Annotated in this window: 43 protein-coding genes and 4 tRNA genes; 26 read left to right on the top strand and 21 right to left on the bottom strand. The window is 68.6% G+C overall.

The features are described 5' to 3' along the window. Window positions 1-58 precede the first annotated feature (58 nt). From ACFVM3_RS27205 to ACFVM3_RS27185, 5 genes are all read right to left on the bottom strand, one after another. Window positions 59-595 carry an HIT family protein gene (locus ACFVM3_RS27205; protein ID WP_378442815.1) on the bottom strand — a complete coding sequence of 179 codons (537 nt, stop codon included), beginning with the start codon at window positions 593-595 and terminating at the stop codon, window positions 59-61. Then, the gene (gene thrS / locus ACFVM3_RS27200; protein WP_378442814.1) at window positions 592-2,652 is read right to left on the bottom strand and encodes a threonine--tRNA ligase; all 2,061 of its coding nucleotides are present in this window, start codon (window positions 2,650-2,652) and stop codon (window positions 592-594) included. Before thrS ends, ACFVM3_RS27205 begins: the two co-directional genes overlap by 4 nt. A 138-nt stretch (window positions 2,653-2,790) precedes the next feature. Then, on the bottom strand, window positions 2,791-3,405 hold the full coding sequence (locus ACFVM3_RS27195) for a malonic semialdehyde reductase (RefSeq protein ID WP_125683095.1): 615 nt from the start codon (window positions 3,403-3,405) through the stop codon (window positions 2,791-2,793). A gap of 109 nt (window positions 3,406-3,514) precedes the next feature. Then, a complete protein-coding gene (locus ACFVM3_RS27190; protein WP_378442813.1) occupies window positions 3,515-5,041 on the bottom strand; it encodes a sugar transferase in 1,527 nt (508 codons plus the stop codon). An 881-nt stretch (window positions 5,042-5,922) separates the two neighbouring features. Further along, window positions 5,923-5,994 (bottom strand) — tRNA-Val (locus ACFVM3_RS27185). A gap of 400 nt (window positions 5,995-6,394) precedes the next feature. Here ACFVM3_RS27185 and ACFVM3_RS27180 point away from each other — a divergent pair. The 4 genes from ACFVM3_RS27180 to ACFVM3_RS27165 all read left to right on the top strand — a co-directional run bounded on the left by ACFVM3_RS27180 (window position 6,395) and on the right by ACFVM3_RS27165 (window position 7,200). Beyond that, window positions 6,395-6,820 (top strand): SsgA family sporulation/cell division regulator, encoded by a 426-nt coding sequence (locus ACFVM3_RS27180; RefSeq protein ID WP_005159130.1) that lies wholly within the window; start codon window positions 6,395-6,397, stop codon window positions 6,818-6,820. A gap of 135 nt (window positions 6,821-6,955) precedes the next feature. After that, window positions 6,956-7,028: transfer RNA gene (locus ACFVM3_RS27175), tRNA-Gly, on the top strand. A gap of 25 nt (window positions 7,029-7,053) precedes the next feature. Then, window positions 7,054-7,124: transfer RNA gene (locus ACFVM3_RS27170), tRNA-Cys, on the top strand. 1 nt (window position 7,125) lies between these two features. Then, window positions 7,126-7,200 (top strand) — tRNA-Val (locus tag ACFVM3_RS27165). Window positions 7,201-7,577: 377 nt separating this feature from the next. Here the strand turns inward: ACFVM3_RS27165 and ACFVM3_RS27160 are convergent. From ACFVM3_RS27160 to ACFVM3_RS27150, 3 genes are read right to left on the bottom strand one after another with little or no spacing between them, the layout of a single operon-like run. After that, on the bottom strand, window positions 7,578-8,876 hold the full coding sequence (locus ACFVM3_RS27160) for an NAD(P)/FAD-dependent oxidoreductase (protein WP_378442812.1): 1,299 nt from the start codon (window positions 8,874-8,876) through the stop codon (window positions 7,578-7,580). Further along, window positions 8,866-9,720: an alpha/beta hydrolase gene (locus ACFVM3_RS27155; protein ID WP_378442811.1), complete on the bottom strand. Its 855-nt coding sequence runs from the start codon at window positions 9,718-9,720 to the stop codon at window positions 8,866-8,868. The genes ACFVM3_RS27160 and ACFVM3_RS27155 overlap by 11 nt, the downstream gene beginning before the upstream one ends. Continuing rightward, on the bottom strand, window positions 9,717-10,943 hold the full coding sequence (locus ACFVM3_RS27150; RefSeq protein ID WP_378442810.1) for an amidohydrolase family protein: 1,227 nt from the start codon (window positions 10,941-10,943) through the stop codon (window positions 9,717-9,719). Before ACFVM3_RS27150 ends, ACFVM3_RS27155 begins: the two co-directional genes overlap by 4 nt. 87 nt (window positions 10,944-11,030) lie before the next feature. On the opposite strand from ACFVM3_RS27150, the gene ACFVM3_RS27145 reads away from it, so the two are divergent. Continuing rightward, the gene (locus tag ACFVM3_RS27145) at window positions 11,031-11,627 is read left to right on the top strand and encodes a TetR/AcrR family transcriptional regulator (RefSeq protein ID WP_378442809.1); all 597 of its coding nucleotides are present in this window, start codon (window positions 11,031-11,033) and stop codon (window positions 11,625-11,627) included. Between the two features lie 325 nt (window positions 11,628-11,952). After that, a complete protein-coding gene (locus ACFVM3_RS27140) occupies window positions 11,953-12,750 on the top strand; it encodes a hypothetical protein (protein WP_378442808.1) in 798 nt (265 codons plus the stop codon). Between the two features lie 100 nt (window positions 12,751-12,850). Here ACFVM3_RS27140 and ACFVM3_RS27135 read toward each other — a convergent pair whose 3' ends face one another. Further along, the gene (locus ACFVM3_RS27135) at window positions 12,851-13,492 is read right to left on the bottom strand and encodes a response regulator transcription factor (protein ID WP_378442807.1); all 642 of its coding nucleotides are present in this window, start codon (window positions 13,490-13,492) and stop codon (window positions 12,851-12,853) included. A 524-nt stretch (window positions 13,493-14,016) separates the two neighbouring features. Here ACFVM3_RS27135 and ACFVM3_RS27130 point away from each other — a divergent pair. From ACFVM3_RS27130 to ACFVM3_RS27090, 9 genes are all read left to right on the top strand, one after another. After that, a complete protein-coding gene (locus tag ACFVM3_RS27130) occupies window positions 14,017-15,033 on the top strand; it encodes a hypothetical protein (RefSeq protein ID WP_378442806.1) in 1,017 nt (338 codons plus the stop codon). Between the two features lie 275 nt (window positions 15,034-15,308). Beyond that, window positions 15,309-18,227, top strand: a complete 2,919-nt coding sequence (locus tag ACFVM3_RS27125) for a hypothetical protein (RefSeq protein WP_378442805.1) — start codon at window positions 15,309-15,311, stop codon at window positions 18,225-18,227. A 720-nt stretch (window positions 18,228-18,947) separates the two neighbouring features. Beyond that, the gene (locus ACFVM3_RS27120; RefSeq protein ID WP_378442804.1) at window positions 18,948-20,054 is read left to right on the top strand and encodes a hypothetical protein; all 1,107 of its coding nucleotides are present in this window, start codon (window positions 18,948-18,950) and stop codon (window positions 20,052-20,054) included. Window positions 20,055-20,134: 80 nt separating this feature from the next. Next, a complete protein-coding gene (locus ACFVM3_RS27115) occupies window positions 20,135-21,040 on the top strand; it encodes a class F sortase (RefSeq protein ID WP_378442803.1) in 906 nt (301 codons plus the stop codon). Window positions 21,041-21,491: 451 nt separating this feature from the next. Continuing rightward, window positions 21,492-22,235 (top strand): thioesterase II family protein, encoded by a 744-nt coding sequence (locus ACFVM3_RS27110; RefSeq protein ID WP_378442802.1) that lies wholly within the window; start codon window positions 21,492-21,494, stop codon window positions 22,233-22,235. Continuing rightward, window positions 22,228-23,979 carry an amino acid adenylation domain-containing protein gene (locus ACFVM3_RS27105; RefSeq protein ID WP_378442801.1) on the top strand — a complete coding sequence of 584 codons (1,752 nt, stop codon included), beginning with the start codon at window positions 22,228-22,230 and terminating at the stop codon, window positions 23,977-23,979. The genes ACFVM3_RS27110 and ACFVM3_RS27105 overlap by 8 nt, the downstream gene beginning before the upstream one ends. Next, entirely contained in the window at window positions 23,979-25,343 is a 1,365-nt protein-coding gene (locus ACFVM3_RS27100) for a tryptophan 7-halogenase (protein ID WP_378442800.1), read from the top strand. The genes ACFVM3_RS27105 and ACFVM3_RS27100 overlap by 1 nt, the downstream gene beginning before the upstream one ends. Further along, window positions 25,336-26,505, top strand: a complete 1,170-nt coding sequence (locus ACFVM3_RS27095) for a cation:proton antiporter (RefSeq protein ID WP_378442799.1) — start codon at window positions 25,336-25,338, stop codon at window positions 26,503-26,505. The genes ACFVM3_RS27100 and ACFVM3_RS27095 overlap by 8 nt, the downstream gene beginning before the upstream one ends. Continuing rightward, on the top strand, window positions 26,498-27,904 hold the full coding sequence (locus tag ACFVM3_RS27090) for a tryptophanase (protein WP_378442798.1): 1,407 nt from the start codon (window positions 26,498-26,500) through the stop codon (window positions 27,902-27,904). Before ACFVM3_RS27095 ends, ACFVM3_RS27090 begins: the two co-directional genes overlap by 8 nt. 43 nt (window positions 27,905-27,947) lie before the next feature. On the opposite strand, the gene ACFVM3_RS27085 is transcribed toward ACFVM3_RS27090, so the two are convergent. From ACFVM3_RS27085 to ACFVM3_RS27060, 6 genes are all read right to left on the bottom strand, one after another. Further along, window positions 27,948-28,190, bottom strand: coding sequence for a hypothetical protein (locus ACFVM3_RS27085; RefSeq protein WP_378442797.1), 243 nt, complete (start codon window positions 28,188-28,190; stop codon window positions 27,948-27,950). A gap of 417 nt (window positions 28,191-28,607) precedes the next feature. After that, window positions 28,608-28,787, bottom strand: a complete 180-nt coding sequence (locus tag ACFVM3_RS27080; protein ID WP_378442796.1) for a hypothetical protein — start codon at window positions 28,785-28,787, stop codon at window positions 28,608-28,610. Then, window positions 28,784-29,461 (bottom strand): hypothetical protein, encoded by a 678-nt coding sequence (locus ACFVM3_RS27075; protein WP_378442795.1) that lies wholly within the window; start codon window positions 29,459-29,461, stop codon window positions 28,784-28,786. Before ACFVM3_RS27075 ends, ACFVM3_RS27080 begins: the two co-directional genes overlap by 4 nt. A gap of 39 nt (window positions 29,462-29,500) precedes the next feature. Next, a complete protein-coding gene (locus ACFVM3_RS27070; protein WP_378442794.1) occupies window positions 29,501-29,857 on the bottom strand; it encodes a hypothetical protein in 357 nt (118 codons plus the stop codon). 20 nt (window positions 29,858-29,877) lie between these two features. Beyond that, window positions 29,878-30,177, bottom strand: a complete 300-nt coding sequence (locus tag ACFVM3_RS27065) for a hypothetical protein (protein WP_378442793.1) — start codon at window positions 30,175-30,177, stop codon at window positions 29,878-29,880. Continuing rightward, window positions 30,174-30,491 carry a YbaB/EbfC family nucleoid-associated protein gene (locus tag ACFVM3_RS27060; protein WP_378442792.1) on the bottom strand — a complete coding sequence of 106 codons (318 nt, stop codon included), beginning with the start codon at window positions 30,489-30,491 and terminating at the stop codon, window positions 30,174-30,176. Before ACFVM3_RS27060 ends, ACFVM3_RS27065 begins: the two co-directional genes overlap by 4 nt. Before the next feature lie 152 nt (window positions 30,492-30,643). Here ACFVM3_RS27060 and ACFVM3_RS27055 point away from each other — a divergent pair, with 152 nt between their 5' ends. Then, window positions 30,644-31,249: an SMI1/KNR4 family protein gene (locus tag ACFVM3_RS27055; RefSeq protein WP_378442791.1), complete on the top strand. Its 606-nt coding sequence runs from the start codon at window positions 30,644-30,646 to the stop codon at window positions 31,247-31,249. 318 nt (window positions 31,250-31,567) lie between these two features. Then, window positions 31,568-32,641 carry a family 43 glycosylhydrolase gene (locus ACFVM3_RS27050; RefSeq protein ID WP_378442790.1) on the top strand — a complete coding sequence of 358 codons (1,074 nt, stop codon included), beginning with the start codon at window positions 31,568-31,570 and terminating at the stop codon, window positions 32,639-32,641. Window positions 32,642-33,414: 773 nt separating this feature from the next. Here ACFVM3_RS27050 and ACFVM3_RS27045 read toward each other — a convergent pair. Then, complete coding sequence (locus ACFVM3_RS27045) at window positions 33,415-33,882, bottom strand: MarR family winged helix-turn-helix transcriptional regulator (RefSeq protein ID WP_378442789.1); 468 nt, start codon at window positions 33,880-33,882, stop codon at window positions 33,415-33,417. 30 nt (window positions 33,883-33,912) lie between these two features. Between ACFVM3_RS27045 and ACFVM3_RS27040 the strand changes: the two genes are divergently transcribed. Beyond that, window positions 33,913-35,031, top strand: coding sequence for a GNAT family N-acetyltransferase (locus ACFVM3_RS27040; protein ID WP_378442788.1), 1,119 nt, complete (start codon window positions 33,913-33,915; stop codon window positions 35,029-35,031). A gap of 446 nt (window positions 35,032-35,477) precedes the next feature. On the opposite strand, the gene ACFVM3_RS27035 is transcribed toward ACFVM3_RS27040, so the two are convergent. Beyond that, window positions 35,478-36,899: an MFS transporter gene (locus ACFVM3_RS27035; RefSeq protein ID WP_378442787.1), complete on the bottom strand. Its 1,422-nt coding sequence runs from the start codon at window positions 36,897-36,899 to the stop codon at window positions 35,478-35,480. Between the two features lie 79 nt (window positions 36,900-36,978). Here ACFVM3_RS27035 and ACFVM3_RS27030 point away from each other — a divergent pair, with 79 nt between their 5' ends. The 4 genes from ACFVM3_RS27030 (at window position 36,979) to ACFVM3_RS27015 (ending at window position 40,452) form a co-directional block, all read left to right on the top strand. Further along, window positions 36,979-37,623: a TetR/AcrR family transcriptional regulator gene (locus ACFVM3_RS27030; RefSeq protein ID WP_378442786.1), complete on the top strand. Its 645-nt coding sequence runs from the start codon at window positions 36,979-36,981 to the stop codon at window positions 37,621-37,623. A gap of 187 nt (window positions 37,624-37,810) precedes the next feature. Next, window positions 37,811-38,569: a CPBP family intramembrane glutamic endopeptidase gene (locus ACFVM3_RS27025; protein ID WP_378442785.1), complete on the top strand. Its 759-nt coding sequence runs from the start codon at window positions 37,811-37,813 to the stop codon at window positions 38,567-38,569. 9 nt (window positions 38,570-38,578) lie between these two features. Continuing rightward, window positions 38,579-39,772, top strand: a complete 1,194-nt coding sequence (locus ACFVM3_RS27020) for a sensor histidine kinase (protein ID WP_378442784.1) — start codon at window positions 38,579-38,581, stop codon at window positions 39,770-39,772. Further along, the gene (locus ACFVM3_RS27015; protein ID WP_378442783.1) at window positions 39,769-40,452 is read left to right on the top strand and encodes a response regulator; all 684 of its coding nucleotides are present in this window, start codon (window positions 39,769-39,771) and stop codon (window positions 40,450-40,452) included. Before ACFVM3_RS27020 ends, ACFVM3_RS27015 begins: the two co-directional genes overlap by 4 nt. Window positions 40,453-40,461: 9 nt before the next feature. On the opposite strand, the gene ACFVM3_RS27010 is transcribed toward ACFVM3_RS27015, so the two are convergent. Next, complete coding sequence (locus ACFVM3_RS27010; RefSeq protein ID WP_378442782.1) at window positions 40,462-41,217, bottom strand: hypothetical protein; 756 nt, start codon at window positions 41,215-41,217, stop codon at window positions 40,462-40,464. A gap of 243 nt (window positions 41,218-41,460) precedes the next feature. Here ACFVM3_RS27010 and ACFVM3_RS27005 point away from each other — a divergent pair, with 243 nt between their 5' ends. After that, window positions 41,461-43,617, top strand: coding sequence for a hypothetical protein (locus tag ACFVM3_RS27005; RefSeq protein WP_378442781.1), 2,157 nt, complete (start codon window positions 41,461-41,463; stop codon window positions 43,615-43,617). Window positions 43,618-43,694: 77 nt separating this feature from the next. Here the strand turns inward: ACFVM3_RS27005 and ACFVM3_RS27000 are convergent, their stop codons facing one another. Genes ACFVM3_RS27000 through ACFVM3_RS26990 form a run of 3 tightly spaced genes read right to left on the bottom strand, consistent with a single transcriptional unit; the run spans window position 43,695 to window position 48,575 of the window. Beyond that, a complete protein-coding gene (locus ACFVM3_RS27000) occupies window positions 43,695-44,723 on the bottom strand; it encodes a 5'/3'-nucleotidase SurE (RefSeq protein ID WP_378442780.1) in 1,029 nt (342 codons plus the stop codon). Window positions 44,724-44,758: 35 nt separating this feature from the next. After that, complete coding sequence (locus ACFVM3_RS26995; RefSeq protein WP_378442779.1) at window positions 44,759-47,224, bottom strand: glycoside hydrolase family 3 protein; 2,466 nt, start codon at window positions 47,222-47,224, stop codon at window positions 44,759-44,761. A gap of 28 nt (window positions 47,225-47,252) precedes the next feature. Then, on the bottom strand, window positions 47,253-48,575 hold the full coding sequence (locus ACFVM3_RS26990) for an MFS transporter (RefSeq protein ID WP_378442778.1): 1,323 nt from the start codon (window positions 48,573-48,575) through the stop codon (window positions 47,253-47,255). 76 nt (window positions 48,576-48,651) lie between these two features. Here ACFVM3_RS26990 and ACFVM3_RS26985 point away from each other — a divergent pair, with 76 nt between their 5' ends. The 3 genes from ACFVM3_RS26985 (at window position 48,652) to ACFVM3_RS26975 (ending at window position 51,537) form a co-directional block, all read left to right on the top strand. Then, on the top strand, window positions 48,652-49,260 hold the full coding sequence (locus ACFVM3_RS26985; protein WP_378442777.1) for a TetR/AcrR family transcriptional regulator: 609 nt from the start codon (window positions 48,652-48,654) through the stop codon (window positions 49,258-49,260). 138 nt (window positions 49,261-49,398) lie between these two features. Further along, window positions 49,399-50,685 (top strand): MFS transporter, encoded by a 1,287-nt coding sequence (locus tag ACFVM3_RS26980; protein ID WP_378442776.1) that lies wholly within the window; start codon window positions 49,399-49,401, stop codon window positions 50,683-50,685. A gap of 15 nt (window positions 50,686-50,700) precedes the next feature. Beyond that, complete coding sequence (locus ACFVM3_RS26975) at window positions 50,701-51,537, top strand: alpha/beta fold hydrolase (protein ID WP_378442775.1); 837 nt, start codon at window positions 50,701-50,703, stop codon at window positions 51,535-51,537. Window positions 51,538-51,679 lie beyond the last annotated feature (142 nt).

Genomic DNA, 51,679 nt, shown 5'->3' with positions numbered 1-51,679 from the left:
CCTTCCCTCGGCTCAGCCGAGGGAAGGGGGCCTTCACGCGCTTCACAGCCCAGGCGACCTACCAGGCACCCGCCAGCAGTTGCCGCGTCTCCCCCAGCAACTGCGGCAGCACCTTCGTATGCCCGATCACCGGCATGAAGTTCGCGTCGCCACCCCACCTCGGCACCACGTGCTGGTGCAGATGCGCGGCGATCCCCGCGCCGGCGATCACGCCCTGGTTCATCCCGATGTTGAACCCGTGCGCCGACGAAACCTCCCGGATCACCCGCATCGCGTGCTGGGTGAACTCCGCCACCTCGACGGTCTCTTCCGCCGTCAGATCCGTGTAGTCCGCGACATGCCGGTACGGCACGGCCATCAGGTGACCGGGGTTGTACGGGTACAGGTTCAGCACCACGTACACGGTCTTCCCGCGCGCGATGATGAGCGCGTCCTCGTCGCTCTTCCCTGGGAGATGGCAGAACGGGCAGCCCTCGTCGGGTTTCTTGGCCCCCTGCACGTAGGCGAGCCGATGCGGGGTCCACAGGCGCTGCAACGCGTCCGGGACCCCCACACCGTCCTGTCCGACGACTTCAGGGCCATCGGGGCCCGTCACCGGAGTACCGCCTCCAAGCCCGCCGCGGTCGGCGAAGCGTTCTCGCGGCGCTGGATCCAGCCGGCGATCGCCTCGACCGCGTCGGCCACTGGGACACCGTTGATCTGGCCGCCGTCACGGAACCGGAACGACACTGCGCCGGCCTCGACGTCCTTCGCGCCCGCCAGGATCATGAAGGGCACCTTCTGCGTGGTGTGGGTGCGGATCTTCTTCTGCATCCGGTCGTCGCTCGCGTCGACGTTGACCCGGATCCCCTTGGCCCGCAGCGCCTTCTCGACCCCGCGCAGGTGCTCGACCTGGTCCTCGGTGATCGGGATGCCGACCACCTGGACCGGCGACAGCCACGCCGGGAACGCGCCCGCGTAGTGCTCGGTCAGCACGCCGAAGAACCGCTCGATCGAACCGAACAGCGCGCGGTGGATCATCACCGGGCGCTGACGGCTGCCGTCGGCCGCGGTGTACTCCAGTTCGAACTTCTCGGGCAGCATGAAGTCCAGCTGGATGGTCGACATCTGCCAGGTGCGGCCCAGCGCGTCCTTCGCCTGCACGGAGATCTTCGGCCCGTAGAACGCCGCGCCACCCGGATCCGGCACCAGTTCCAGGCCGGAGTCCACCGCGGCGGTGCGCAGTACCTCGGTCGCCTCGGCCCAGACCTCTTCGGAACCGATGTACTTCTCTTCGTTCCGAGTGGACAGTTCGAGGTAGAAGTCGTCGAGACCGTAGTCGCGCAACAGGTTCAGCACGAAGTCCAAAAGGGACTTCAGCTCACCGGGCACCTGCTCGAGGGTGCAGAAGATGTGCGCGTCGTCCTGCGTCATGCCGCGCACGCGGGTCAGGCCGTGGATCACGCCGGACTTCTCGTAGCGGTACACGGAGCCGAACTCGAACATCCGCAGCGGCAGTTCCCGGTAGGAACGCCCGCGCGAACGGAAGATCAGGTCGTGGAACGGGCAGTTCATCGGCTTGAGGTAGTAGTCCTGGCCGGGTTTGCGGACCGAACCGTCCTCGTTGTGCTCGGCGTCGAGGTGCATCGCCGGGTACATGCCGTCGCGGTACCAGTCGAGGTGACCGGAGGTCTCGAACAGCGCGCCCTTGGTGATATGCGGCGAGTAGACGAAGTCGTACCCGGCTTCGACGTGCCGCTGGCGCGAGTAGTTCTCCATCTCCTGCCGGATGATCCCGCCCTTGGGGTGGAACACCGGCAGCCCCGAGCCGATCTCGTCGGGGAAGGAGAACAGGTCCAGCTCGACACCGAGCTTGCGGTGGTCGCGCCGCTCGGCCTCGGCGAGGCGCTCCAGGTAGACGTCCTGCGCCTCCGCGGATTCCCACGCGGTGCCGTAGATCCGCTGCAGCTGCGGGTTCTTGTCGTCGCCGCGCCAGTACGCGGCGGCGACGCGGGTGAGCTTGAACGCCGGGATGAACTTGGTGGTCGGCACGTGCGGGCCGCGGCAGAGGTCGCTCCACACGCGCTCCTTGGTGCGCGGGTCGAGGTTGTCGTAGATGGTCAGCTCGCCGCCGCCGACCTCCATCACCTCGCTGGTGTCCACATCGGACTTGATGTCGACCAGTTCCAGCTTGAACGGCTCGTCGGCCAGTTCCTTCTTGGCCTCGTCGACCGAGTCGAAGACGCGGCGGGAGAACTGCTGCGCGCCCTTCACGATCTGCTTCATGCGCTTTTCGAGCGCCTGCAGGTCTTCCGGGGTGAACGGGGTGTCGACGGCGAAGTCGTAGTAGAAGCCGTCCTTGACCGGCGGTCCGATGCCGAGCTTGGCCTGCGGGAACTGCTGCTGCACGGCCTGGGCGAGCACGTGGGCCGCGGAGTGGCGGATGACGATGCGGCCGTCTTCGGTATTGGCGGCGACCGCTTCGACCTCGGCCTCGGACTCCGGGGCCCAGGAGAGGTCGCGGAGGTTCCCCTCGGCGTCGCGCACGACGACGATCGTGTCCGGCCCCTTGGTCGGCAGCCCGGCTTCGCGGACCGCGGTGCCCGCCGTAGTGCCCGCCGGTACCACCACGCGCGGGGCGGTTGCGGCTGCTACTGACGACGGCTGGGACACGATGGACTCCTCGCGATGAAGGCGGATGTTTCGTGTGATGTTAGTCGTCAGCCACGACAGGTCTCACGCGCATTACCTCTAACAGCGCGAAGGCCTCCTTCCCATCGGAAGAAGGCCTTCGCGTGGCGAGGAACGAGGTCAGACGGTCTCGACGACCTCGTCGAAGTCCAGCCGCGGCAGGCGGTCGAACCACGGGTTGTCGCCCGGCTTGCCGACGTTGATCACGACGAGGGACTTCCACGGCTTGTCCGCGAAGAACTCCTTGTCGATGCCCTCGGCGTCGAAGCCCGTCATCGGGCCGGCGGCCAGCCCGGCGGCGCGGACACCGATGATGAAGTAACCGACCTGCAGCAGCGCGTTGAGCTTGGCGGTCTCGACGCGGCCCGCCTCGTCGGCGAACAGGTCCTTGGCGCCCGGGAAGTGCGGGAACGTGCGCGGCAGGTTCTCGTGGAACTCGGTGTCCGCGGCCAGCACGACGGTCACGGGCGCGGCCTCGGTCTTGGCGCGGTTGCCCTCGGACATCAGCGGGGCGAGGCGCTTCTTGCCCTCTTCGGTGCGGATCACCAGCGCGCGCAGCGGCTGGTTGTTCATCGACGTCGGGGCCCATTTGACCAGCTCGTAGATCGCGCGGATCTGCTCGTCGGTCACCGGCTCGTCGCTGAAGCTGTTCGCGGTGCGGGCCTCGCGGAACAACAGGTCCTGAACGTCCTGCGGGAGGTTCAAGGCTTCGGTCGGCTCAACGCTGGTGGTCATGGGTGGATCTTCCTTCCGTACGCGTCCTGTACCCGGTCCCAACCTAGTTGAGCGCTGAACTATTTCTCGCTCAACTATCTCTGCGTGTGGGTCCGGTCACAGAAACACGTCAGTAGGCGCCACGTCCCTGCACCACGGCACGGAAGGTCTTCCACAGGATCACCAGGTCGAGAGCGAGTGACCAGTCCTCGACGTAACGCAGGTCGAGGCGGATGCTCTCCGCCCAACTGAGGTCGCTGCGGCCGCTGACCTGCCAGAGCCCGGTCAACCCCGGCTTGACGAGGAGACGGCGGCGCGCGTCCGGGGCGTACTTCGCGGTCTCCTCGGGCAGCGGCGGGCGAGGTCCGACGAGTGACATGCGCCCGCTCACGACGTTGAGCAGCTGCGGCAGCTCGTCGAGGGAGTACCGGCGAAGGAGGCCGCCGACCCGGGTGATCCTCGGATCCTTGCGCATCTTGAACAGCGGGCCCGCGCCTTCGTTGTCCTCCTGGAGTTCCCGCTTGAGCTTGTCGGCGTCCGTGACCATCGTGCGGAACTTCAGCATCGTGAAGGTGTGTCCGTCGCGGCCGACGCGGCGCTGCCGGTAGATCACCGGGCCGCGGTCATCGAGCTTGATCGCGACCGCGATCGCCAGCAGCAGTGGGAAAACGAGGGTGAGGAGCAGCGCGGAACCGAAGCGGTCGAGCGCCTCCTTCACCAGACGGCGGCCACCGGTGAACATCGGCGCGGTGACCCGCAGCAGCGGCATGCCGAGCACACCGGAGACGTTCAGCCGGGGACCGGCGACCTCCATCAGCATCGGCGCGACCACCATCTCGGCCGAGGTCCCTTCGAGATCCCAGGCGAGCCGCTGCAGGCGTTTCGGGTTCCAGTGCTGATCGGCGGTCACGGCGACGACGCGGTAGCCGCCGCGGCGGACGTGGCCCGCGAGATCGTCGAGCTTCCCGACGATCGGCACGCCTTCCACCTCACCGCTCCCCCGTTCCACGCCGGCTCCGGAATACGTGCAGACGGCTTCCACCCGCCAGCCGACATGAGGATCGGCCTTGGTGCGCGCGATGAGGTCGGCGACCGTGTCGGGGCTTCCCGCCGCGAGCACCGGCAGCAGGCATTCACCGAGCCGCCTGCGCCGGTGCAGCACCTGTCTCAGCGCGTACCGCTGCAGGAACATGAAGACGGAGATCATCGGGACGACGATGAAGACCCACGGCTGCACGGCGAGGGCGCCGAAGAGCAGGCCGCCCAACGCGACCAGAACGGCGGTGGTCACCAGGCCACGCCCCAGCGTCCGGTATTCCTCCGCCCCTTCGCCCAGCACACGCGGACTCCAGGCACGGCAGACCGACAACCCGAACAGGAAGGCCGCGGCGGTCCCGAGCGCGTGCATGTCGTGCGGATCGGATCGATCGATCAGAAAGGCGCTCATCACGATGAGCACGAAAGCGGTGAAAACGTCACTACCGACGACCCACGCGCGGTAACGCGATTCCCAAGCCGCGTAAGGCGGCCGAGCCGACGTCGTGCCGACCGCGGCGGCGTCGCCCGTACCCCGTTGCGGGGGAAGCGGGATCGACTGAAGGTCGATGTGCTGCGGCGTCCCGTTGACGGTGGACGACGGCCGCACCGACTCTTCCATCAGACCTCCCGGAGTGGGGAATCCCGAACGCCGGATCAACACGCTGAGTAAATGAGAGCGATCTCGAAGAGTGATCGATTCCCAAGCTCTCTCAGCGGCCGAAGGGGCGACACACGCCAAGGTATCGGCCACTCTCCGCCCATCGTTACAAGGATTTCCAGCCACACCCTTGGGGAGCATCCGGCAAATGAATGCCGTGTTGATAACAACATGATGACGATGCGTAATAGACCGTATCCGCCGAACAACTACGCAAAGTAGTCACGAATTCCCCTGATTCGCGGCCACTTGGAGCATCGCTTCCCCGATCGGCCGAACAGCCCCGAAACCTCCACAGTAGACGGTTCACGCGAGCCGATCCCCGATCGGTCCACTGTGGATTTCGCGCCACCGGCGGGCGGCCGCCCGCCGAACGCGCTCACCGCGAGCCGACCTACCTTGTCAATCGGTCACCGGAGTGGCGTTTCGTCACATCACGTCAGCATCACGGCGACCCCGCCTCGGCGGCCGGGCGTGCGAGCCGTCAGGCCATGTCCCACATCACCTTCCTTGTGGTCTGGACCTTTCGGTGGACACTTCGTGCCGAGGATCACATGGATGTCTCAGTGGTCCGATCATGCGACACTTTCGCGCCGTGACGCGAGATGTCCGACGAGTGTCCACACCAGCCGGAAGGAGGGGCTTCGGAGATCTTCGAACCGTGGCATCCCACACCCCTCGGCCGCGCCGAGAGATTCGGCCGCTCCAGTGGCGCCGGGCGGGACGGCAGAAGTGCCGCCCCCACATAACCCGCGTCCGACCTGGGGATCGAATACCGCCGGACGGGCTCACCCCGAGAATGAATCAAGGCCCCGGACCATCGGTCCAGGGCCTTCATCCGGTGGGCGATACTGGGATCGAACCAGTGACCTCTTCGGTGTGAACGAAGCGCTCTCCCGCTGAGCTAATCGCCCGCTCGCGGTGTTCCGGAGACTCTACCCCACGACTTTAGGGGGCCTGCAAATGGGTGGTTCCGTCCGACCACACTCCGCTCACCGGCAAGTACGGAGCGAACAACCGCGAGCTAGCCAGGGCTGTCCTGGCCGGGGGGCGCCCGCGACGCGTTTCGACATTCGTGCGACGGTGCTATCGCGTGACGACTAAACCGCGCAGTATGTACATGTGGACTGCCTGCAGGGCGCATGTAGGGCTGCGCGTCGCGCGGGTGATGATGGGGTGACGGAGGACGGACCCGGGGTCCGATGACCCCGTCCGGGTGATCTGCGGCAAAACCGCGTTCCGATCAACCGGCCGATACGTCACATCATCGCCACTCGGTTCGACCGGGCCGGGAAGGAGACGAAGGGTAGGACGATGCGCAACGATCACGTGACGCTCCGCTCGACGGCGGTGTTCGACCTCCTGGCGCCGCGGACCCCCGCGGTCCCGGTCAAGGTGGAACTGCGATACGACACACGCGACCCGTACGCGGTCGTGGCCGCCTTCCGCACCGGCCGCGCCGGCTGGGTCGAGTGGGTCTACGCGCGCGACCTCCTCGCGGACGGCCTCCTGGCCGACGCGGGCGACGGCGACGTACGCATCCGCCCCTCCGTCGAAGACCCCGAGTCCGTCCTCATCGAACTGAACTCGCCGTCCGGGCACGCCATGTTCGAGGCGTCCGCTCAGGAGCTGGCCGACTTCCTCGACCGGACCTACGACGTCGTGCTCCCGGGCAACGAGCACCTGTGGGTCGACGTCGACGACGCGCTGACCCACCTGATTCCCAACGATCTGGCCTGATGACGGCCTTGCGAACAGCAAGTGGCACCCCGGTTGCAGGGCCCTTTTCGGGATCGGATAGTGTTCACACACACCACGGCGACGGGGTGAGGAACGGAACCATGGGGTTCTGAGCTTCAGCCGGACCGAGGATGTGCGGATGTAGCGCAGCTGGTAGCGCATCACCTTGCCAAGGTGAGGGTCGCGGGTTCGAATCCCGTCATCCGCTCGGAAGGCCCTCTCGGGCCTGACACGGTGGAGTGGCCGAGAGGCGAGGCAACGGCCTGCAAAGCCGTGTACACGGGTTCGAATCCCGTCTCCACCTCGCGCGATTAGCTCAGCGGGAGAGCGCTTCCCTGACACGGAAGAGGTCACTGGTTCAATCCCAGTATCGCGCACCATCTGTTTTCGCAGGTCGGAAGCCCTGCTCCTCCTCGGAGGGGCGGGGCTTCAGTCGTAAAAAGGCGATGGACCCCGGGGTCGTCGCCGATTGCTCTCACCGAACGTGGCGTGCAGGTGCGGGAACGACCACTCCCCCAGCTTCGTCCTCTCGGGGCTCTGGACCGGCAGTCGTGAATCGATGTGGAGTCGTCTTATAAAGAGCGGTACAACTCCGGGCTGTGCCGGGGCCCCGGACGTCCTGCCGTCGCGTTGGGGGAACGGGTGTTAAAAACGAGCCGCGCCCCAGGGACGCGGCGACGCCGGGCGAGGGTGTCTTCGAAGAGCCGGCGTGCCGCCTGTCGCTCCCTCAGGGTGTTGGCCTCGCCCGAGTTCCGGCTCAGCCCATCACCGTGCCCGAGTTCGCGGTGTTTCGGCTGCGCTTACGGGAGAACACGCCCAGGTCGATCTCCAGGCCGGTACGCGGGGCCTGGAACCGGACGGGTGACGCGTCGTGGTCGGCGCCGTTCTCCACCTGGTTGATCAGCTCTGTGATCAGCTGTCCCACGACCGGCGCGTTCTTGAACTGGTTGCCACTCGTTCCGATCGCGAGGTAGAAGCCGTCGAGTTCGGTGCGGTCGTAGATCGGCGTCCAATCGTCGGCGACGTCATAGACGCCGACGACGCCGCGCGCCCGGTTGGGCACCGTCAGGTCGGGCAGCCTCCGTGCGGCCCGCGTCACCTGGGCCTCGAAAACCGCGGCCGTCGGGTGGATGTCGACGGCGTCCGGGTCGTCGGTCCACTGCATCGGATCACACTCCGGTTCCGTTCCGCCGACGAGCAGGCCCCCTCCTGTTTCGCCGCGGAAATAGGTCCCCAGATCCATGTCCGCCACCATGGTCCCTCCGTAGCCTTCCGGGGCGGACACGTGCGCTACTTCCTGCCTCATCGGTCGCACACCGACGGTGAAGTCGGAACCCACGCCGGCCAACCGATTCACCGCGCCTGACCACGGACCCGCCGCGTTGACCACGACGGCACAGGGAATGCGGGTGCCGTCCGACAGTCGCACCGACGTCGCGCGCCCACCGGCCTTCTCCACCGCTGTCACCGTGCTGCGGAAGCGGAATTCCGCCCCGCGTGCCGAGGCCGCGGAGGCGAGGTTCACGGCGGCGAGGGCCGGGTCCGAGACGTAACCGGCATCCGGGGTGTACACGCCACCGAGAGAGTGTTTCGCGTCCTCCCAGAATTCCTCGTCGTCAAGCCGCTTGGGCGGCCAATAGCTGCCGGTGTCGATACCGGGAACGCGCTCGGCCAAGGTCGCGCTGTCCCATTCCTCGTAGGGAACACCGATCTCGTCGAACAACGGAAGCCACGACGTACGAGGGGCCGCCTCGACGTCCAGCATGACCAACCCGCTCTTGCGGAACGTGGCGAGGTCGCCGACATCGTGCCCGAGGTGGCCGGCCCAGTCGAGCCAGCCGAAATGCGCCTCCCACGCCGTGGCCACCCCGGCGGTGGTGGAGAAGTTGAACCGGACGATCGCACTCGATGCCGAGGTCGACCCCTGTCCAGGGCCCGCGGCCTGATCGAGCACGATGATCCGATGCCCCGACCGGGCAAGCTCAAGGGCGATCGACGAACCGATCACCCCCGCCCCGACCACGACCACATCGGCACTCTGGCGCTTACCGGGCACGGCAGGTCCTGAGGTAGCTGAGGAACGAGGCCTGCAGGCCGGTCACGTGCGTTTCGCGCAGGACCGCGCTGGTGACGGCTTCGCCGCGTGAGGTGAGGCGGTGCAGGACGGTGGCCGTGTTCTTCGTGAGGTTTTGGTAGATGGGCAGGTCTCCGAGTAGCTCTTGCTCGTTGAGAGTCACGTGAAGCTTGGCGGCAGGCCGGCTGTCGCCCATCTCTTCGAGCTGGGCGAAGATCTGACTGTCTTCACCGGCGACGCCGGGGCTGCCCGCTCCGATGCTCGCGAAGAGCGTGCAGCCGGTGAGCCAGGTGTAGAGGCTGAAAAGACCGCCGTAGGAGTAGCCGAAAAGGCCGTGACCGCTCGTAGCCGTGCCGTAGTCGTGTTCGATCCGCGGGTGCAGTTCCGCGGTGAGGAAACTCAGGAACGCATCGGCATGGGTGTCGCGCAATTCGGCGAGGTAGGCGTCGGATTCCTCGCGGGTCCTCGCGCCCATTTGGACTCCCAGCTCCACGGCATCGATGAGTTCCTTGGCGATGGGCTCGCCGGGCGGCACGAGGTCGCGGTTACGCAGCCGATCCCAGTGCTGTGCTTCCTCACCCGCGTAGCCGACGCTGACTTGGATATAGGGCTGGATCCGCTGCATGGGATCCGCCTGGGTGACGATGAGCGGAGCCGTCAGGCCCACCGCCCAGTTGCCGTCGAGCACATACACGACAGGCGCCTGGGTCGTGGCGGGGTCGTAGCCCGGTGGCGTGGTGACCCAGACCCCGTAGTCATGCCCGCCGCTGGAGCGCATCTCGAAGTAGTCGGTGTCGGTGAGGCAGCCCTGCCACATAGTGCTCATCGAAGGTCCTTCACAACTCGGCCGGCCTTGAGAACGAGGACGGCGTTGGCGGGATCGGCGAACAGCTCCGGGTCTTCGACCGGGTTGCCGTTCCACAACACGAGGTCGGCCTGCGCGCCGGGTGCGATGACACCGACTTGGCCGGACAAGCCGAGGATCTCGGCGTTGGTCTTGGTGGCCGACACGAGAGCTTCCATCGGTGTTTCGAGCTTCGCGCGCAGGCTGAGCTCCTCGCCTCGACGGTGCTGAACCGGTCCGATGAGATCGGAACCCAGCCCGATCCGTACTCCGGCTTCCTTGGCGACAGAGAGCGCCTCGGTCATCCGCTCGCGAACACCCAGTACCCGATCGCGGGTCGATTCGTCGAGGCCGGCGCCGGCGGTGTCGTGCAGCAGTTGCTCGACTACGGCGAACGTGGGCACGAGGGCGACGTCGCGAGTGGCCATCAGGGTGGCCGTGGACTCGTCGAGGTCGGTGCCGTGCTCGACACAACGCACCCCGGCCTCGACCGCGTTCCGGATGCCGTCGTTGTTGTGGGCGTGAACGGTCACGTAGGTGCCCCGCGCCGCTGCTTCCTCGACGGCGACGGCGATCTCCTCGACGGTGAACTGGGTGTCGGTCAGCCGGTCGTGCGCCCCGACCACGCCGCCGGTCACGCAGAGCTTCAGAAAGGAGGCTCCGCGACGGAAGGCTTCGCGCACGTTGTGCCGCAGCTCGTCCGCGTTGCCCGACATCATGGACAAGGCGCACAGCCCCGGAACGTGATGGCTGCTCCACAGCTCAGCAGGTTCCCAGTCGGCCCCGTAGTAGCCGTGCCCGCCGATCTGGCATTGAACCGGTCCGCAGGACAGGACGCGCGGCCCCCTGATCTTGCCCTTGGCGATCGTGGTGACGAGGCCGCCGTCGATCCCGCCCGTGTCCCGAACCGTCGTGAAGCCGGCGTCGAGCGTCGCACCGGCCGTGGCGAAGATGTCCGCGGCGAGCTCGGCGGCACTGATCCGAAACGAGAACTGCGGCTGGATCGGGCTCGACAAGCCCAGGTGAACGTGAGCGTCGATCAGGCCGGGCGTCATCGTCAGCCCCCCGGCATCCAGGCGCTCACCGCGCGCGCCGGAGGTACCAAGCTCGGTGATGCGCCCGTCTTCGATGCTGACGTCAATGTCGCCGGGTTCGCGACCCGACCCGTCGACGACCGTCGCGCCGACCACTTGACACCGTTCCACGAGTCGTTCCCTCCACTGGCGCTGACTGCGATCATGTGTCAGCGGCACGGCGCCGCCAGGCTCTTATCCAATGGATAAACTGTGGGAGTGATCCTGTCAAGCACGGAACGCAAGGGCGAGGCGCACGAGCGTCTCCTAGCTCGACTTCTCGACGCCTTCGGCGAGGACTTGCCCGCCCCCGAGGTGTCGCTTCGTGAGATCGCGGCCAGGGCCGGGACCACCCACGCCCACTTGCGATACCACTTCGGGTCGCTCCCGGGCGTCTTGGCGGCCATGTTGAAGGCACAGCGATCTCGTGACAACGAAGCGCTTCTCGAGGCCGCCCGGCAGGGCACCTTCGACGACTTCGTGCTGGCGATCTGGCGTACATACACTCGCCCCGAGCTGCTGTCACGTGTCCGCGGCTTCTTCCACGTCGCCGGACTCGCCGCGTACAACCCACAGGACTTTCGTGAGTTCATCGACTCCCTCGACGACCTGACCAAGATGCTGGCCTCGCTCGCGGAACGCGAAGGGCTCGGCACCGAGGAAGCGCTGACCATGGCCACCGTCGTCGTCGCCGCGATACGTGGCCTGCTCCTGCAGGAACTGCTGACGCCAGGAGTCCGCTCGGAGGACGCGGTCGCCTTGATCCTGCGCATAAGCAAGGACCACTCCGTGCCACGGACACGCCCGGGGCCATGAGCAGGGCGTCACGCAGGTCGCGGTGGCGCTACTTGGGCGTCGTCGGCCGCCCGTCAGGCAACCGATCCCGACGTCACCCGACCAGATTCAGCCGCCTTCCGGCCCATCCACCGGAACCCGCCCGTCACGAGAGTGGCGCATCAACGGAGTCAAGTGGTCGCGGCCCTCGCGATGCCCTTTCTTCTGACCCGACCGTGCTCTGCGAGCGCTGACCGGCAACCGGCAGTTTTGGCGCGCGGGGGTCACAATCGGGCCGCATTCTGTGACACTTTGACGGGCTGTGTCCCGCAGTGACAGCGCGAGAAGGGAATCTGCTGTGTCCGGAATGCTCAACAGACGCAAGGCGCTCGCTCTCGGTGGAGGTGCCGCGCTCGGCGTCCTGGCCGCCGGTACCGATACTGCTTCCGCCGCGACGGGATGGATCCGGCTGCCGATCGTCACCGCCAACATCGGCCGCGACAACCTCGGGGCGCGCGAGGCCGCGATCGACGCCGTCCGCAACTGCGACTCCCTGGTGCGGCCTCTGGTCGGCTGGCAGGAGATCAACGAAGGCGACACCGGTGAGCCCGCGATGATCGACCACTACTTCGGACCCCTGTACAACAACGCGTTCCTGCGGCACAACACGTCGTTCCGGATCCCGATCTCGATCCCGCAGCCATGGGAGGTGGCGAGCGCGAAGACCACGTATGTACACGGCGGCATCACCGGGGTGACCCCGCCACGCTGGATCAACGAGGTCGTGGTGCGTCACCAGAGCCACCCGACGCTCCAGTTCGCGCTGATCAACTCGCACTACATCGCGAACGCGTACAACGGCGACCAGCGCGCCGACCTGCGCGACGAGTGGAACGAGCACAAGAGAATCCACGCCAGTCGCGTGCTCGCGCACCACAACGTCGGGCGCCTGGTCTTCTGGACCGCGGACACCAACAACCCGAACTACTACAAGGCAACCAGCCTGGCCGCGGAGCGCCGGTGCTTCGGCACCGGGATCGACCGCATCAACTGGCTGGCAGGCAACGGCGTCGTCCAGGAGCAGTTCATCGACACCAAGACCGTGGACATGCGCGTGGACGGGCATGACGCCAGGGTCGCCGTCTTCCAGGTCCGCCTGGCCTGACGGCACGCGCGGGCCGGGCGCCGCCCCGCTCGGCCCGCGCCATGGCATCAGAAAGCGTGAGCGCTCCGCTCCCGAACCGGAGCGGAGTCACGAGTCGGGGTCAGGACAGGAAACCGGCGCGGAAGCCGGCGGCGACCGCTTCGGCGCGGTCGTGGACGCCCAGTTTGCGGAAGATCCGTTTGCAGTGGGTTTTGACGCTGTCTTCGGAGAGTTCGAGATCAGCGCCGATCTGCGTGTTCCTTTTGCCGTGGGCCATACCCCAGAGGACCTGGAGTTCACGTTCGGACAGATGGGGAGATTCGGTATCGGGCAGTGTGGTGCCGCGCCGCCCGGCGACAATGGTCAGCTCGGGGTACAGGCCGTCGTATTGCTGGAGGAATCCGCCGATGCCGGGCACCAGTGCGCTGGTCGCTCCGGCGCAGGTGCCGGACGATCCGAACATGATCACCGAGGCGTCGGGGGCTATCGACAGCAACCGCGCCGCGGCGGCGGGACCGGACCGCTCGCCCGGCCGCACCGCGACGAGCACCACGTCGGCAGGCGACCGGGAGTACCTGCCGATGAGTTCGTTGGCGGTCGCGGCACATTCGACCCGCCCGATTCCCGGCGCGCCCTGCAGCAAGCGCGCGACCCCGTGGCGGGTATTCAGTCGGTCGGCGTAGACCAATATCGCCACCGCGACCGCCGTTTCCGAAGATTCTTCGCCATCGCGCTCGTTTCGGGGATTGAACACGGCCTCCATACCTTGGAAACGAAGGTCCACCCATTCTCTTACGCGGAATGTTCGAAGTTTATGTGGCCGCCCGAGCCCGACACTCATCGTCAGCCAGGTACAGAGCAGGCACATGGCTCGAAAGTTCTTCACCCCAGTACCGCCTCGCCGCATCGCGCGCTACCAGCAACGACGACGTCGAGTTATCAAACCGTAACCGTTCCCCATCGACCGTCTCCGGCCTGGATCAAGACAAGCGGTTGACCACCATTATCCCGATTCACCCGATCGTGCACATATCATCGAGTTTTCCGCATTCCGGCACCGACGGAGAGTGGCTCATTCGAGATCCGGGGACTGTAAGGGGTGGCGGCGACGGGTCCCGTAAGTGGCCATTCCCTATTGCCTGACGAGTCCTTACTGTCAGCCGTTGGGGCAACCGCTTTCGAGCAAGCCGGAAATGGTGGAGTGCGATGGTGTGGCTGCGAACGACCTGCGGTGAAACGGGCTCGGCGCCCGTTTCACGCGGTCTTCGTGGGCGCTCCGTCCTTCGAGTGGGCGAGCAGGGCGAAGCCACACGATGGCGGCAGGCGACATGCCTAGTCGTGGTCTGCCGCGCCGTCCTGCTCGGTACGTTCGTCCTCGCCGGATTCGCCGCCGTGAGCGCCTTCGGGAACTCCACCGCCGCTGCTGATACCGGATGCGACCTGGTCGACGCGCCGACGGCGTGCCAGTCCATGAGCGTCACCGCTCAGATTGCAGGGCCTGCCGAGCCGATCGCGGTGCCGGCGACGAACTCGGTCGCCTCGCTGGTGAACACGACCGTGGCGCGGACCAGCGCCCTTGTCGGCTCCGCCGTGCCGACGTTGGCTCCGGCGATCAAGCAGGTCGGCTCGGCGGTGGAGACGGCCGCCACGCTCACCCGGACCGTCGACACCGTGGTGCGCGATGCCGTCACCACGGTGAGCCGCACGGTCGACACCCCGGTCACAAACGCGCTCAGCGGCACGGTGTCCGCGATCGCGCCCGTCGTTTCCAGCACCGGTCTGCAGCCCGGCGCCACGGCCACGGGCGTCGTCACGATCACGGCAACGGTGACGGTTTCGGCGGACTCGACTCGGTCGTCGGCACCCCGCCCGCAACCCACCCCTGCCGCGACCGCCGCCACGACCACCGCGGCTTCCGCGGCACCGCGGACGACACCGGCGCCGGACCTGCCTGCGACGCCCGCCCCGGTGACTCCGCTCGGCGGCGGCTGCGCGTTCTGCGTGAGCGAGTACCACGCCCTGGACTCGGTCCAGCGGTCGATCGTGACGGCGGCGCCTGCCGGTATCGGCTCGCAGCGCCCGGTCGACCGGCTTCCCCTTGGTTTCCCGGCGGCGCCCATCGGCGCCGTCGGGTCCGGTAACGGCACTTCGTCGGCAGGCTCGGGCGGTGGGCACGCGCACGGCGCGATCGTGCTGCCCGGAAGGGCCGCTCACGACCGGCGGCTCGGCTGCTGGAGTGTCACTCCGGATGACGTCGCTCCGCTGCGCATGCGTGCGCAGCAACCTCCAGTGTCGCCCGACTGACGTGTCGGCTGCGTTCACCGCGTAAGCGATCACAGTGAATCGCTGAGCAAATCCTTTGATCGGTAGCGACAGCAGGACCGTCGAGGTGCAAGCTCGACGGCCGGCTCGCGAACTCATGGGCTGATATCGCGAGTCGGTAGCTCCCGCTGCCACTACCTCCATCAACGGCTGGTGTCCAGGGCTGTCGGCGAACAAACCCGTTTCACAGCAGACACGTCAACCGCCTCGCCGATTTTATCCGTTATCGGCAGGCGCTCATGAACTGGAGCGTAGAAATGAAATTCACCCGTTGGACTCGGCGCCATCGCGCCGACGTCCCCGGTGGAAAGGCCTCCATCGGCCTTTCTCCGGCGAATCCGTTTTCCCGCCGGTCGAACCGCGTAGTGCGCGGCCCGGCCCGCGCGGCCGCGATATCGGTCACCGCGACCTTCGCACTGGTCGGTCTGGCCGCCAACGCCGCCGCTGCCTCATTGCCGGGCCTGGATGGCCTTGGCCTTTCCGGAACGGACACCACCTCACTGTTCGCGAGCTCTCAGCCCAGCTCGCCGGTGAGTGCTTCCGGAACCAGCGGCACCAGCGGCACCCACAGCCAGCCCTCGACCAGCCTGTTGCCCTCGACGACCTCGTCCGGCGGGGACCTCCCGACCGCGCAGATCCCGACCGTGGGCAAGTTCCTCAGCGGCGACGTGCTCAGCGGTGGCATCTTCACCGGTGGCCTGTTCGGTGGCGAGACGAAGCAGACGTCCGTCGACCCGAACCAGTCCGGCGGTGCCCACTCGACCGGGGACACCTCCCATGAGGGCGGCGGCGACGCGTGCGACTTCTTCCTGCAGCACATGTGGAAGAACGAGGACGGGATCCCGCTGCTGGGCAGCAACTCCCACGCCCTGACCTACCACACGGACCCGGCGTACAAGAACCTGATCCTGTCCATGGCCAGCGGCGCGATCGGGAACTCGCACATGCCGGTCATCGACGCCTACGGCGGACCGCTGGGCTGGATCCCGATCTTCAACCCCTCGCACGTGCGGGGCCACGGCACCGACTACCTCACGATGGCGACCGGATGCGGCGGCATGGGCCTGCCCATCGACACCAAGACCATGGCCATCGACATGTCCCGGCTGCCGACGCCGGACAAGGTGGCCAACTTCGTCCAGAAGGGAATGCCGAGCATTCCCGACCCGGCGAAGGTCCTGGCGCCGGACTACCTCTACAACACCCTCCAGGTCGCCGAGATCATGAACCGGCTCGGACCCGACACGGTGTTCACCCCGGACGAGTACCTGTCCTTCGCGGGCAACAACTTCGACGCCATGCGCCTGCTGTGGCAGACCGCGTTCGACAAGATGAGCAGCGGTGACCCGGCCGCGATGCTGGACGTCCTGAAGATCACCGACAACATCCAGACGCTCCAGTCGCTCGGCCTGCCGGGCCTGCCCGGCTCGAGCGGCGACACCCTCACCAGCGGCCTCCCGACCGGTGGCCTGCCGCTCATCGGAGGCGCGCTCGGTGGTTCGCCGACCGCCCCCGGCGCCCCGGGGTCGTCTCCGATGCAACCGGGCGTCCCGGCCATCGGCGGCACGCCGATCTCGGGCGAGGGTCCGACCATCCCGGCCGGCTCGCCGGTCTCGGGTTCGGTCACCTTCACCAACAAGGGCACCGAGCCGATCACCAACCTGAGCGGTTCGTTCCCCGGCGGCACCGTCACCCCGTCCGCGACCTCGGTCGCACCGGGCGGCACCGTCACCTACACGTTCACGGCACCGGCGAAGCCGGGCTCGCAGAGCGCGAAGCTGACGATCACCGGCACCAAGCCTGACGGCACGACCGTCAGCTCGGAGACGACGATCCGCTACGTCGGCACACCTGCTCCCGGCACACCTGCTCCGGGTACGCCCGCGCCGGGTCTTCCGGGGCTGCCTCTTCCGGGTCTGCCGAGCCTGCCCCTGCCGGGTACCCCCGGTGAGCCCGGTACGCCGACCCAGCCCGGTCTTCCCGGACTGCCCGGCCTGCCGGACCTCGGTGGACTCTTGGGCCCCGTGACCGGACTGCTGGGCAACCCGCAGCCGACCCCGGCCCCGATTCCGCAGCCGAGCCCGGTTCCGCACCCGACACCGCAGCCGACCCCGGTTCCGCAGCCGACTCCGGTTCCAGTCCCGGTTCCGCAGCCGCAGCCGCAGCCGACCCCGGTTCCGGTCCCGGTCCCGCAGCCCCAGCCGCAGCCGACTCCGGTTCCTGTTCCGGTCCCGCAGCCGCAACCGCAGCCGCAGCCGCAGCCGCAGCCGTCGGCGAGTATCTCCGTCGGCACTCCGCTGGTGAACGGGAAGGCCGCGGGGACCGCCCCCGGGCCGAACGTTCCGTCGGGTAGCACGGTCACCATCACGGTTCCGGTGACCAACAACGGCACCGTCCCGGTGTCCGGGCTGGGTGGCAACACCTCGCTCGGCACGTTGAACTGCGGCTCGGGCCAGTTGGCGCCGGGCAGCACCACCCGCTGCACGGTCACCACGACCGCGCGGCCGGGCTCGAACACCGCGCAGTTCAACTTCACCGTGTCGGGTCCGAACGGCACCCAGCAGAGCAAGAGCTGCCGGGTCTTCTACACCGGTACGCCCGCGGGCACCGGCAAGCTGACCATCACCGGCAACCCCACGGTCAACGGCGCCGTGGTCGGACCGAACTCGACCGCGACCGTCCAGGCCGGCAGCAAGTCGACCATCAAGGTGCGGATGACCAACACCGGCACCGCGCCGATCACCAACCTGCGGGGCACCTCGCAGAACGGCCAGGTCGGCTGCGCCGCCACGACGCTCGCCCCGGGTGCCGGTACCCAGTGCACGATCACGTTCACCGCGAGCCCCGGCACCAAGACGGTGAAGGCGACCTTCACCGGTAAGGACGCCGCCGGCAACACCTCGACCGCCGGGTTCTCGCTGAACTACACCACCACCGGTGTGTGCACGTGCGACCCGGCCACAGCGACCGCCACGACCGGATCGGTCACGTCGGCCACGTCCACCAAGTCGGCCGTGTCGACCAAGTCGGCTGTGTCGGCGAAGGCGACCAAGTCGACCGCCACGACCGGATCGACCACGTCGACCGGATCCGCCACGTCGACCACATCGACCGGATCGGCGTCGTCGACCGGATCGACCACGTCGCCGCTGTCCGCGGTCACCGGCACGCACTGACAGGTACTGGCTGACGACAACCGGACACCGCCCAGATCACTGATCAACCAGCAGAGCTTGGAAAGGTTTCTCATGCGTACCTGGGTAAAACGGTCCATCCAGGCCGGGTTACTCGCAGGTGGCTTGATGCTCCTCGGCGTGGGTGTGGCCCACGCCGAGGAGGCCACCGGGCCTTCGCGAACAAGTAACCAGGCGACCGACACAACCGCGGGCACCAGCCCGCTGGCACCCGTGACGTCGCTGGTGTCGGGACTCGTGCAGCCGCGGCAGGCGGCATCGACAGGCACGACCTCGGCATCCGCGTCGACACCCACCACAACGGCGACAACGACCGGCACCGGCTCGACCAGCAGTGAATCGGCCACTCGATCGGTTTCGCCCGTGACGCGAGTCCTCGATCCGGTCAGCACCGCGCCGGCCACTCGATCCGGCTCGTCCAGTCCGGTATCCGCGATCACCTCGTCAGTCGCCGGGGAACCCGCGCGAAACGGAGCCACGGACGACGTCAGGACGCTGCCGGCACCGGCAGAGGCGACGACCACCGGCGCTGACAGCACAGCCAGTGCGACAACCACCGGCCCGGCCACGTCGACCCCGGCAGACACCGGCGGCGACACCGGGTGTTCGTGCCACCTGACCATGGGCACCCCCACGGTCGACGGCACCAACGCCGGATCACCGCACGACGCCGTACCGGTCACCGCCGGCCAGCCGGCAACCGTGACCGTCCCGGTCACCAACACCGGCACCAGCACCGTCGACAACGTCACCAGCACCAGCCCCAGCGGTGCGATGACCTGTTACGACAGCACGCTGACCGCCAGTGAAAGCACCCTGTGCACCGGGCCGTTCACACCGACCGCGGACACCACCGCGGCACCGGTCACGGTCACCGGCACCACGGCCAACGGCGAGCAGGCCAGCACCACCGGCACCGCATATGTCGCCCCCGCCACCAGCCCGGCACCCGCACCGGCTCCGCCGGGCACCGGCGGCGACACCGGGTGCTCGTGCCACCTGACCATGGGCACCCCCACGGTCAACGGCACCAACGCCGGATCACCGCACGACGCCGTACCGGTCACCGCCGACCAGCCGGCAACGGTGACCGTGCCGGTGACCAATACCGGCAACGACACCATCGGCAACGTCACCAGCACCACCCCCAATGGTGCCCTGACGTGCGGTGAGAGCACGCTGGCCGCCAGTGAAAGCACCACGTGCACCGGAACGATCACACCGACCGCGGACACCACCACGGCACCGGTCACGGTCACCGGCACCACGGCCAACGGCGAGCAAGCCAGCACCACCGGCACCGCACACCTCGCCCCCGCCACCAGCCCGGCACCCGCACCCGCACCGGCACCCATTCCGGCGCCGGCGCCAGGCACCGGTGACCCGCACGGTGGTTCCGGGAACCCACCCGGAACCCACCCGGGTTCACCGTCCGGTGGCAGCACCGGCGGAACCGGTGGCACCGCAGGGCAGCCGGCCGGTCACCAGACCGGCGGCACCGCGGGTGCCGGTCATGGAGCGGTCATGGTGGGTAACGGCCACGGCGGTCCGACTTCGTGGACGGCCGGCACCGCCCACGAAGCCGGAACGCACAGCGGTTCGGCCGAAGCGGCCACCCACGGGTCCGCGGGCGAGCATGTCGACGCCGGGTACCCGGTGCCGGCAGGCGCGGTCGAGGCCGGCGGTGGCGGCACCGCAGATGACCAGCAGCGCGTCGCCGGCGGAATCATCGGCGGCGCACTGGCACTCCTGGTGATCGCCCTTCTCCTGGTGACGGCGGTATCCGCGCGCCGTCGTCACCTCCGCTAGGGGGAAAGGGGGAACGGTGTGGTGTGGCCATGCCCCGGCCACACCACACCACCCTCCCGATTCGACGACTGGAGTGGGCCATGGCCGTGGACGAAGACGTCGAAACCATCCGGACCAGGCTCCTCCTGCTCGCGCTGGTCGGCCTGTCCTGGATGCTGGCGGCCGTCACGATCCTGCCCGGCGACACCCGCTTCGCCGTGGTGAGCGCATCCCTCCTGATCATCACCGCGGTCGGCTGGGAGACACTCCACCAGGCCGGACGGCACCTGCGCCGGAACAATGACCAGGCGCGCCTCACTTCCGGCACGATCACCGCCGCCGTGGCCGCCACCGCGGCGTTAGGGCTGGTGATCAGCCTGACCGCGGACACGACGCCACCGGCCGCGCCGGCCGCCGCGCCTGGTACGACGCACCCCGCTCCAGCCTCACGGCCGCCGACCCGGCCGGTCGTCGACCCCACGGTCCGGGCCACCCCGACCGCGGTGCACATCCCCCGGCTCGACGCCCACTCGTCACTGATCAAACTCGGCCTCGACGCGAACCAGCGCATGCAAACCCCGTCGGTCGCCACCCCGATGCAGGCAGGCTGGTACGAACCCGGACCGGCACCAGGCCAGACCGGGCCCGCGGTGATCGTCGGTCACGTCGACGGCGCGACCCAGCCCGGCATCTTCCACCGGCTCCACGAACTCGCGCCGGGCGACCGCGTCACCGTCGAACGCGCGGACAGCACCACCGTCACCTTCGTGGTCCGCCGAACTCTCCACGCCCCCAAGGACCGCTTCCCCACCAAGGAGGTCTACGGCCGCACACCCGGCCCGGAACTGCGGCTGATCACCTGCGGCGGCCCCTTCGACAGAGCCGCGCGCTCCTACCGTCACAACGTCATCGTCTTCGCCCAACTCGAAGGAGAGAACAACGGCCCCGCCCCAGGGCACCACCCGGACACCAGGCAGGCCGGGGCCATCTCGTCGCGCCCGGACTGAGGTAGCCCGTGTGAGGGAGCGGACGGGCGACCGCACCGTCGCTTGCAGGCAGTTTGATCTCGCCATCAAACCGTTACCCCGGTCGGGCTAACGGCGTCGTATCTTTCGGACCAACAACTCTGACGGTTACCACGTAACGGAAGAGGGCAGAAAAAAGTCTCGCATCTTTCCCGCGGCCGGCGCGGTCACGGAACCCCCCAAAGGTGCGAGCAAGGCGAGATCGGCATTCGCCAAGGCGCGTCATTGGCGCAGGGCCCGGATTTTCCACCGGGACAGCGCGACATCGTGAAAATTTCGCTTGCCGGGCAAGGTGAACGATACCCACCGTCCGATATGGACACGTGAGCGCGTGGCACTCCGCGTCCCATCGGCGGGGATCGTCGCACCTGCCGGCTTCGCCTTCGACGGTCGAGGTCGTTCCGTCGACGGAACAGTCCGGGAGAACGTGGCGATGAATGCTGTCATAAGCGAACTGTCCACAGTAGATCGGAAGATCGAGTCCGAGCGCGGGTATCTGTGTTTTCCTCCTGCGGGAGGGACGGTTCTCGGCTTGCGCGGGCTGGCTCGCGCCTCATCCTGGTCCGAGGTCTGGGCGGTGGAGTATCCCGGACACGGTGAGCGTCTCGCGCAGCCGCTTGCCGAGTCACTCGAAGACCTTGCCGAAGAGATCGCGCTGGAGTCCTTCGACCGCTTCGAAGCCGAAGGACTTTCGCGGATCGAGCTGATCGGGTTCAGCATGGGCGCGTTCGTCGCGCTCGAGGTGGCCCTGCGTCTTCAGGCCCGTCGACGAACCGCACCGGCGGCCTTGGTGGTCGTGGGCGTATGTGCGCCGCAGCGACGCGTACCCGGGAGATACACGAACTCCGCCGACGCCGGGATCGGCCATCACCACTCCCCCGAACTCCGGGAGTACGCCTTGGAGCTGTTGCTCGCCGATCTGCGGTTGATCAGCGCCTACTCCGGCCCGGCGCCGGGAACGCTGTCCTGTCCGATCATCGCGATCCGGGGCGAGGACGACCCGGCCTTCGCGACCGGCGCCGATTCGCTTCGCGCGTGGCGGGTGTGGACGTCCGGATGGTTCACCGACTGTGTCGTGCCAGGGGGTCACCTCGGGGTACTCGCGCCGGGCAGGGAAGCCGCCTTCTGGAGTTTGATCCGACGCGTCCGATTCGGTATGGAGCCGTGCGATGAGTGACCCGGCACCGTCCCTTGTGCACGGCACACGACGGCGGCTTCCCGACGTCACCTGGTGCGATCTGTTCGAGTACCGGGCCCGGCGGACGCCTGGCCGGAGCTGTCTGGTCGCCGACGAGGTCGCCTGGACGTTCCATGAACTCGACCTCTGGGGCGATCGGCTCGCCAAGGCTCTGCGTGACGCGGGTGCGTTGCCGGGAACAGTAGTGGCCTGCGCGATGACGAGATCCGTACGAGCCGTGCTGGGCGTCCTCGCGACAGCGAAAGCGGGCGCGGTCCACCTTCCGATCGACCCCGCCCTGCCCGCCGCACGCGTCGACGCGATCCTCGCCGACGCCCGCCCCGCCGTCGTGCTGACGGACGTCGTGGGTCTCGCGGAGCGGGCTGACGTGGTGTTGTCCACAGAGGACTGGAAGGCGGAGCTCGCCGAGCATGACGGGCACCGGTTGCCCAGGGACGTCGACGGTCCGGCCTACCTCATCTACACCTCCGGCTCGACGGGTCTGCCCAAAGGCGTCCTGGTGGGACACCGGAGCCTGGTCAACCTGTACGGCGAACTCGCCGGCCGGTTCTTCCCCGCGGACCGCGCCCCGCAGCGGGTGGCGCACGGTCTGCCGCTGGTCTTCGACGCGTCGTGGAACCCGTTGTCGTGGCTGGCGGGAGGGCACGAACTGCATCTGCTCCCCGATTCCGTCCGCACGGATCCAGGCTCCTATGTGGACTTTGTGCGGGAACACCGGTTGTCCGTCGTGGAAGCGGTACCCGCGCAGATGTCGGCGCTGCTGGAAGCCGGGTTGCTCGACGGGCCGGCTCGTCCGCGGATGCTGCTGATGGGCGGCGAGGCCATTGGGCAAGACCTCTGGTCACATCTGCGTGGCGCGACGGAGGTGACCGCGGTGAACCTCTACGGCCCGACTGAGTGCACGGTGTTCACCACATCCTGTGGTCTCGGTGACCGCGCGACGCCGTCGATCGGGCGGCCCATCGGCAACACCACCGCCCAAGTCGTCGACGAGGACCTGCGGCCGGTGCCGGTCGGGGAACCCGGCGAACTCCTGATCAGCGGTTCCTGCCTCGCGCTGGGCTACCTCGGGCGGCCGGAGCTGACCGCGGACCGGTTCGTCACCACGGGAGAACGCCGGTACCGGACCGGCGACCGGTGCCGTCTCGCGGCCGACGGTCACCTCGAATGGCTGGGCAGGCTGGACGATCAGGTCAAGATCCGGGGCCATCGGGTCGAGCCGGGTGAGGTGGAGCAGGCACTGCTCGCCTCGCCAGGGGTCCAGCAGGCCGCGGTCCGGGTCGAAGGCGCCGAGCCGCGACTGGTCGCCTACGTCGTGCTCGCCACGGGAACCGCCGCGCGGTTGCGGGAACGGCTTCGCGCGGTGCTGCCGGCGTATCTGCTGCCCTCCGCCGTGATCCCGCTCGACGCCATGCCCCTCGGGCCGACCGGGAAGATCGACCGGGCCGCCCTCGCTCCACCCGTCCCCGTACGGCGGACGGTCGTGCTGACGTCCACCCAGAAGCTCGTCGCCGCCGCGTTCCGTGTCCAGCTGGAGGTTCCGGCGGTCGACGCGGACAGCGACTTCTTCGACCTCGGTGGGCACAGTCTCTCCGCCGCGGCGCTCGCCGCGCGGTTACGGGCGCAGGGTGTGCCGTGTTCGCTGCGGGACGTCCTGCTGCGCCGCACGGTGGCCCGGCTCGCCGAACTCGTTCCCACCACAGAGAAAGGAGTGACGCCGTGATGGACGACTACGACGTGATCGTCGTGGGTGGCGGTCCGGGTGGTTCCACCGCCGCCGGCCTCATCGCCGCGGAAGGTCACCGGGTGCTGCTGCTGGACAAGGACCGCTTCCCGCGCTACCAGATCGGGGAATCCCTGCTGCCCGCCACGATCCACGGGATCTGCGCGATGCTCGGGGTCCGCGACGAGATCGAACGGGCCGGATTCGTCCGCAAACGGGGCGGCACCTTCAAATGGGGCACCGGCGCCGAACCGTGGACGTTCTCCTTCGCCGCCTCCGACCGCATGGCCGGGCCCACGTCGTACGCCTACCAGGTCGAGCGCACCCGGTTCGACGCGCTTCTGCTCGACGGAGCCCGCCGGCTCGGCGCCGAGATCCGGCAAGGACATCGGGCACTCGGCACGCTTCAGGCGGGCGAGCGGATCGGCGGCGTCCGCTACCTCGACGACGCCGGGCACGAACGGCGGGCGACGGCCAGGTTCGTCGTCGACGCCTCGGGGCACGGCAGCAGGATCCACCACGACGTCGGCGGCACCCGGGAGTACTCGCCGCATTTCCGGAACCTGGCGCTGTTCGGCTACTTCGAGGGCGGCCGCCGGATGCCCTCGCCCGACACCGGGAACATCCTGTGCGTCTCTTTCCCGGACGGCTGGTTCTGGTACATCCCGCTGTCGGACACCTTGACCAGCGTCGGAGCCGTCGTCAAACACGAATCGGCGGACCGCGTCCAGGGTGATCCGGATGTGGCCTACTCGGCGCTGATCGAGGATTGCCCGCTCATCAAGGACTTCCTCCACGACGCGCACCGCGCGACCGAACCACCCTACGACCGCCTCCGCGTACGCAAGGACTACTCCTACGACCGGACCGTCCTGTGGTCCCCTGGCATGGTGCTCGTCGGAGACGCCGCCTGCTTCATCGACCCGGTGTTCTCCTCGGGTGTGCACCTGGCCACCTACAGCGCGTTGCTGGCCGCCCGGTCGATCAACAGCACCCTCGCGGGATTCGCGGACGAGAAGCGGTGCTTCGCCGAGTTCGAAGCCCGCTACCGCCGGGAATTCGGACTGTTCCGGGATTTCCTCGTCACCTTCTACCGACTGGACTCCGACGAGGACGACTACTTCCGGCAGGCGCGACGGCTGACCGGCCATCACGGGACCGCCGACGAGGCTTTCGCCGGCCTCGTCGGCGGAGTGTCCTCACCGGACTTCTCCCGCGCGATGTTCGGCGACGTGCTCGCCGAAGGCGTGCAACTGCAGTTACGCGGCCTGCTCGGCGAAGCCGCGGACGATGAGACGCCGATGTTCCCCGGCGGGCTCGTCCCCACCGCGGACGGCAGGCGGTGGCGGGTGCCCGATGCCTGATCTGGCCGTTCTGCTCGCCGCGCTCGCCGCTCTGCTGGCTCTGGCCCGCTGCTTCGGATGGGCGTTCACCCGGGCCGGACAGCCCGCCGTCCTCGGGGAGATCACCTGCGGGCTCGTCGTCGGCCTCGCCCTGCAAACCGGACCGGGCCTCCCTTCCGGAGTCGACACAACGCTGGACGCGCTCGCCCAACTCGGCCTGATCCTCTTCCTGTTCGGGGTCGGCGCCCGGCTCGCGCCGTCGATGACCGCGGCACGGATCACGGCGGCGTTCGTCCCCGCGCTCGGCGCGACCGTCGTCCCGGTCGTCCTCGGCGCGCTGCTGGCGTTCTGGCTGGCCACCCGCCACGCTCCGGCCGGGACCACCCCGTTCGTCCTGTTCGCCGCCGCGGCCATGGCGGTGACCGCCTTTCCCGTGCTGGCACGGATTCTGGCCGAACGGCGGATGCTGGACGACGACCGCGGCCGCTGCGCGCTCACCGCCGCGGCGCTCACCGACGCCACCGCATGGGCGGCACTCGCCGTCGTCGCCTCCGTCCACAGTGGAACGCAGGTCTGGACGCTTCTGGCGGCGTTCCCGTTCCTGCTGGGCCTGCTCGTCCTCGCCCGGCCGTGGTTCGGCCGGGCGGTGGATCGCCTGTCCGGCCCGACGGCGGTCGCGACCATGGTCGCTCTCGCCTGCTCCGGGGCCGCGATGACCGACGCCCTCGGCCTGCACGCCGCGATCGGCGCGTTCCTGGTCGGCGTGGCCGCCGGACGGCCCGCGTCCCGGCACGACCCCGTCGCGCTGATCACGCCTCTCGCGTCCCTGCTGGTCCCGCTGTACTTCGTCCTCATCGGACGGAAGGTCGACCTCGGCGAGCTCGACGGCGCCCTGGTGACCGAAACCCTCGCGATCATCGCGGTCGCCGTCGTCGCGAAAGGCGGCGGCGCCTACCTCGGTGCCCGGCTCGCCGGACAGCCTCCGCGTCCGGCGGCGGTGTTCGCGACCCTGATGAACACCCGCGGCGTCACCGAACTCGTCTTCCTCAGCATCGGGCTCGGTCTCGGCGTCATCGACAGCGCCTTCTACACCGCGATGGTCGCCATGGCCCTCGTGACGACGGCCATGACCGGCCCGCTCCTCAACCACCTAGAACGGAACAAGGTGACCCGAGATGCCTGACCACCCGGCGGAACCCTGGCGGATCAAGATGGTCGAACCGATCCGCACCACCACCCGCGAACACCGCGAACGAGCACTCCGGGCGGCCGGCTGGAATCCCTGCCTGCTCCGCTCCGACGACGTCTACATCGACCTGTTCACCGACTCCGGCACCAGCGCGATGTCCGACCGGCAGTGGTCTGCGCTCATGCGCGGCGACGAAGCCTATGCCGGCGCACGCAGCTTCTACCTCTTCGAACAGGCCGTCCGCAGCCATTACGGCTACGAACACGTCATCCCCGTCCACCAAGGCCGCGGCGGCGAGAACATCCTCTCCCGCTGTCTCATCCGCCCGGGCAGCCACATTCCCGGCAACATGTACTTCCCCAGCACCCGCGCGCATCAGGAACTCAACGGCGCCACCTTCCACGACGTCATCATCGACGAAGCACACGACGCCCGTGACGAACATCCGTTCAAGGGCAACGTCGACCTCGTCAAGCTGCAGGCCGTCATCGCCGAACACGGCGCCGCCATCCCCTACGTCTCGCTCGCCGCCACCGTGAACATGGCGGGCGGCCAGCCGATCAGCGTCGCCAACCTCACCGCCGCCTGCGACCTCGCCCACGCCCACGGGATCCCCGTCTTCCTCGACACCGCCCGCGCCGTCGAGAACGCGTGGTTCGTCAAACAACGCGAACCCGGCTGGGCGCACCACTCGATCGCGGACATCCTCCTCGCGCTGTGCGCTCCCACCGACGGCGCCGTCATGTCGGCCAAAAAGGACTGTCTCGCCAACATCGGCGGCTGGATCGCCCTTCGCGATCCCGATCTCACCGAACAGGCACGAGGGCTCGTCCTGCTTTTCGAAGGCCTCCACACCTACGGCGGCATGGCAGGCCGGGACATGGAAGCCATCGCCCAAGGCATCACGGAATCCGTCGACGAACACCACATCCGCGCCCGCGTCGCCCAGATCGAATACCTCGGCCACCGGCTCGACACGGCGGGCGTCCCGATCGTCCATCCCGTCGGCGGGCACTGCGTCTGCGTCGACGCCACCGCCGTCCTCGCCCACCTCCCCCGCACCGAACTCCCCGGCCAGACCCTCGCCGCCGCCGTCTACCTCGAAGGCGGCGTCCGCGGCGTGGAACGCGGCACCGTCTCGGCCGGACGCGATCCCGCCACCGGCGAAAACCGCTACCCACCCCTGGAATTCCTCCGGCTCGCCATCCCCCGCCGCGTCTACACCCAAAGCCATATCGACCACGTCGCCGACAGTCTCATCCGCGTCCACAAGAACCGCCACGACATCACACACGGTCTTGCCTTCAGCCATGAACCACCCCACCTGCGCTTCTTCCAAGCCCGCTTCGCCCCGACCGGTGGTGACGGCATCTACGCCGTGGGGGTCGGGTAAGTCTCGCGCCATGTTGATCGCGAGGGCAGGGAGCGATATCCCGTCAGGCGCGTCGCGCTTCTCGCGTGGCTCCGCCGCCGACATCACCACACCGCGGAGCGTCGTCCGCCGCGCCCTGGGCGCTGAGGAGGTCGGCGTACTCGGCGAGGTCGAGGTGGGCGAGGAACTTCCCGCGCGAACGCGAGCGCGTTCCCAGTCGAGCGAATTTTTCGAAATCAGCGCGGGCGTCGGCTTCCCGGCCCAGCCCCGCGTGCGCCCGCACCCGGAGCCGCAACCGGGACGGCAAGCCACTGGGGGCCTCCGCGGGTTTCTCGCCGTTCCGGCGCGCGGCGTCGGCGAGTTCCTCGGCGAGCGCGAGAGCCCCGGCGTGGTCTCCGATCCTGAGGCGAAGGTTCGCGAGACGCGAGCGGGCGTGCTCGTGCTTGCTGCTTGGCGGCTCGGCACGTGTTGTTCAGGATGGCGCCGAGCAGGTCCCGTCGCACAGGATCGTCGGCCGCCCCAGCCCGCGCGATCGCCGGCGCGGCGGCGAGATCGGCCGCCACGCGCTGTGCGGCGCATCGAACTCCGTCACCGCGCTCAACGTCACCTCAGTTCTCCCGGCCCCGCGAGGCGCGACGACACGAGAATGCCCGGCGGTGTGGTGGGGGGTGCCCATAGAACATTTCTCGTCCTATGGGCACCCGTCATCACACCCGTCGGGTCGCTACCAGGCCTTCCCGAACTTGAGCCGGAACTCGGAATCCTCCTCGGTGGGCTTGTCCGCACCCTTGATCCTCGCCTTCGGCTTGCCCGCCTTCTTGCGTTTGGCGGCGCGTGTCTCAGGATCCCAAGGGTTCTCGAGCAGGCGTTCGCCGTCGGGCTCCTTCGCCGGTTCGTCCGTCACTGCGCGGCCGCGGGTTCCTTCGGCACCGGCTTGACCCCCCAGAGTTCGGGGTTCCCGGCCGCCTCGGCCATCTCCTTGACGTCACTGAAGTCGTTCGCCTGCCGGGCGAGGAACACGCCCATCTGGCGCAGGTCGCCCATCTTGCGGACGGAGGCCTCGACCAGATCGCTGACGTTCTGGACGAAACCGTTGAGCAGGCGGATGACGTTCCCGGCCTCGCCGAACGGATTGATGAGGTCTTCGAGGAAGTTCGCCGAGGCCTCGGCGATCTGATTGGCGCACTCGCTGATGAAAGCGATCGCGTCGCCGTAGGTCTCGTAGACGATGTCGATGCAGCTCTCCATCGTCCCGGCGATCTCGTTGAACACACCTTCGTTGCGAGAGATGCGCTTCGTGGCGTTGATCGCGTAGGTGTTGTACGAGTCGTACCCGCCGCCCTGCCAGTACGCGGCGAGGTTGTTGCGCGAGTCGTCGATCGCGGTCTCCGAGTCGACCATGTACCAGGCCTGGCCCCACCACACGGCCAGTTCCTCCATCCGGTCGGCGTTGCCGAAGAGGAGATCCCGGATCATGAACAGGGTGTCGAGGGCACCCTTGTGCTCGTGCTCTTCGGCCTTCTGCTGGACCTTGTTGGCCGCGTTCTCAGGCCACTCGGCCTTCTGGCGTGTCGCCATGCTCTGTGCTGTTCCTTAGGTTTCGGGTGAGTGCCGGGCCTAGAAGCGACTGTCCGCGGCGTCGTCGTCGCCGCCCATGTATCCGAACTTCTCGTAGTACTCGGCGTCGCGGTTCTCGTACTCCTTGGCGACCTTGTCCAGGTTGTCGCGGACCTCGTCGATCTGCTCGATCCCGATCCGAGCGGTCTTCAGGATGGTCTCGCGGGCGACGTTGTAGTCCGTGGGGAAACCGGTCTTCATCCCGAGCAGCCCCATGTCGGTGGGGGCCATGGCCGCGTAGTCGCTGCCGCGGTCGACGAACTCCCGCCAGGCGTCCCCGGTGGTCACCCACGCGTCGGTGTTCTTGCGGAGGGCGTCCGGTACGACGTAGTAGCCGGTGCCTTCGATACGAGCCAAGGTCGTTCTCCGTTCGGTGATCAGCGGGGGCGCGAGGCGGTGAGGGCTTGCTGCCGGAGTTCGTGCGCGTGCTCTTCGGCGGCGACGATCGCCTCCAGCAGGTTTTCGCTCAAGGTCTGGGCCGTGGTGTAGGGGAGGTTTTCGAGGTCGATTTCGATGCGTTCCAACCGGCCGGTCCCGGAGACCTCGACGACGCCGAGTTCGTCGGGGATGTCGACCTCGATGGTCTGCTCCCTGGCGTTCGCGAGCGCCGTCGTGCGCGCGGCGTCGCGTTCCTCGATCTCGCTGACCAGGTTCTCCAGCCTGCGCCTGCGGCTCACGCGCGCACCCCTGGGAGGATTCCTTCGGCCTTCTCACGGCCCGCCGCGCCGGCCGCGGCCCGTGCGGCGGCGATGGCTTCGATCGTGTCCGGGCCGATGTTCTGCGGGTAGGCCTGACGCAGCGCCTCGGCGCTCACGTCGAGGTCGGTCAGCCGTCCGTTGCCGTCCACCTCGGCCTCGACGAGGCCGCTGGCCGAACGACCGGCGAAACGTTCTTCGGCCTGCTCGGCGGCCAGACGTTCGAATTCCGCGGCCTTGGCCTCCCAAACGGCCATTTCCGCGGCCGTGGGCGGAGCCCAGTCGTATCCGTTCATACCGCGCATGTAAGCATCGTTGACTTTGCCGATGCGGACGTTTCGGCGCAAAAGCCATTGTGACCTGGGTCACCATCGCCACCTGGCGCGACCGATGTTCTTGTCGGTGCGGCCGAATACGATGCCGCTCCCGCGGACAACCAGGAGGACAGATGACAGGTCGCGCCGACGTCGACGCGCTGCTGCGCATCATGCCCAACGATCACGGTGCCGACGAACGCGTCGACTGGGCGGCGGTCGAGGCACACCTGGGTACCGCCCTGCCCAGCGATTACCAGGCCTTCATGGCTGCCTACGGCGGCGGAACCGTCGAAAATCTGGTCGTCCTTCCGCCTCTGTCCACAGGCGACGGCTGGTCGGGATCGATCTCCGAGCACACCGAGCAGTTGCGCGATCTGTGGGACATCGCGGGAGACGTTCCCGGCCTCCCGCCGGGCGCGCACCGGGCGCTGCCCTGGGGAACCGGATGCAACGGCGACGAACTGGGTTGGCTGATGACCGACACGGACCCGGATCTGTGGCCGGTGGTGGTCTGGCGCCGTCACGAATCACCGGCTTGGGCCCTGTTCGAATGCGGCATGGCCGCGTTCATCCGCGGGCTCATGACCGCCGATTTCGACGAGTGCCCACTCAGCGATCTGTCACTGTGGGGACGAGCCGGCTCCTTCGTCCACCACCGAGAGCAACAACGGCGATTCCAAGCGGGCCTGGACCCCATGACAGGCGAGCCCGATCCCTACGCCGACATGTTCGCTTGAACGGACATCGGTCTCCATCGCGTCCGAGGTCCTACGGATACCGGCTCGTACGCCCGGCTCGACAGGCCGAACGGACCGCCGATAGGCCGTATGGGCGCATCGACCGGCAGTTTCCGCGCTTTCCGTCGCGTTGGCGACCGGTGTCACATAGTTTGCAACCGGCGCACTTGTCCGTCCACAAGTAACCGGGGAGAGCAACCGGTCGCCCCTGCGAATCGTGCTAGGCATCGCAGCGGCAGGGCTTGCCGCTTCGGACCGTGGGTGGCCGGGTGCTCCTTCTGACCGACACCACTCTCCTTGCCCAGTAAGGGATTCAGCATGCGCAAGTGGACGACCAGATTACTCGTGGCGGGCGTGCTCGCCGCGACCGCCACGACCACCGTCATGGCGGTGAACACGGCCGGCGCGACCGACGGCGTCTCGACCGCGGCCGCCGAGTCGACGTTCCCGCTCGCCGACCCGGACACCGTCCAGGCGAAGGACGGCAAGTACGTCACTTATGGCACCACGGTCGGCGCCGGTGTCGGCGCCCGGTGCGGCGTGACCGGCAAACTGTTCGTACCGGTGCTCGTGCACGGCTCCGGGAACACCGTCGGCGTGGGCACCTGCGCGTCGGCCGACGCCCTGCCCAACGGACCGGGTAGCTGGGCCGAGGGCAACGTCTGGGCGCCGGGCGTCGTCCGCTTCGGCGACACCTACTTCATGTACTACACCGCGTCCAAGCGGGGCAGCGGCCAGAAATGCCTCGGCCGCGCCGTCTCGGGCAGCGCACGGGGGCCGTTCACCAACCCCGTCGAGTGGGCGTGCCCCGGCAACGGCCGCTGGGCCATCGACGCGAACCCGTTCGTCTCGGGCAGCACCATGTACGTCGCCTACCGGGACGACGCGATCACCTCGTACCCGGAGACCGGCATCTCGATCGTGCGCACCCATTCCAACGGCATGGCGGACTGGGCTACCCGCCGCGACGCGTTGAAGAGCACCGACATCGGCTGGGAGACCATCCGGATGAGCGGCGGCACCCACGTGATCGAGAACCCGTCGATGTTCAAATCCGCCGACGGTTACTGGTACCTGGCCTACTCCGGCAACAACTGGGACAGCGCACGGTACTCGACCGGCATCGCCAGGTGCGGCACCGGCCCGATCCCGTCGACGCGCTGCACGCCACGCCAGAACGGGGCCGAGCGGCCGTACTTCGGCTACACCGGCGCCGGGGGCCTCAACCCCTACCGCGGACTGCCCGGCAACCACCCCGGCGCGGGCGGGATGGACTTCTTCCAGGCAGCCAACGGCCAGTACCACGCGGTCTACCACTGGTGGAACGGCAGCAGGCGGTTCCCGATCGTGGCGACGGTCCTCCGCAACGACGGCGGCTTCTACCTCAGCTAAGGGGTCGAAGGGCGATCATGGCGAGTTGAGCCTCCGACGAGGGTCTTCGATGGCTTCAAGGTAGGCAGGAGGCCTTCGTGACGAGGTTCCGGACCCGCCATGGGAGCCGACCGTGCCCCGAGCGTCCACAAAGGACACTTTCGCGCGATGAAGTGCCTGATTGTGGCTGAATGCGCGGCTTTCGCTGGGTCGTGAGCGGTATTGACGGTTATTGAGGGGCAAGTCGAATGTGTCGTGGTCGCGGGCGGGGTCGGCGGTGGAGTGAAGGCTCCCTTCGCCGCGTCTAATGCAGTGAAGGGAGCCTTCGCCCCGGCCGCTCACCCGCGCCGACGACCTCGCGGCCGGCGCCCGTGTCGCGAAAGTGGCTTTCGCGACACATTCGACAGGCAGAGAGCCCGTGAAGGCAAAGCGCGGCGACTTCCTACGCCACGTTTGCCTTACCCCTCTATAGAACGCTCAGTGCCACTCACGACCCCGCGCAGACTGGTCATAGGAACATCATGGGCGTTCACCCAGGTCGACACGTCTCGCCCCAGCGATAATTCATGATCTTGGCTCGCAAGGCCGGTGAACGTACCGCGGAATTCGTGAGCGGCACTGGACAGGTCGTCAAAACTGGGGCGGGCGCCACCCGCTCTACTCCCCCACCGTCAACGTCGTGATGCTCTACGGTCCCCGCACCGACGAGGAGCCGCAGATCGCCAAGACCGTGATCGCCGCGTCCTACCGCTACGCCACCGGCCACCGGTTTTCGTTCCACTGAGCGGCGAGACCTAGCTCTTCCCGGCCGCCTTGTTCGCCTCGTCCAGCCGGCGCGCGATGTCCTCCAGAGTGCTCAGATGGTCACGAGTGAGGTGGTCGATGAAGTGGTGCCGGACGGAGGCGAGGTGCGCGGGCGCCGCCTCTTCCAACACGGTGAGACCGTGGCCGGTCAGCGTCAGCAGGCAGCCGCGGCCGTCTTCCGGGTCCGGGGAGCGACGCAACAGCCCGCGCGTCTCCATTCTCGTCGCATGCCGGGAAAGCCTGCTGCGCGACCAGCCCATCTTGTCCGCCTGCTCTCCCAGGCTACTGGTGTTCCCCGGTCGCTCCGAGAGCGTGCTGAGCACCTCGTAGTCAGCCTCGGACAGCCCCCGTTCAGCCAGGTCGCGGGCCGTTCCGGCCTTGACCGCGACCGTGATCCGAAGAAAAGCCCGCCATGCCCGTTCCTCATCGGCGGTGAGCCAGCGCACTGTCGTTGACATGTAAACAACCTAGCAGCTAGCTTCGTTTCCATGTCAACGAAATCGACGCGGGTCCTTGTCCTGACGTGCAGTACCCGACCGGGGGCACTGGGCCCGGCGGTCACGCGGTGGTGGCTCGACACGGTGGCCGAGCGGGCCACGGAGTCGGCCGTCGAGCTGGTGCCGGTGGCGCTCGGCGACCTCGCCCTGCCCTTTCTCGACGAAGAGGAGCACGCGTCGTCCGGGATCTACCGGCAGGAGCACACCCGGCGATGGAGCGCGCTCGTCGACTCGGTGGACGCGATCGTCGCGGTCATGCCGGAATACAACTTCGGCATGCCGGCGACGCTGAAGAACGCATTGGACTATCTGAGCGCCGAATGGGCGTGGAAGCCGATCGGTTTCGTCAGCTACGGAAACACCTCGGCGGGCACGCGAGCCGTGCAGCACGCCAAGCAGATCGTGACCACGCTGCGGCTGGTCCCCCTCGGGGCCACGGTCGCGATCCGCATCAGCGAGGCGGTGACGGCCGGCCTGCTCAGGGCGGACGCGTCCAGGGACGAGGCGGGCGTCGCTCTGCTGGACGAACTCGTCCGGCTCGCCAACGCGCTGCGGCCGCTGCGCGAGCGGCTGCGTGACACGACATCCGCAGGCCCGCTCGCGGGATCCCACGTGCGACGGCTGACCCCGGACGACGCCGAAGAAGTGGCCGTACTGCAGCGGTGCTGCTGGGTGGACGAGGCCCTGCTCAACGACACCCTGGACATCCCGGCCCTGCGCGAGTCTCTCGACGAGGTGCGAGAGTGGCTCGCCGACTGGCACGTCACAGGCCTGTGGCTCGACGCGCGGCTGCTGGGGATGGTGCGGGCGCGTGCGGTCGACGGTGACTGGCATATCGGCAGGCTCGCCGTGGTACCCGATCTGCGGGGCCGGGGACTCGGCCGCTGGTTGCTGCGCGGCGCCGAGTCCGTCGCGGACGCGGAAACGCGGCGGGTCCTGATGTTCACCGGCGCCAAGAGCACACGCAACGTCGAACTCTACGAAAGTGAGGGCTACCGCCGGATTCCGGCGGCCGGACCGGAAGGGACCGTATGTCTCACCAAAGAGATCCCAGAGGGCACCGTGCGCGGCGGCCCGACGCCTCGAAATCCGGTTGCCTCATCCGGGTGAACCGGTATCGATCAGTGCCTGACAGGCTTGTGGCAGCGACGTTTCCGACCATCCGGCGACCTGACACGCGGACGGTCCTGGTCGCTTCCCTCGATGTGTCCGGCGCGGTTGAGCAACTCGCGGTCGTCGAGCGGCTGGCGACCAGGTGGCGAGACGAGGCTTGGTCCTCGGCACGGACGGCACGAGTGTGCTGGTCTACGCGCAAAGTTCCGCCCCGCGGCCCAGCGCCGGGATTCCCGGCCTCGAGCACTTCGGCACGAAAACGGTCGCGTATCGGGTCTATCGTCCGGAATGGACGGACCCGAGCGGCAACGTCGGTTCGTCGACGCGCTCGACTACACCGAGTGGACCTCGCAAGAAGCCCACAGCGAGGCCGCGGCCAGCGGCTCCCACGACCTCTTCGCCACTCGGTTGCCGGCGCTACCACCTCCGCCACAGCCGGTCGGCTACCGGATAACGCCGTCTCGTTGTGACGGCAGGGTGTAGGCGAGCGTGGCCACGACGACCATGAGCGCCGCGATCACCGCGAACGCGCGGCCGTAGGCGGCCGAAAGCGCCTCAGGAGTAGAGGCGTGACCGCTCGCGACGGCGACCAGTACCGCCAGACCGAGCGCGCCGCCGACCTGCTTGGTGGTGTTCATCAGGCCCGAGGCGGCACCGGCGTCCGCGGTGTCGACCCCGGAGGTGACGGAGGCGGTGAGCGGCGTGTTGAGCAGCCCACCGCCGATCGAGAACGCGACCGCCGGGCCCAGGATCCCGGCAAGATATCCACTCTCCGGCGTCAGGAACCCCTGCCAGAAGAACCCTGCCGCCGCGAGGAGAGCGCCGATCGCGATCAGAGTCCGGCTGTCGACGTGCCGCATCAGCCAGGGGGTGACGCGGGCGGCGACCAGGATGGTGATGACGGTGTGCGGCAGGAACGCGAGGCCGGTCAGCAGCGGGCTGTAGTGCAGGACGTTCTGCATGGAGAGGGTCAGGAAGAACCACATCGGGTTCAGGCAGGCCCCGGCCAGCAGCATCATCACGTTGCCGAGGCTGATCGCCCGTGCCCGGAACAGGCGCAACGGAATGACCGGTACAGCGGCAAAACGCGCCTCGACCACGACGAATCCCGCCAACGCCACGATCCCTGCGAGCAGGCTCACCACCGTCACCGGCGCAGTCCAGCCCGAGTCATGAGACTTCGTGACGCCGTAGGCGAACGCGGTCAGGCCGAGCGTCGCCAGGACCGCGCCCGCCACGTCGAGCCGTCGTCTCGCCGCCGGACCGTCGTCCGCGGCGAGGTACCGCAGGGCGAACATGGCGGCTACGGCGCCGATCGGGACGTTGATCAGCAGGATCGATCGCCAGGAGAGGTATTCGGTGAGCACCCCGCCGAGGAGGTTCCCCGCGGTACCTCCCGCGACTCCCACCGCGGTCCACAGCGCCAGCGCACGAGTACGCCCAGGGCCTTCGGGAAAGGTGGCGGTGAGCACCGTCAGCGTGGCCGGCGCAAGGATGGCGGCCCCCACGCCTTGCCCCGCGCGTGCGGCGATCAGCGGCCCCGCGGTGTCCGCCAGGCCGCCCACCAGGCTCGCGCCGGAGAACAACGCGAGCCCGACCAGGAAGACCCGTCTGCGGCCAAAGAGGTCCGCCAGCCGCCCACCGAGCAGAAGAAGCCCGGCGAACGTCAGCGCGTAGGCGTTGACCACCCACTGCTGACCCACGTCACCGAAACCGAGCGACCGCTGGATCGACGGCAGGGCGACGTTCACCACCGAGATGTCGAGCACGACCATGAACTGCGCCGCGCACACCAGCGCGAGAACCACTTGCGACCCAGTGGTCTTCGATGACGGACCACCGCGGTCGGTGTCGCGGAAACCCACCGGACCTCCCAAGCGCGTTCGTGATACAGCCGTATCATATACGCTTGTATCATAACCATCGAGAGCACGGAGGCCAGTGGTGCCGAGGACGGTCGATCATGAGGAACGGCGTGCTCAGATCGCGGAGGCGCTGGTCCGGGTCGCCGCGAGAGAAGGGCTGCACGCCGTCACGATGCGGGCGGTGGCCGCCGAATCGGGAGTGTCGCTGCGGCTCATCCAGTACTACTTCGACACCAAAGAGCAGCTGCTGCTGGGTGCGTTGCGGCACCTCGAACGACGGAGCCGTCAGCGGTGGGCGGCACGGCTGGCCGGATTACCGGATCCGGTGCCACCGCGGGACTTCGTCGAAGCGTTCCTCGCCGAAGCGCTGCCGTCGGACGACGAGAGCCGCGTCTTCCATCTGGTCGGCGCCTCGTACGCGGTGCTCGCGATGACCGATCCCCAGCTCAGCGCCGAACCGTTCGCCTCCAGCGTGGACGAACTCCACCAGCAGCTCGCCGACGCGCTGCGGCGAGCACAGGACAGCGGTCAGCTAGCCCCGGGCGTGGACGTGTCACTGGAGGCGGCCCGCTTGGTGACGCTCAGCCATGGCCTGGGCACCAGCGTCCTGATCGGACAACAGGATGTGGACGGCGCGACCGCGGTGTCGCGCTATCACGTGGACACACTGTTTCTGCAGAGGCGGACACCGCGCGAAAGGACAGTGCTGACCCGTCCCCCGTGAGAGCTACCCGGATCGTCCGCTCGCAGGTGATTCGCCGGCGCCGGCGCGCTTCTAGCGTTTCCAGTGTGTCGCCCAACCGTGCGGCCGGGGTTCTTCTGGAGAGGTCACCATGCACACGAACTCGATCGCACCTACGGATCACCAGCCGGGGCGAGCGGGTCGCATTCTGCGGTTCCCGCTCGTCTGGATGCTGGTCGGAATAGTCGGTGTCGGCGCGGTGTCGGCGCTGTCCTCGGGTGGGTCGCCGGTGCTGGCGGTCGTGGGCGCGATCGCCGCGGTCGCCGTCTACTGGGCGGTGATGCGCTACGTCGCGCGGCGGAACACGCCGGAGATCGCGAGGGCACGGGCCGGGATCCTGGCGTTGCTCGGCATCGGGCTCGGCTTCGCGTTCATCGCCGTGTCGATGCTCATGGTGATGACCGAGTTCTCGTTCACCTGGGCGTCCGGTAGCGCCGTGGCGACCGTCGCGAGCATCGCGGCGGTGCAACTCGGTGCGGCGGTGACCGAGGAGCTGCTCTTCCGCGGCCTGTTGCTGCAGGGGCTGGAACGGCTGGGAGGCAGCTGGTTCGCGTTGACGAGCACGGCGGTGCTGTTCGGTGCCATCCACCTGGCCAACCCCGGCGCCTCGTTGTGGACCGGCTTCGCCATCGCCGTTGAAGCCGGTGTCCTGTTGGGCGCCACTTTCCTGTGGCTGCGCAGTATCTGGGCGGCCGTGGGCCTGCACTTCGCCTGGAACACCACCGTCGGGCTGCTCGGCCTCCCGGTCTCGGGTCACGCGTCGCCGGGTCTGCTGATCGCCGAGCCGACGGGCCCGGAGCTGGTGACCGGGGGCCAGTTCGGCATCGAGGGGTCGATCGTCCCCGTCGTCGTGAGCCTGCTGCTCGCCGTGCCCATGCTCATCGCCGCTCACAAGCGCGGCAACATCGTGCCCATGCGGCGGCGCTAAGCTCGCCGGATGCTTGCCAGCGCGGCATCCCGGCTCAGCACCGCACTCAGCGGGTGGCGAGAGCTCCCCTCGTCCATAAAAGACAGTGTGCTGGCGGCGGTGGTGACCGTGCTGGCCTTCGCGCCGACCGTCGCCCACATCGGCCCGGAGATCGGCGATCTCCCCCGGCGCGACACGGGCGGTATCGACGCGGTGGCCGGTGCGGCGCTGACGCTGGCGATGTGCCTGCCGCTCGCGGTACGCAGCCGCCTGCCAGCCGTATGCCTGTCGGTCATCGGTACCGCGTTCGCGATCGGTCAGGTGCTGAGCTATCCGGACACGTTCGGCAAGGTGGGGATTCTCCTCGCGTTGTACGCCGCCGGGGCGCATCTGGCGCGGTTCCGCCGGGGGCTCGCCGCGGCGCTGACCGCGGGCTACGCGGTGCTCACCGTGGCACTGCACAACCTTGGCTCACCGCAACGGTTTCCGGATTTTCTCGCGTTCTATCTCGTCTTGGTGGTGATCTGGCTGGCCGGCACCGGCATGCGTCGATGGCGCGCGGAAGAGGCCGAGCGGAGACGGCTGACGGCCGAGGTGGCCGCGGCCGCCGAGCGGGCTCGTATCGCCAGGGACCTGCACGACGTGGTCACCCATCACGTGACCGCGATGGTGGTTCAGGCCGACGCGGCGCAGTTCCTGCTCGACTCCGCGCCGGAACGAACCGGGACGGGCCTGCGCGCCATCAGCGACACCGGACGCCGGGCGTTGACCGAGCTGCGGGCCCTGCTCGGCATTCTGGAGGCGACCGGCGAGCCAAGGACCGCGGACCGGACACCGGCCATGGGCAAGGTCGCCGATCTGGTCGAACAGGCCCGGCTGTCGGGTCAGCCAGTCGAATGGACCGAGCAGGGCGAGCACGTGCCGCGGTCCGTCGACGTGGAGCTGACCACCTACCGCGTGGTGCAGGAGGCGCTCACCAACGCGCTCAAGCACGCGACCGGAAACCCGACCAAGGTCCTGGTCCGACACGGCAAAGACCACATCGAAGTCGAAGTGATCACCCTCGGTCCCGCGGTCGGCGACACGGCCACACCATCCGGTGGCCGAGGCCTGACAGGACTGCGGGAACGGGTGCGCATGCTCGGCGGAGAGCTGGTTTCCGGCGCCCTGCCCGGCGACGGCGGCTTCCGTGTCCGGGCCACGATTCCAGGGAGCCCCACATGACCGAGCCGATCCGGGTGCTGATCTGCGAGGACCAGGAACTGGTGCGCACCGGGTATGTCACCATTTTCTCCGCACAGCCCGACATCGAGGTCGTCGGCGAGGCGGCCGACGGCCGCGCGGCGGTGGAGGCCGCGCGCCGGTTGCGTCCCGACGTGATCGTGATGGACATCCGCATGCCCGTCCTGGACGGCATCGAGGCGACCCGACGGCTGACCGGCCCCGGCGTCGAGGCACCGATGAAGGTGCTGGTCGTCACCACGTTCAACGTCGACGAGTACGTGTACGAGGCACTTCGCGCCGGCGCCAGCGGGTTCCTCCTCAAGGACACGCCGCCGGCACAGCTGGTCGACGGCGTCCGCACGATCGCCCGCGGCGAGTCCCTGCTGGCTCCTGCGGTCACCCGAAGCCTGATCGGCCACTTCGCCGAACGGCTCCGCCCCACCGACACCTCCCGGCCGGCGCGAGACACCGTCGTGCGGGCACTGACACCCCGCGAACTCGAAGTGCTCGAACAGCTCGCCGCCGGCCTGTCCAACGCCGAAATCGCCGCGGAACTGGTCATCTCCTCCGAGACGGTGAAGACCTATGTGTCCCGGATCCTCACCAAACTCGACCTACGGGACCGCGTACAGGCAGTCGTCCTCGCCTACCGGATCGGACTGGTATCCACCACGGACTGACCCCCATGCTCACGGAGAACGCGGAGGCCAGTTGTGCGCCTCCCACTCACCGTGGGCGCCGATCCTGATGAACCAGCCGAACGTGGCGGAGGTCAGAAAACCCTCCAGCTCGATCCAGTCGAAGTCGCGCGCCACCAGGAATGTGACGTCCGTTTCGCAGCCGAACCGTTCCGACCAGGGAGGGATCACGAGAACCCGGTTCATTCCATGGGCCGGGAGTTCATCGACAAGATCCATGCACTCACCCGCGTATCCATGAATCGTCTCGGGGTACTCGCGGGATCGACGTTCGACTTCGTTCAGCGCCGCCGCATGTTCCTCGGCTGTCAAGCGCCGACGGAACGGCGGGACCGGCTCACGAGTGGTCACGTCCGCCTCCAGTGCGGAGATGGTGTCTCGGTAAGCGTCCCGCAGGATCTCGGACAGTTCAGGCCGCCATTCCGGGTGTCTCCTCATCTCCTTGGCAAGATCGAGATGCGACAGCGAGCCGGCGAGGGCGATATTCGCGCACTCCGTTATCAGGCTTGTGGCTTCCTCCGGCGTCGAGAAGTCCTCTGCGCGGAAAGCCTCGACCTCGAAAAGCAGATGGCGGCCGAACGACATGGCCACATCGGCGCGCAAGGCGGCGAGAGACCGGTCGCCGCGGCGATCGGACGAAGAGGACCGGCCACTGGTTCTCAGTTCGGCAGCCTCCACCTCCAGCGCACGGCTCCGGGTCAGCCACCGGTGGCGAATCCTGTGGTGCAGGCCGGCGCCCTCGTCCATTTCGGTGCTGTTCCCATCATTACTCGACCAGGCGTTGTCCTGTAAGTCTACGCAAGTGTCCACAAAGGACGCCTTTTGCCGACCGGATGTCCGCTTGATGCGAATGTGTCGTGCTCGTGGGCGGGGTGAACGCCGTCACCCGCTGGAGCATGGCGCCGCACCCATGGATACACGAAGACCGCGCCGGAGCGCCCGTTCGCCGGAGGCGGAGGGCGGTCGTGACAGCCAGAATGGAAAGCTGTCGTGGTGGTGCGACCGAACCTCGCCGCCGAGCGGCTGTGCATGCTCCTGACCGGTTTCAAGGACCGCTCCGGTCTGTCTTACGAAGAACTTGCGGAGCGGGCCTCGTGCAATGAGGGAACGGCCGAGGACTACCTCACCAAACCCGATCACCCGCGTGGCGAGGGCATCTTCCACCTGCTGCTGACCGCGCTCGGCGTCGCCGACGCCGAACGCGACGAGGTCCTGCGCCTGCATCGGCTCAGCAGGCCCCACAATCCGGATCCGGCGACGTCGGTGTGGGACTTGGAGCAGTTCACCTATGCCGAAGCAGCCGTGCATCCCGCGACCGCCGACCACCGGGAAGTCACCATGTCGCCGCCCGCGTATGTGCCGCGGGATCATGACGCGCCGCTGCGCGCGGACATCGCGGCCGCGGCCCACGGCGAATTGCGGGCGATGATCGTGCTGCGTGGAAAGCCGTCGACAGGAAAGACCCGGTCGCTGTTCGAGGCCGTCCACGCTCTCGGGCCGGGGTGGACGGTGATCCGTCCTCGGTCGGCCGCCGCGGTTCGCGGCCTGACCACGTCCGGTCTTCCGCACCGGCGGCGATGCGTGCTGTGGCTCAACGAGCTGCCAACCTTCCTCGGCCCGAACGGGACCGGGCTGTCTCAGGCTGTGCTGAGCGACCTCTTCGCCGCCACCGGCGATCGCGACGGCGGGGAGGGCCGAGGCCCGCACTCGCTCGTGGTGGTGGCGACGTCGTGGCCGGAGAAGTTCCGTGGTGGCGCCGTGTTCGGCGCACATCTGAGCGACAACCGTGATCTGCTCTTCTCCCCCAACCGGTGGGTGCGCTGGCACGACATTCCCGACGACTTCTCAGCGCGCGAACGCGACAACGCCCGCGTCATCGCCGCCCGCACCGGTGATGACCGCCTCGAAGCGGCCCTCGCCGCTCGCGACCACCTCGGGTTCGTCCAAACCCTCGGGGGCCACGAACTCGTCCAGCACTACGTCACGGCACCTGGTCCGATGGAGCGGCTGCTGCTCGACGCCGCCGGTGACGCGCGTCGTCTCGGCCACACCGGCCCCCTGTCCGCCTCCTTGCTACGCGCGATCGCCACCGCGCTCTGGCAGCAGGAGCGCGGTCAGGCCAGCCCTCCCCAGGACTGGTTCGACGCCGCGATCGCCCACGCCACCCAAGGCGGCCAAGCGCTCATACCCCTCGATCACGCCGATCCTGGCGACACCGAACCTGAGCCTGTCACCTATGAACTGGCCGATTACCTCGAACAGCACCTCAGCCACACCCGCCGCGCCCATCCGGTCACCGACGCCGTCTGGAACGCGTTACGTCAGCACACCAAGTCCAGTGCCGATCTCCGCGCCCTCGCCAAAGCCGCACTAGCTCGGGGCCGCTTCCGGCACGGCGAGGCCCTTTACCGCACCGCGGGCACCGACGCGGCGGGCGAGCTCGCCGGCTGGCTCGGAGGGCGGCCCGGACGTGAACAGGAAGCGGAGCAGGCCTACCGGGACGCCATCGCCACCGGCGGCTTCGGAGCCTTTCAGACCTTTACGGGCCTGCTGGAGGCACAGCCTGGCCGCGAAGAGGAGACCGAGCAGGTCTACCAGGACGCCATCACCGAAGGAAGCGTCGATGCGATTCTCGAGTTCGCCGGCCGGCTCGCGGAACAACCCGGCCGCGAACAAGAGACCGAGCAGGCCTACCGGGACGCCATCGCCGCAGGCGACGTCGGAGCGATCGACGCGTTCACCGAGTGGCTCGCGGACCAGCCAGGCCACGAGGAAAAGGCCGAGCAGGTGTACTGGGACGCCGTAGCCACCGGCCACCCCTACGCGTACCTCGCGTTGGCCGATTGGCTCGCCGAACAACCCGGCCGCGAACAAGAACTCGAGCGGGTCTATCGGGAGGCCATCGCCGCAGGAAGCGTCGACGCGATTCTCGAGTTCGCCGGCTGGCTCGCGGAACAACCCGGCCGCGAAGAAGAGACCGAGCGGATGTACCGGGACGCCATCACCGCGGGCGAGTTCGGAGCACTCGGCAAGTTCACCGGCTGGCTGGCGACACAGCCTGGCCGTGACCGCGACGCCGAGCGGCTCGCGGCCTTCGGCCTGGATTCCGAACGCCTGCCGCGACCCGAAGGCCCGGCGTCGGCCTGATGAGGATCCCGCGAGCGGAGTACCGGCTGCCCGGCCACCGGACGTGACGCACGTAGCGGTGACCGGGCAGCGCCCCCTCAACCGGACAGCCGCCCGCCGATGACGGCCGCCCGGACCCGGTCGGCGGCCCGGCCCGGCAACGTCCGGTCCGCCGTGATCGGGGTGATCGAAACCTCGCCGCGGCGGATCGCCTCGGTGTCGGAGTCGCGTTTGGCCTCCGGTAGGCAATACCGCTCGCCAGGGCAGAGACCGAGGCTCAGGGTGAACGTGTCGCCGTCCACCGGGGTGTAGGTGGACACGGCCAGCGGGCCGGTGCCCACGCTGGTCCACGCGACCCGGCCTGCCCGGCCACGCGCGGCGTCGGGGTAGTTCACGTTCAACGCGAACCGCGGCGACAGCAGATCCTGCTGCCGCAGCCGGACTAGCAAACCGGCGCCGAAGTCGGCCGCGGCCTCGTAGGTCTTCCGTCCGACGACGAAATCCTCGCCGATCATCCCACTGAAGGCCACCGCCGGGACTTCGCTGTCGAGTGCGGCGATCGCCGCGCCGACGGTGCCGGAGTCGTTGACCGACGAGCTGACGTTCGGGCCCGAGTTGATCCCGGTCACCACCACGTCGGGTTCAGCGGTCCAGCCTGCCAGGTGACCGAGGCCGCCCCTCAGCGCGAACTTCACCGTGTCGGCCGGGGTAGCCGACGGTGACGCCGGCGTGCACGGCGACGCACCCCGGCACAGGCCGAACACCGCTCCCCCGCTGGGCGCGGCCGAGCAGTCACGCTGATAGCCGGCGGGCAGCGCCGTACGTCGCTGCGCGGAGACGGTGCCGCCGGTGGTCACCGCTCCGCTCGCGCCGCTCATGTAGGCCCACGGCGCGACCACGACCACGTCCGCCCCCGCGGCGCAAAGCCGCTTCCGCAGGTCGTAGAGGCCGATACCGTCGGCACCGTCCGGGCGCGAGGCCTGCATCGAATCGTCGTTGCTGAGCAGGACGCGCATTCCGGCCAGCGGCGCCGACGGTGCGCCGGCCGCGCCCGAGGCGCCGGTGAGCATCGCGGTGGCGGTGGCCGCCAGCAGTGCGCCGGCTTTGAGGACCGAGCGTGTTCTCATGGCAGTTTCCCTTCCGATGTCGGACCGGCTCAAGATCAGGGGGTCACGGTGCGGACGAGCCTGCTGTCCGCCACCGACCGTCCGATGTGGAATTCGAACTCGCCGGGCTCCACCGCCCAGCCGCCGTCCCAGTGGGCGAAGGCCCGCCTGGGTACGGTGATGTCCACTGTGGCCCGTGCCCCGGCGGAGCATTCGACGGTCGCGAACCCGGCGAGCCACCGTCGCGGGCGGTCCACCGCGCTGTCCAGGCGTGCGGCGTAGACCTGCACGACCTCGCGGCCGTCGCGGACGCCCGCGTTGTGGACGGTCACCATGACCCGCACGTCCCCGTCCGCGGTGTCCGGTGCGATCACGCGCGCTTCCTCGTAGGACCATTCGGTATAGCCGAGCCCGTGGCCGAACCAGTAGGCCGGTTCGGCGTCTCCCCGCTGCCAAGCGCGGTAGCCGATGAACACACCCTCGGCGTAGCTCAGCTTCCCGTTCTCCGGTCGCACCTGGGTCACCGGCGCGTCGTCCAGCCGGGCGGGCCAGGTGGTGGGCAACCTGCCGCCGGGTTCGGCGTGGCCGAGCAGCACGTCGGCGAGCGCGGAACCACCTTCCTGGCCGGGGAACCAGCTCAGCAGGACCGCGGCGACCTCGTCGCGCCACGGCATCTCCACCGGAGAACCGGAGTTGACCACCACGACCGTGCGCGGGTTGACCGCGGCGACCCGGTGCACCAGCTCGTCCTGGCGGCCAGGCAGACGCAGGTCGGAACGGTCGAATCCTTCGCTCTCGACTCGCTCCGTGGTGGCCACGACGACGATCGCGGTGTCGGACACCGCGGCCGCGGCCACCGCTTCCTCGATCAGCTCGTCACCGTCGAGCTGCGGTTCACGGTGCACCAGCGCGCAGCTGATGGTCCGGACCGGCGCCCCCGACAGGTCGGGCACGGTGTAGGTCAGACCGACCTCGACGGTCTTGCCCGCGGTCAGCTCCGCCTTCGCGCGCCCGGCCGGTGCGGCGAAGAACGCCTCGAACGGGTCGAGGCCGTCCGCGACCGCGACGCCGTCGAACAGCACTTCGCCGTCGACGGACAGGACGAACTCGCCGAGTCCCTTGGTGCCGAACGAATGCAGCCCGGACTCTCGCGGCGTGAACGTGCCCGTGATCTCGACCGTGCGCAGACGGTCGTGGGTGACGCCGTCGGGCAGGTCGTCACCGAACCACTGCACCATGCCGTTGGGCAGGGTGTCCTCGCCGAGGACCGCGCCGTCAGCGTCCCGGCACACCGCGCGCAACGCGAAACCGGTACCGGCGACACCGAGTTCGTCGGTCGGGTCCGCGCCGATGCGGTAGGTCAGGACGCCCTCGGGCAGCACGGCGCGCAGGCCTTCCAGCGGGGACACCACGTGCTCCGGGAAGACCTGGGCTGATCCGCCACCCAGCACACGGGCGTCCCGCGCCGCCGCGCCGAGCAAGGTGACGGTGCCGTTGCCGGTGGCGTCCAGCGGCAGCACGTCATCCTGGTTGCGCAGGAGCACGAACGCCCGTCCGGCGAGTTCCCTGGTCAGCGCCACCCCGTCGACGGGAGCGGGCACCGCGCCGTCCGCCACCACGGGGGCGACCCGGTCCCAGGCCCCGGTCCGCGCGGCCAGGCGCAGCACCCTGCGCACCGCGTCGTCCACTGTGGACTCGGCCACCTCGCCCGCGCGGACCGCCGCGGCCAGTGCTTCGCCGTAAACCGTGCTCGGTCCGGGCATCGCGACGTCGAGCCCGCCGTCGATGGCGCCGGCGGTGGACCGGGTGGCGAACCAGTCGGAGACGATGGCGCCGTCGAAACCCCACTCTCCCCGCAGGACTCCGTTCTGCAGTTCGTCGTGTTCGGTCATCGTCGGGCCGTTGACCGAGTTGTAGGCCGCCATCACGCCCCACGGCTTCGCCCCGGCGACGATCATCTCGAACGGCGACAGGTACAGCTCGCGAAGCGTGCGCTCGCCCACGACGTTGTCGACGGTGAACCGGTCGGTCTCGGCGTCGTTGGCGACGAAGTGCTTGACGGTGGTGCCGACGCCGCCTTCCTGGACACCGCGCACATACCCGGTGCCGATCGCGCCGGTGAGGTACGGATCCTCGGAGTAGCACTCGAAATGCCTGCCGCCCAACGGTGACCGGTGCAGGTTCACCGTCGGCGCGAGAAGTACGTGCACCCCTTTGCGCCGGGCTTCCTGTGCCAGCAGACGGCCCGCGCGGCGAATCAGTCCGGGATCCCACGTGGCGGCCATCGCGGTCGGGCTCGGCAGCGCGATCGAAGGATCGGCGGCGGTCCACCGCACGCCACGGACCCCGATCGGACCGTCGGACATCACCAGCGACCGCAGGCCGATCTCCGGCAGCGCGGGCAACGACCACATGTCGCGGCCCGCCAGCAGCCTGGTCTTCGTGTCCAGGTCCAGCTCGGGCAACGCGGCGTCGATCGCCGCCTCGATGCCGGCCTCGTGCTCGGTGTGGTGACTGTTCACTGCGACTCCTCTTTCAGTGGAACGGCGGTCAGCGGATTCCCTTGATCCGCCCGACCAGAACGGCGCCGGCGAGCGCCGCGGCGGCGGCGATGCCGAACAACAACGGGTAGTTCCGGCCGTCTCCCGTGGCCAGCACGAACGGCGCGATCATCGGCATCAGCGACTGGGGCAACGCGTTGGCGATGTTGACCACGCCGAGGTCCTTGGCGGTATTGCGCTGATCCGGCAGCACTTGGGTGATCATCGCCATGTCCACCGCGTAGAACAGACCGCCACCGATGCTGAGCACCAATTGGGCCACGGCGATCCACAGCAGGTCCGGCGCGGCGGCCAGCGCGGCGAGGCCGAGCGCCACGATCACGCCCGAGCCGATGACGAACGGTTTGCGCCTGCCGAACCGGTCGGACACCCAGCCGCCGAGCAGGGCCGTCAACGACTGCACCGCGTAGCCCGCCGCGATCATCCCGGCGACGATGCCCGCCGTCGCCGCCGGGTCCAGCCCCATCCGGAACGGGACGTAGTAGGCCAGGTAGGTCATCGGAGCGACGGAACCGAACATGACGAGGAACTTCGTCAGCCAGGCCCAGCCGAAATCCGGCGCCGAGACCGGATTGAACGCCAGACTGCCGAAGAATTCCTTGATGGAGAACGGTTCCGGCGCCGTCTCCGGCCTACGGTCCCGGAGCCGGACGGTGAACCAGCCGACCAGTCCGACGGTCAGTACGGCGGGCAGCAGGAACATCACCCTCGCGTCGGAGCTCAACGCGGCGATTCCCGAGCCTGCCAGTACGGCCGCGGTCACGCTCGTACCAATGGCGCCGGAGGCCGTGCCGCGGGCGTTTTCCGGTACCTGGTCCGGAATCGTCGCCATCAAGGCCGCGTACACGGCGTTGAAGCCGGTCTGCACGACAGCCCAGCCGATCACCAGCGCGGGAACCGAGGGCACGAACGCGATCACCGCCAGGCCGGCGATCCCCACGACGGTCCCGCCGACCAGCCACGGACGCCGCCGCCCGAACCGCGAACGGGTCCGGTCCGACAGCCTGCCCGCCAGTGGGTTCGCGATCAGCGCCAGGATCGCCCCGACCCCGAGCACCAGCCCGAGCGTGGATTCCTTGGCCTGGGGCGCGACCTCGGCGACCCGCAGGGCCAGCGTGACGATGACCGGCGTCATCAAAGCCGCATACAGACCGAAGTTGGCGAGGCCGAGCCGCGGCACGAAGCCGCGAGGCGCGCGAGGTGCCGTCTCCGCCGCCCCTGCCGTGGGGGTGGCCGCGATGACGTCGTCCACAGCCAGGACCTCCTCGTCGAGGTGATGGCGGCACCCGGGTGCCGCTCGATTGGCAGCCATGGTGACCTACAGACCTGATGATCGGTAGGTTTCGTGTCCTGTCTGTTATCTAAGTCGGGCCGACTAAGCTGACCTCGTGCGCGCGACAGAGCAGACCGGGAACGCCGACAACGGACGAGCCGGAAGGCGCGCGGACCGGCGCGGCGAGATCCTCCGGGCGACGATGGCCGTCATCGCCGAACGCGGTTACCGCGGCGCCTCACTGGCCGCCGTCGCCGAGCGGGTCGGCATCACCCAGCAGGGGCTGCTGCATTACTTCCCCACCAAGGAAGATCTGCTCATCGCCCTGCTCGAGGCGCGCGACGAATGGGACACCGGCGGCACGGCCAAGCAGGAAGCAGGTCCATGGCCGCTGGACCTCCTGGCCACCCTCGTGGAGTACAACGCGAGCAGGCCAGGCGTGGTGCAGACCTTTTCCGCGCTGCTCGGCGAGAGCGTGACCGGTGACCATCCCGCACGGGAGTTCTTCGGCCGCCGCTACGCCACGATCCGCGCGTCCCTGACCGAAACCCTGCGCCAGGAATTCGGCGACCGGCTACCCGGCGACCTCCCGCCGGAGGCCGTCGCCCCGCTGGTGATCGCGGTGATGGACGGCATGCAGTTCCAGTGGCTGCTCGATCCCGACGAGGTGGACATGCCCGCCGCGTTCCGGACGCTGATCCGGCTGCTTCGCCAGGCCACCTGAACCGCCTGCTCACATCACGCTCAGAGCGCTAACAGATCACGGATAAATATACAGACCGACCACCCGGTCGGTCGTCATGGTGTGATGCCCGGCATTCGCCGAGGCAGTGGTGCCCGGCATCGCGTTCAGGAGGCGGCCATGGCCCCCACACTGCCTGACCCAGCACCGCACACCGCGACCGTCGCGCCGGACGATGTCCCCGGTACCCGTCCGGATCCCGGTCGGAGACGCGTGCTGATCGGTTCGCTCATGATCGGCAACTTCTCGCTCTTCCTCGCGTATTCGGGTCTGCTGGGAATCCTGCTGCCGAACCAGGTCGCCTCGGTGGACCCCGACGGCAAGGTGTCCAGCCTGGGCATGGTGGTGAGCGTGTCGGCGTTCGCCACCCTGTTCGTCCAGCCCATCGTCGGCGCGCTGTCCGACCGCACCCGCAGCCGGTTCGGCCGCCGCACCCCGTGGATGATGCTCGGCGCGTTGTTCGGCGCGGTGTTCCTGGTGACACTTCCGGTGGCGGGCTCGGTCGCCCTGCTCGCCGTGCTGTGGCTCCTCGTGCAGGTCTCGCTCAACATCGTGCAGGGCCCGATGACGGCGATCCTGGCCGACCGGCTGCCGACCGGGCAGCGCGGCACCGCGTCGGCCTTCGTCGGTGTCGGGAGCATGGTCGGCGCCACCGCGGGGGTGCTGCTGGCCGCCCGGTTCGCCACCGACCTCGGGATCGGCTACACCGTCTTCGCCGCCGTCGTACTCGTCGTCGTGCTGTTGTTCGTCCTGGTCAACCGGGACACGTCCAGCGCGGGACTGCCGCGCCCGGCGTGGTCGTGGTCGGCTTTCCTGAAAGGCTTCTGGGTCAGCCCGCGCAGGCATCCCGACTTCGCCTGGGCCTTCGTGGCGCGGATGTTGTTCGTGCTCGGGTATTGGGCCGTCTACAACTTCCAGCTCTACATCCTGGTCGATCACGTCGGGATCCCGTTGGAGCGGGCGAACGCGGTGACCGGGCAACTGGCGCTGGTGATGCTCGTCGGCACCGTGCTCTCCAGTTTCGTCACCGGGCCGTGGTCGGACCGCATCGGACGCCGCAAACCGTTCGTGATCGCCGCTTCGGTGATCACCGCCGCCGGCCTGGCCTGTCCGCTGATCAGTCCGACCATCGGGGGCATGTTCGCCTTCGCGGCCATCGCCGGGTTCGGCTTCGGCACGTACATGACCTTGGACGTCGCCCTGATGACCCAGGTACTGCCGAGCAACGACGACGCCGCCAAGGACCTCGGCCTGCTCAACGTCGCCACGAACGTCCCTCAGGCCGTGGCGCCGAGCTTCTCCGCGTTCCTGATCACCCTTGCCGGGTACCACATCCTGTTCGCCGTCGCCGGCTTGCTCGTGCTCGTCGGCGCCGCCGCGTTCCTGCCCATCCGATCCGTCCGCTGACCCGAGGAGCACCCCTTGCACACCCTCCCCGCCACCGCCAAGCTGTTCACCGTGTCCACATCGGACGGCAGGCTTTCCGCCGTCCGGTCCACCCCGCCGGGTGGAAGTGACGCCGCCAAAGGAATCGCCGTCCTCGTGCCCGGCTATACCGGGTCCAAAGAGGACTTCGTGCCGATGCTGAGCGGACTCACCGAGGCCGGCTACGACGTGCTCACCTACAGCCAGCTCGGACAGTGGAAGTCCGAAGGCCCGGACAGGGCCGAGGACTACACGGTGGACGCCTTCGCCACCGGCCTGCTGGAGGTCCTCGACGCCACCGCGCCCGGCGAGCGGGTCCACCTGGTGGGGCACAGCTTCGGCGGCCTGGTCACGCGGGCCGCGGTGATCCGGGAACCACACCGGTTCCGCAGTTACACCATCCTGTGCTCGGGGCCGGGCGGCGCCACGGTGACCGGACCGGCCGGTCCCACGCTGGAAGAAGCCATCATCGCGGAAGGGTCGGCGGGCGCCTGGCGGTTCCTGGAGCCGTTCTTCGCGGCCGGGCAGCCGGAGGCGGTGGTGACGTACCTGCGGACCCGGATCCACGAGACCAACCCGGCCAACCTGCTCGGCATCGGCCGGGCCATCGCCGCCGAGCCGGACCGCGTCGAAGAACTGCGCGCCGCCGGGGTCCCGATCCTGGTGGCCCACGGCGAGCACGACGCGGCGTGGCCGCCGGAGGCACAGCGTGACATGGCGACCCGCCTCGGCGCCCGGTACGAGGTCATCGCCGGTGCGGGGCACACGCCGAACGAGGAGAAACCCGAGGTCACGGCGCGTCTGTTCACCGACTTCTGGGCCGAGGCCGGCTAGGTGTCGTACCCGGTGGGTCCTGTTGGCGGTCTCCGCGCCCGGGTGTCGCGAAAGCCACTTTCGGGACATCAGACGTCGCGAACGTGGCTTTCGCGACACGCTCCCGGCTGCACGACCACCTGCGGGACGCCACCGCCGATCC

The sequence above is a fragment of the Amycolatopsis sp. NPDC057786 genome, from assembly GCF_042797905.1.
Taxonomy (GTDB): domain Bacteria; phylum Actinomycetota; class Actinomycetes; order Mycobacteriales; family Pseudonocardiaceae; genus Amycolatopsis.
This window is presented reverse-complemented; position numbering and strand designations above follow the sequence as displayed.

Coding starts and splice junctions, on each gene's coding strand:
- ACFVM3_RS27115 (WP_378442803.1), top strand. CDS start 20,135: ATGGCCGTGGACGAAGACGTCGAAACCATCCGGACCAGGCTCCTCCTG.
- ACFVM3_RS27010 (WP_378442782.1), bottom strand. CDS start 41,217: ATGGACGAGGGCGCCGGCCTGCACCACAGGATTCGCCACCGGTGGCTG.
- ACFVM3_RS26980 (WP_378442776.1), top strand. CDS start 49,399: ATGGCCCCCACACTGCCTGACCCAGCACCGCACACCGCGACCGTCGCG.
- ACFVM3_RS27100 (WP_378442800.1), top strand. CDS start 23,979: ATGGACGACTACGACGTGATCGTCGTGGGTGGCGGTCCGGGTGGTTCC.
- ACFVM3_RS27020 (WP_378442784.1), top strand. CDS start 38,579: ATGCTTGCCAGCGCGGCATCCCGGCTCAGCACCGCACTCAGCGGGTGG.
- ACFVM3_RS27180 (WP_005159130.1), top strand. CDS start 6,395: ATGCGCAACGATCACGTGACGCTCCGCTCGACGGCGGTGTTCGACCTC.
- ACFVM3_RS27140 (WP_378442808.1), top strand. CDS start 11,953: ATGCTCAACAGACGCAAGGCGCTCGCTCTCGGTGGAGGTGCCGCGCTC.
- ACFVM3_RS27045 (WP_378442789.1), bottom strand. CDS start 33,882: ATGTCAACGACAGTGCGCTGGCTCACCGCCGATGAGGAACGGGCATGG.
- ACFVM3_RS27190 (WP_378442813.1), bottom strand. CDS start 5,041: ATGGAAGAGTCGGTGCGGCCGTCGTCCACCGTCAACGGGACGCCGCAG.
- ACFVM3_RS27090 (WP_378442798.1), top strand. CDS start 26,498: ATGCCTGACCACCCGGCGGAACCCTGGCGGATCAAGATGGTCGAACCG.
- ACFVM3_RS27110 (WP_378442802.1), top strand. CDS start 21,492: ATGAATGCTGTCATAAGCGAACTGTCCACAGTAGATCGGAAGATCGAG.
- ACFVM3_RS27105 (WP_378442801.1), top strand. CDS start 22,228: ATGAGTGACCCGGCACCGTCCCTTGTGCACGGCACACGACGGCGGCTT.
- ACFVM3_RS27040 (WP_378442788.1), top strand. CDS start 33,913: ATGTCAACGAAATCGACGCGGGTCCTTGTCCTGACGTGCAGTACCCGA.
- ACFVM3_RS27075 (WP_378442795.1), bottom strand. CDS start 29,461: ATGGCGACACGCCAGAAGGCCGAGTGGCCTGAGAACGCGGCCAACAAG.
- ACFVM3_RS27195 (WP_125683095.1), bottom strand. CDS start 3,405: ATGACCACCAGCGTTGAGCCGACCGAAGCCTTGAACCTCCCGCAGGAC.
- ACFVM3_RS27025 (WP_378442785.1), top strand. CDS start 37,811: ATGCTGGTCGGAATAGTCGGTGTCGGCGCGGTGTCGGCGCTGTCCTCG.
- ACFVM3_RS27155 (WP_378442811.1), bottom strand. CDS start 9,720: ATGAGCACTATGTGGCAGGGCTGCCTCACCGACACCGACTACTTCGAG.
- ACFVM3_RS27060 (WP_378442792.1), bottom strand. CDS start 30,491: ATGAACGGATACGACTGGGCTCCGCCCACGGCCGCGGAAATGGCCGTT.
- ACFVM3_RS27015 (WP_378442783.1), top strand. CDS start 39,769: ATGACCGAGCCGATCCGGGTGCTGATCTGCGAGGACCAGGAACTGGTG.
- ACFVM3_RS27000 (WP_378442780.1), bottom strand. CDS start 44,723: ATGAGAACACGCTCGGTCCTCAAAGCCGGCGCACTGCTGGCGGCCACC.
- ACFVM3_RS26990 (WP_378442778.1), bottom strand. CDS start 48,575: ATGGCTGCCAATCGAGCGGCACCCGGGTGCCGCCATCACCTCGACGAG.
- ACFVM3_RS27125 (WP_378442805.1), top strand. CDS start 15,309: ATGAAATTCACCCGTTGGACTCGGCGCCATCGCGCCGACGTCCCCGGT.
- ACFVM3_RS27135 (WP_378442807.1), bottom strand. CDS start 13,492: ATGGAGGCCGTGTTCAATCCCCGAAACGAGCGCGATGGCGAAGAATCT.
- ACFVM3_RS27095 (WP_378442799.1), top strand. CDS start 25,336: ATGCCTGATCTGGCCGTTCTGCTCGCCGCGCTCGCCGCTCTGCTGGCT.
- ACFVM3_RS27050 (WP_378442790.1), top strand. CDS start 31,568: ATGCGCAAGTGGACGACCAGATTACTCGTGGCGGGCGTGCTCGCCGCG.
- ACFVM3_RS27055 (WP_378442791.1), top strand. CDS start 30,644: ATGACAGGTCGCGCCGACGTCGACGCGCTGCTGCGCATCATGCCCAAC.